The 57671-nt window shown below is 71.6% G+C and carries 43 protein-coding genes (1 of these 43 running past the window's edge); 21 read left to right on the top strand and 22 right to left on the bottom strand.

Annotated features, from left to right (window positions below; all coding sequences use genetic code 11):
• Nucleotides 1-140 carry the 3' end of a glycosyl hydrolase family 95 catalytic domain-containing protein gene (locus ABT008_RS15310; protein ID WP_350696851.1) on the top strand. The gene continues 2857 nt to the left of window position 1, outside the view, so 140 of the gene's 2997 nt are visible here — the last part of the coding sequence; the start codon falls outside the window, past its left edge; it ends in the stop codon at nucleotides 138-140.
• Between the two features lie 74 nt (nucleotides 141-214).
• On the opposite strand, the gene ABT008_RS15305 is transcribed toward ABT008_RS15310, so the two are convergent.
• From ABT008_RS15305 to ABT008_RS15285, 5 genes are all read right to left on the bottom strand, one after another.
• A complete protein-coding gene (locus tag ABT008_RS15305) occupies nucleotides 215-847 on the bottom strand; it encodes a hypothetical protein (RefSeq protein WP_350696850.1) in 633 nt (210 codons plus the stop codon).
• A gap of 40 nt (nucleotides 848-887) precedes the next feature.
• Nucleotides 888-3299, bottom strand: a complete 2412-nt coding sequence (locus ABT008_RS15300; protein ID WP_350696849.1) for a family 43 glycosylhydrolase — start codon at nucleotides 3297-3299, stop codon at nucleotides 888-890.
• Between the two features lie 94 nt (nucleotides 3300-3393).
• The gene (locus tag ABT008_RS15295) at nucleotides 3394-6348 is read right to left on the bottom strand and encodes a family 43 glycosylhydrolase (RefSeq protein WP_350696848.1); all 2955 of its coding nucleotides are present in this window, start codon (nucleotides 6346-6348) and stop codon (nucleotides 3394-3396) included.
• A gap of 251 nt (nucleotides 6349-6599) precedes the next feature.
• Nucleotides 6600-9341, bottom strand: a complete 2742-nt coding sequence (locus tag ABT008_RS15290; RefSeq protein ID WP_350696847.1) for a beta-L-arabinofuranosidase domain-containing protein — start codon at nucleotides 9339-9341, stop codon at nucleotides 6600-6602.
• An 85-nt stretch (nucleotides 9342-9426) separates the two neighbouring features.
• Nucleotides 9427-10818, bottom strand: coding sequence for a glycoside hydrolase family 43 protein (locus ABT008_RS15285; protein WP_350696846.1), 1392 nt, complete (start codon nucleotides 10816-10818; stop codon nucleotides 9427-9429).
• Nucleotides 10819-11358: 540 nt separating this feature from the next.
• Here ABT008_RS15285 and ABT008_RS15280 point away from each other — a divergent pair.
• From ABT008_RS15280 to ABT008_RS15215, 14 genes are all read left to right on the top strand, one after another.
• Complete coding sequence (locus tag ABT008_RS15280) at nucleotides 11359-12879, top strand: glycosyltransferase family 39 protein (RefSeq protein WP_350696845.1); 1521 nt, start codon at nucleotides 11359-11361, stop codon at nucleotides 12877-12879.
• 120 nt (nucleotides 12880-12999) lie between these two features.
• Nucleotides 13000-14835 (top strand): glycosyltransferase family 2 protein, encoded by a 1836-nt coding sequence (locus ABT008_RS15275; protein ID WP_350696844.1) that lies wholly within the window; start codon nucleotides 13000-13002, stop codon nucleotides 14833-14835.
• A complete protein-coding gene (locus tag ABT008_RS15270) occupies nucleotides 14829-15968 on the top strand; it encodes a glycoside hydrolase family 26 protein (protein WP_350696843.1) in 1140 nt (379 codons plus the stop codon). The genes ABT008_RS15275 and ABT008_RS15270 overlap by 7 nt, the downstream gene beginning before the upstream one ends.
• Before the next feature lie 116 nt (nucleotides 15969-16084).
• Complete coding sequence (locus ABT008_RS15265) at nucleotides 16085-17335, top strand: MFS transporter (RefSeq protein WP_350696842.1); 1251 nt, start codon at nucleotides 16085-16087, stop codon at nucleotides 17333-17335.
• An 83-nt stretch (nucleotides 17336-17418) separates the two neighbouring features.
• The gene (locus ABT008_RS15260) at nucleotides 17419-19047 is read left to right on the top strand and encodes an acyl-CoA dehydrogenase family protein (RefSeq protein WP_350696841.1); all 1629 of its coding nucleotides are present in this window, start codon (nucleotides 17419-17421) and stop codon (nucleotides 19045-19047) included.
• A gap of 244 nt (nucleotides 19048-19291) precedes the next feature.
• Nucleotides 19292-21403 (top strand): cellulose binding domain-containing protein, encoded by a 2112-nt coding sequence (locus ABT008_RS15255; RefSeq protein WP_350696840.1) that lies wholly within the window; start codon nucleotides 19292-19294, stop codon nucleotides 21401-21403.
• A 134-nt stretch (nucleotides 21404-21537) separates the two neighbouring features.
• Entirely contained in the window at nucleotides 21538-22437 is a 900-nt protein-coding gene (locus tag ABT008_RS15250; RefSeq protein ID WP_350696839.1) for an alpha/beta hydrolase family protein, read from the top strand.
• A 148-nt stretch (nucleotides 22438-22585) separates the two neighbouring features.
• Nucleotides 22586-23233 carry a TetR/AcrR family transcriptional regulator gene (locus ABT008_RS15245; RefSeq protein WP_350696838.1) on the top strand — a complete coding sequence of 216 codons (648 nt, stop codon included), beginning with the start codon at nucleotides 22586-22588 and terminating at the stop codon, nucleotides 23231-23233.
• Between the two features lie 59 nt (nucleotides 23234-23292).
• Nucleotides 23293-26082: a helix-turn-helix transcriptional regulator gene (locus ABT008_RS15240; RefSeq protein ID WP_350696837.1), complete on the top strand. Its 2790-nt coding sequence runs from the start codon at nucleotides 23293-23295 to the stop codon at nucleotides 26080-26082.
• A 153-nt stretch (nucleotides 26083-26235) separates the two neighbouring features.
• Nucleotides 26236-27207, top strand: coding sequence for an ABC transporter substrate-binding protein (locus tag ABT008_RS15235; RefSeq protein ID WP_350696836.1), 972 nt, complete (start codon nucleotides 26236-26238; stop codon nucleotides 27205-27207).
• Nucleotides 27208-27273: 66 nt separating this feature from the next.
• A complete protein-coding gene (locus tag ABT008_RS15230; protein WP_350696835.1) occupies nucleotides 27274-28074 on the top strand; it encodes an ABC transporter permease in 801 nt (266 codons plus the stop codon).
• On the top strand, nucleotides 28071-28895 hold the full coding sequence (locus ABT008_RS15225) for an ABC transporter permease (protein WP_350696834.1): 825 nt from the start codon (nucleotides 28071-28073) through the stop codon (nucleotides 28893-28895). The genes ABT008_RS15230 and ABT008_RS15225 overlap by 4 nt, the downstream gene beginning before the upstream one ends.
• On the top strand, nucleotides 28888-29688 hold the full coding sequence (locus tag ABT008_RS15220) for an ABC transporter ATP-binding protein (protein WP_350696833.1): 801 nt from the start codon (nucleotides 28888-28890) through the stop codon (nucleotides 29686-29688). Before ABT008_RS15225 ends, ABT008_RS15220 begins: the two co-directional genes overlap by 8 nt.
• A gap of 36 nt (nucleotides 29689-29724) precedes the next feature.
• Complete coding sequence (locus ABT008_RS15215; protein WP_350696832.1) at nucleotides 29725-30612, top strand: PaaX family transcriptional regulator; 888 nt, start codon at nucleotides 29725-29727, stop codon at nucleotides 30610-30612.
• Here the strand turns inward: ABT008_RS15215 and ABT008_RS15210 are convergent.
• The 4 genes from ABT008_RS15210 to ABT008_RS15195 form a co-directional block, all read right to left on the bottom strand.
• A complete protein-coding gene (locus tag ABT008_RS15210) occupies nucleotides 30518-32059 on the bottom strand; it encodes an acyl-CoA synthetase (protein WP_350696831.1) in 1542 nt (513 codons plus the stop codon). The two genes, ABT008_RS15215 and ABT008_RS15210, sit on opposite strands and share 95 nt — an antisense overlap.
• 71 nt (nucleotides 32060-32130) lie before the next feature.
• Nucleotides 32131-32583, bottom strand: a complete 453-nt coding sequence (locus ABT008_RS15205) for a MaoC family dehydratase (RefSeq protein WP_350696830.1) — start codon at nucleotides 32581-32583, stop codon at nucleotides 32131-32133.
• Nucleotides 32584-32599: 16 nt separating this feature from the next.
• On the bottom strand, nucleotides 32600-33481 hold the full coding sequence (locus ABT008_RS15200) for an amidohydrolase family protein (RefSeq protein WP_350696829.1): 882 nt from the start codon (nucleotides 33479-33481) through the stop codon (nucleotides 32600-32602).
• Nucleotides 33482-33505: 24 nt separating this feature from the next.
• Entirely contained in the window at nucleotides 33506-34432 is a 927-nt protein-coding gene (locus ABT008_RS15195) for an SDR family oxidoreductase (RefSeq protein WP_350696828.1), read from the bottom strand.
• 83 nt (nucleotides 34433-34515) lie between these two features.
• On the opposite strand from ABT008_RS15195, the gene ABT008_RS15190 reads away from it, so the two are divergent.
• Nucleotides 34516-34977, top strand: a complete 462-nt coding sequence (locus ABT008_RS15190; protein WP_350696827.1) for a MarR family winged helix-turn-helix transcriptional regulator — start codon at nucleotides 34516-34518, stop codon at nucleotides 34975-34977.
• A 78-nt stretch (nucleotides 34978-35055) separates the two neighbouring features.
• Here the strand turns inward: ABT008_RS15190 and ABT008_RS15185 are convergent, their stop codons facing one another.
• From ABT008_RS15185 to ABT008_RS15155, 7 genes are all read right to left on the bottom strand, one after another.
• Nucleotides 35056-37212, bottom strand: coding sequence for a DUF6351 family protein (locus ABT008_RS15185; protein WP_350696826.1), 2157 nt, complete (start codon nucleotides 37210-37212; stop codon nucleotides 35056-35058).
• A 144-nt stretch (nucleotides 37213-37356) separates the two neighbouring features.
• Nucleotides 37357-38238, bottom strand: a complete 882-nt coding sequence (locus tag ABT008_RS15180; protein WP_350696825.1) for a PaaX family transcriptional regulator — start codon at nucleotides 38236-38238, stop codon at nucleotides 37357-37359.
• Between the two features lie 71 nt (nucleotides 38239-38309).
• A complete protein-coding gene (locus ABT008_RS15175) occupies nucleotides 38310-39104 on the bottom strand; it encodes an IclR family transcriptional regulator (protein ID WP_350696824.1) in 795 nt (264 codons plus the stop codon).
• A gap of 24 nt (nucleotides 39105-39128) precedes the next feature.
• The gene (locus tag ABT008_RS15170; RefSeq protein ID WP_350696823.1) at nucleotides 39129-40088 is read right to left on the bottom strand and encodes a PDR/VanB family oxidoreductase; all 960 of its coding nucleotides are present in this window, start codon (nucleotides 40086-40088) and stop codon (nucleotides 39129-39131) included.
• On the bottom strand, nucleotides 40085-40303 hold the full coding sequence (locus ABT008_RS15165; RefSeq protein ID WP_350696822.1) for a hypothetical protein: 219 nt from the start codon (nucleotides 40301-40303) through the stop codon (nucleotides 40085-40087). The genes ABT008_RS15170 and ABT008_RS15165 overlap by 4 nt, the downstream gene beginning before the upstream one ends.
• Nucleotides 40300-41343 (bottom strand): aromatic ring-hydroxylating dioxygenase subunit alpha, encoded by a 1044-nt coding sequence (locus ABT008_RS15160; protein WP_350696821.1) that lies wholly within the window; start codon nucleotides 41341-41343, stop codon nucleotides 40300-40302. Before ABT008_RS15160 ends, ABT008_RS15165 begins: the two co-directional genes overlap by 4 nt.
• A 73-nt stretch (nucleotides 41344-41416) precedes the next feature.
• Nucleotides 41417-42163, bottom strand: coding sequence for a FadR/GntR family transcriptional regulator (locus ABT008_RS15155; protein ID WP_350696820.1), 747 nt, complete (start codon nucleotides 42161-42163; stop codon nucleotides 41417-41419).
• Nucleotides 42164-42520: 357 nt separating this feature from the next.
• On the opposite strand from ABT008_RS15155, the gene ABT008_RS15150 reads away from it, so the two are divergent.
• A complete protein-coding gene (locus ABT008_RS15150; protein WP_350696819.1) occupies nucleotides 42521-44107 on the top strand; it encodes an alpha/beta hydrolase-fold protein in 1587 nt (528 codons plus the stop codon).
• Between the two features lie 87 nt (nucleotides 44108-44194).
• On the opposite strand, the gene ABT008_RS15145 is transcribed toward ABT008_RS15150, so the two are convergent.
• The 3 genes from ABT008_RS15145 to ABT008_RS15135 are packed head-to-tail and all read right to left on the bottom strand — an operon-like array spanning nucleotide 44195 to nucleotide 47389.
• Complete coding sequence (locus ABT008_RS15145) at nucleotides 44195-45271, bottom strand: zinc-binding dehydrogenase (protein ID WP_350696818.1); 1077 nt, start codon at nucleotides 45269-45271, stop codon at nucleotides 44195-44197.
• Nucleotides 45268-46686 (bottom strand): aldehyde dehydrogenase family protein, encoded by a 1419-nt coding sequence (locus tag ABT008_RS15140; RefSeq protein ID WP_350696817.1) that lies wholly within the window; start codon nucleotides 46684-46686, stop codon nucleotides 45268-45270. The genes ABT008_RS15145 and ABT008_RS15140 overlap by 4 nt, the downstream gene beginning before the upstream one ends.
• Nucleotides 46687-46723: 37 nt before the next feature.
• Nucleotides 46724-47389, bottom strand: coding sequence for a TetR/AcrR family transcriptional regulator (locus ABT008_RS15135; RefSeq protein WP_350696816.1), 666 nt, complete (start codon nucleotides 47387-47389; stop codon nucleotides 46724-46726).
• A 130-nt stretch (nucleotides 47390-47519) separates the two neighbouring features.
• On the opposite strand from ABT008_RS15135, the gene ABT008_RS15130 reads away from it, so the two are divergent.
• The 3 genes from ABT008_RS15130 (at nucleotide 47520) to ABT008_RS15120 (ending at nucleotide 50529) form a co-directional block, all read left to right on the top strand.
• Entirely contained in the window at nucleotides 47520-48695 is a 1176-nt protein-coding gene (locus tag ABT008_RS15130) for an acyl-CoA dehydrogenase family protein (protein ID WP_350696815.1), read from the top strand.
• A 17-nt stretch (nucleotides 48696-48712) separates the two neighbouring features.
• A complete protein-coding gene (locus ABT008_RS15125) occupies nucleotides 48713-49894 on the top strand; it encodes a macrolide family glycosyltransferase (protein ID WP_350696814.1) in 1182 nt (393 codons plus the stop codon).
• A 137-nt stretch (nucleotides 49895-50031) separates the two neighbouring features.
• A complete protein-coding gene (locus tag ABT008_RS15120) occupies nucleotides 50032-50529 on the top strand; it encodes a GNAT family N-acetyltransferase (RefSeq protein ID WP_350696813.1) in 498 nt (165 codons plus the stop codon).
• 59 nt (nucleotides 50530-50588) lie between these two features.
• Here ABT008_RS15120 and ABT008_RS15115 read toward each other — a convergent pair whose 3' ends face one another.
• The 3 genes from ABT008_RS15115 to ABT008_RS15105 form a co-directional block, all read right to left on the bottom strand.
• Nucleotides 50589-52451: a pectate lyase-like domain-containing protein gene (locus tag ABT008_RS15115; protein ID WP_350696812.1), complete on the bottom strand. Its 1863-nt coding sequence runs from the start codon at nucleotides 52449-52451 to the stop codon at nucleotides 50589-50591.
• A 238-nt stretch (nucleotides 52452-52689) separates the two neighbouring features.
• Nucleotides 52690-54150 carry a PepSY-associated TM helix domain-containing protein gene (locus ABT008_RS15110; RefSeq protein WP_350696811.1) on the bottom strand — a complete coding sequence of 487 codons (1461 nt, stop codon included), beginning with the start codon at nucleotides 54148-54150 and terminating at the stop codon, nucleotides 52690-52692.
• Nucleotides 54151-54247: 97 nt separating this feature from the next.
• Nucleotides 54248-55246 (bottom strand): helix-turn-helix transcriptional regulator, encoded by a 999-nt coding sequence (locus ABT008_RS15105; protein ID WP_350696810.1) that lies wholly within the window; start codon nucleotides 55244-55246, stop codon nucleotides 54248-54250.
• Nucleotides 55247-55309: 63 nt separating this feature from the next.
• On the opposite strand from ABT008_RS15105, the gene ABT008_RS15100 reads away from it, so the two are divergent.
• Nucleotides 55310-56506, top strand: a complete 1197-nt coding sequence (locus ABT008_RS15100) for an epoxide hydrolase family protein (RefSeq protein ID WP_350696809.1) — start codon at nucleotides 55310-55312, stop codon at nucleotides 56504-56506.
• Nucleotides 56507-57671 lie beyond the last annotated feature (1165 nt).

The raw sequence follows: 57671 nt of genomic DNA, 5'->3' as shown, positions 1-57671 counted from the left end.
ACACGGCCGCCTGCGTCTACTTCGTCGGTGTGACGTTGCAGAACAAGGCGGTCGCCCGGGTCGAGCTGCCCAACATCAGCACCCGCCCGGCGGCCAACGTGCCCACCATGCACGTCTTCGCGATCGCGATCGGGGCCTGAGGCGCCGGCCCCGGCCGGATCGACGGGGGACGAGGGCGGGGTCGCCGTGGTTCGGCGGCCCCGCCCTCGGTGGATCACTCGAACAGGGACAGGGTCAGCGTCGAGGTGTACTCACCCGCGGCCACGTCAGCCGGGGTCCGCAGGAACAGGTCCGCGTCGACCGAGTACGCGCCACCCGCGACGGCACCGGAGTCGAACGTGGAGACCAGCAGCTCCTGGTCGACCAGACCCACGTTGTTGCCCGGCTGCGTCGGCTCGTCCAACACCGTCACGACCTCTTCACCCTCACTGACCAGACCGGTGTCCCCACCGTCGATCAGCCGAGGCTTCCAGCCCAGGTGCCCGGCACCGATCGGCTCCTGACCCGCGCCACCGGTGAAGTCGGTCGCGCTACCGAGGACCGCCCACGCCGCACCCTCCGGCACCTCGTCGGCGGTCCGGGTGTCGGTGACCGTCACCGTCGGCAACCCACCGACGAACTGACGCACCAACAACGTCGACCCGTCCTCGGTCAACGCCACCGAGTCACCCGCGACCGTCATCGCCAGGACACCCGGCTCGACGAGTTCCTCGATGTCCACGGTGACGGTGACGTCACCGCTGTCACCCGGGTCGGCCGACACCGGCGCGGCCATCGCCACCGACCCGACCAACAGGGCCCCGGCGGCACCCGCCGCCAGCAACCGCTTCCGATTGTCTGTGCTCATCTGCTTCTCCGTGTCACTCGTGATCGACAGGTTGGAATGATCAGCTACCGCAGGTCGCGGCGGCGTGTTCGGCAGTGCGGACGGTCGTCACGTCCCTGCCGTCGATCGACCCGGTGACCCGGACGGTCGCCGTACCGGCCGGCACTGCGGCCGTCCGGGTGGTGAACTGCTGGAACGCGCTCGCACCCGGCGCCACGGCCGACACCGACCGCTGCCCGTACGCGCTCTCCAGCACCATGTTCACCGGCGCGTCGTGGTCGTTGCGGGCCTGCACCGCCACGTACGCCCTGCCGCCGACGCACCGTGCCTGCACGCTGACCGTCACCGGCAACTCGGCGGTGGCCGCCTCGAACGCCCAGGTGTCGAGCTCGAACAGGTCGGCACCCGCCGGACCCGCGTAGGTGAAGTAGACGTCGTGCACGCCGGTCACGCCGTCGAGTGCGGTGCTGAGCTCCGTCCACTCGCCGATCGTCCCGTCGACCGGGATGGTGGCCACCACCGGCGCGGCCACGTCACCGAGCCGGAGCTGGATCGACCCGCCGGCCACCAGCGGCCGGACCTTCGCGGTCAGGCTCTTGGCCCCGGCACCGAAGTCGACCGAGGAGAGCGCGGTCCAGTCGCCGTTGTCGATGTCGCGGACGACCAGGTTGGGTGCCTCGTCGCCGAACTGGGCGGACCCTCCGTCGATCTTCGCGGTCGCGATGCCCTTGCTCCAGCCGAAGGTCTCCGCCTCGAACACCCGGTACGGGTCGAAGTTCCGGACCTGGTCGACACCGGCGTAGTCGCCCACCACCTGACGGATCGTGCCGTCCGCGTTGAAGCTCAGTTCCTGGATGTGCGGGCTGCGGTAGCCCTGCGTGGTGTTGCCGTTGATGCGCTTGTTCAGCGTCGGGCCGTGGTAGGTGAAGTAGTACTTGCCCTCGTACTCGAAGGCGGACTGGTGGTTGTTGCCTCCGGTGCCGGCGCCGAAGAACTGAGACTGGTTCGGGAACAGCACGCCCGCATAGGTCTCCTTCGGCCAGACCATCGGGTCGTCGGAGATCATGTAGCCGATCTGGCCACCGCCGGGGTAGCCGGGCAGCGGCGTCTGGTTGCCACCGAAGTCGTTGCCGCCGAAGTGCGACGAGTACGACAGGTAGTACTTGCCCTCGCGCTTGAACACCTGGGCCGCCTCGAAGGCCACCGGAGCGTCCACGACCGCCGCCGAACCCTCGGTCGACACCATGTCGTCACCGAGCTTGATCGACCGCAGGTTCTTCGGGTTGTTGAACCGCTCGGCCGCCGGCATGGTGGTCGCCGCCGGACCGCCGCCGAAGTAGAGGTACGCCTCTCCGTCGTCGTCCACGAAGGGAGCGGGGTCGAACTTCCAGGCGACCGCCTCGGCACCCGGGGTGCGGCCGTCGATGAGCGTGCTGGTGCGCTCGCTGGTCCACGGGCCCACCGGCGACGCACCGGTGATGACGTTGCTGGAGCCGCCGCCGTTGGCGTAGTACAGGAAGAACTTCTCCTGCCCGTTGACCACCTTCTTGGCCATGCCGGGCGCCCAGGAGTTGTTGGTGAACGGCGCCACGCCGTTCGGCCCGGCGACCTGGATCTCCCCGTGGTCCGTCCAGTTGACCATGTCGGTCGTGGAGATCACGGTGATCTGGTTGATGTCGCCGTAGTTGATGCCCGGCGAGACACCGGTGGTCGGGTTCGGCGCGTACCCCTGGGTGTCGTTGGTCATGTACATGTAGACCCGGCCGTCGTGGACGAAGCCGTACCCGTCGGCACCGAACTTGTGCCCGATCAACGGGTTGTGTTCGCCGGGCAGCTTGCCGACAACCTCGATGGTCTTCGACGGCGGCGGAGGCGGCGCGGCGCCGACCACCGACACGTCGTCGAGCGTGAAGTCCATCAGGTGCAGGTTCGGGTCGGCGGCCGGGTTGCTCGTCCACGGGGTCTCGAAGAACAGGCGCGCCGTCGATACACCCTGGCTCGCCGGGATGGTGAACTGCCCGTTGACGTGGGCCCACTGACCGCGGTTCGCGGTCACGCTGACCAGGTTGGTGTAGGTGGAGCCGCCGTAGTGCATGGTGGCGAAGAACTGCTTCGTCGCGGGCGAGGCCGCGTTCTCGTACTTGATCCGGGCGCTCAGGGTGTACGTCTGCCCGGCCTGGACCTTGCCGGAGAGGTCCTGCATCGGGCCGGACCCGGTGGTCGCCCGGTTGGTGACCCGCACCGCGCTCGACCCGGCGTAGGCGTCGGTGGTGAGGGAGAGGGTCGCACCGTCGGTGGCGTTGCCGTTGTTGACGAACCAGTTCGCCAGGCCGTTTTCGAACCCGCCGTTGACGACGAGGTTGGTGTCGGCGGCCTGGACCGGTGCCGCCGCGACGAATCCGGCGAGCATCACGCCGGCCGTCGCGAGGGCGGCGACCCGTCGCCGGGCCCCCGTTCGTGGACGCGGTGTCACGAGATGTCCTCCTTGAGATGGAACGGGCAGGGGAGTTCATCGGCACCCCGGAGCCGGCGTGGGACCGGCTCCGGGGTAGATCGGATGGGCGGGATCAGCCGCCGCAGGTGCCGGCCGGGTACGCCGAGGTGCGCACGGTGGTCACGTCCCTGCCGTCGACCGTCCCGGTGACCCGGACGGTCGTCGTACCCGACGGGACCGATGCGGTGCGGGTGGCGAACTGCTGGAACGCGTTGGCGCCTGGTGCCACGTTCGGGACCGACCGCTGGCCGTAGGCGCTCTCCAGCACCACGTCCACCGGCGCGTCGTGGTCGTTGCGGGCCTGCACCGCCAGGTACGCCTTCCCGCCGACGCACCGCGTCTGCGCGGTCACGGTCACCGGCAACGTGTCGTCACGCAGCACCCCGAGCCGGGCCAACTGGAAGCTGAGAGCCCGTTCCGGTGCGTCGATCTGGTTCTGGGTGCCGAACGTGCCGGCGCGGGCCGCCGTGGCGGCGGTGAGCGTGGCACGCATGGCCGCCCAGGCGTCGGCCGGGTACGCCGACTCGTCGAGCGTCGCCGCGTACGCGATGGCGGCGTCCAGCTCGCCGGTGTTCAGCGGCCGGTTCTGCGCGGTGAGCGTGTCGCTGAGCAGGTAGTGGTCGAAGTCGACGTGACCACCGGTCTGCTGGGTCGCGTAGTTGAACAGGCCGACCCGGTGCCCCATGAAGTGCGCCAGGCTGCCGTCCAGCGTCTGCGGACCCACGCGGTTGCCCAACTGCGTCCAGGTCACCCCGTCCAGGCTGTAGTAGAACGTCGTCCAGAGCTGCCCGGTCGGCGAGGCGAAGTCGAGGTCCGCCTTCACGTGCACCTCGGTCGCGTCGCCGAGCGACACCGTCGTGCCGGGGAGGAAGTTCTCCAACGTCGCCTGGTCCAGGTCGACGGCGAACGGCTGTCCCCGGTTGACCACGCCGAGCGTGTTGACCCCGCCGGCACGCTTGACCGCCACGTACGAGAAGCCTCGGTTGTAGGCGGCCAGGCCCGCGACGTCACCATCGGTCATGCGGGAGATGTCCATCCGGGTCTCGGCGGACTGACGGGGCCCGAACGTCCGCTGCGACAGCGTGTTGCGGGCCTCCTCGAACCAGGCCAGCTCGGCGCGGTTGGAGAGCTTGGTGTAGACGTAGTCACCGGTGACCACCTTGCCGGTGGTCAGCCGCAGCCAGCCCTCCCGGTCGGTCAGCGACCAGTAGCGGTTGTCCGGCGCGTGGTTCCACTCCCAGGCCATGTCCAGCCGCGATCCGTTGGGCTTGATCTCGGCCTCGGTCGGGTGCTCGGTGGTGAGCGGCTGCCCGACGATCGAGACGTCGTCGATCAGGTACTCGACGCTGGAGGACGGCGGCTGCGGGTTGGCCCACGGCGTCTCCACGGCGAACTTGAAGTTGTTCAGGTTCGCGGTGGCCGGCACGGTGTACTGGCCGGTGATGGTCGTCCACTGCCCGACCGGGACGTTCGCGAACGTCATCACCTGCACGCCCGAGCCCCAGTCCGCGGCCAGGTTGAACCGTACGCTGCTCGGGCCCGACGTGTACTTGACCTTCGCCGACACGGTGTAGGTCACGCCGTGCTGCATCTTGCCGTTGAGGAACTGGTTCGGGCCGGAGCCGTTGACCGTGCGGTTGCTGACCTTCAGCGCCGACGAGCCGGCGGCCGGGTCGCCGGTGTCCAGCGCCAGCGTCGCGCCGAACTGGGCGGCCCAGGGCGACACCGCGCCGGCCTCGAAACCGGCGTTCTCCAGCAACTGCACGCCGAGCAGCGACTCGTCGACCTCCGGCGCCGCCGGGATGGTCCACTCCTCGTCCATGTACGCCTTGTGCGGCGCGTCGTTGGCGAAGTCGTCCGAGACCACGATGGACTTCTGCCGCTCGAACCGCTCCTGGGCGGGACTGAGCGCGATCGGCTTGGCGAAGGGACCCTCGACCGGCACCACGCCGTTGTTGCCGAAGGTCGGCCAGCCGTCCTCGGACCAGGTCGCGGGGATCAGCGCCGGGATGCGCCCGATCGGGAAGGTGTCCCGGAAGAACATGCCGTGCCAGTCGGTCCTGCCGCCCTCCCGGGCGATCGGCACGAGGCTGCCCTGCGCGAAGCCGTTGGAGTTGAGCACTCCGCGCGCTTCGTAGGTGTTCACCCCGCCCTCGGAGGTGTAACGCCCGAGCAGCTCCGGCGAACGGAGCATGACGACCTGACGCCCCTGTCCGGAGGGCCAGGTGATGATGACCGCGTAGTAGTAGCCGTTGATGTAGTAGAACTGGGCGCCCTCGAAGAGGCCGCCGATGAAGGGCTGGCCCGCGTAGTTGCTCGCGGTGAAGACGTTCGGGAAGTCCTGCACGATGGCGGTCAGCTCGGAGTTGAGCCGCACCGCGCTGATGTTCGCGTTGCCATAGAAGATGTACGCGGTGCCGTCGTGGTCGAAGAAGAGCGACGGGTCGTGCAGGCCCCGACCGAGGGCCGTCCGCTGCCACGCGCCGTTCTCGATGTCGTCGGTGCGATAGATGTAGGCGCCGCCGAGGTTGTTGGTGTTGAAGGCGACATAGAACATGCCGTCGTGGTAGCGCAGCGACGACGCCCACTGGCCCTGGCCGTACGAGTTCTGGCCGTTGCGCAGCGAGAACGAGTCGCCGATGCTCGCCCGGTCGAAGACGTAGTTGACGATCTCCCAGTTCACCAGGTCGTACGACTTCATGATCGGCGCACCCGGGCTCAGGTGCATGGTGGTGCTGATCATGTAGTAGATGTCCCGACCCTCGGCGTTCTCCGCGGCCGGTACCCGCTCGACGCCGATGTCCGGCACGTCGGCTCGGAACAACGGCACCGTGTAGGTGCCGTCGCCCCGGTCGGTCGAGGTGTACGACGACCGGGGTGACCAGGGCTCGGCGGCCTGTGCGGTGCCGCCGGTGGTGACCAGTCCGGCGCCGAGCAGCGCGGCGGTCGCGGTGAGGGCGGTGGCCCGTCGACGGGCGACTGGGGTGCTGAGCTGCCGGAACGGGGCGAGGATGGTGTCGATGTTCATCCGCCTGATGAGGGATCGGAGGCGGGGCGTGCGGGAGCCGACGAACACCTGCATACGAACTCCAGAAGCGAGGTGACGGGGCCCCTAGCTTGTTAGCGTTAACATGGATCGTCAAGAGTTTCCGCGATACTCGCCTGAAATGTCCGCGTAACACCGTCGTCGATGCCTCGTGGGTGCGCTCCCACGAGTCGGGCCGCCCCCGGGTGTCGAGGGCGGGGCGGCCCGCCCTCGACACTCCACAGTTCTTTTGGCTAGACGAACCGCCAGAGATTCGCGTTGCCGCCGTTGTCGTCGGCGAGCACGATCTGCGCCCCCTGGGCGGACGAGGAACCGCTGACGCCGAGAACTCGTCCGCCGTTGCCAGACTGGATCCGGAAGGCGCCGCCCGAGCCGTACCGCAGTCGCCATCGGTTGGCCGCCGTGCCGTTGTCGGCCCACTGCACCACCCGCGTGCCGGCGCCGGTGCCGCTGTTCTCCAGGCCCAGCACCTTGCCGCTGTGCGAGTTGCGGAACCGCAGGTAGCCGTTGCTGTCCACGAGCGCGGTCCAGAGGTGGTCGGCGGTGCCGGTGTCGCCCCACTGGATCACCAGACCACCGTCGGCGGTGGACATGTTCTGCACGCCCAGCACCAGGCCGCTGGCCAGGTTCTGGATCCGCCGCGCGCCGTTGGGCAGGAACCGCCACTGGTTGTCCGGCGTGCCGTTGTCCGGGTCCTGCACCACCCGCGCGCCCTGGGCGGTCGAACCGTTGAGGACGGCCAGCAGCTTGCCGGTGTGTCCGTTTCGGATCTTGTGGGACCCGTCGCCTGAGTCCACCACCGTCCACCGGTGATCGGCCGTGCCGGTGTCGCCCCACTGCAGGACCTGGGCGTTGTCGGCGGTCGACATGTCCTGCACACCGAGCACCTTGCCGCTGTTGGCGTTGCGGAACCGCACCGTCGCGCCGTCGACCACGAGCTGCCAGTTGTGGTCGGCGGTGCCGGTGTCGCCCCACTGTAGGGCGGGAGCGCCGTCGGCGGTGGACATGTTCTCGACCCCGAGCACCAGTCCGCTGGCGGCGTTGACCAGCCGGAACGTCGCATCGCCGGTGCCGCCCGAGCCGCCGGTGCTCCAGTAGACGGTGTAGTTGTGGCCGTGCGCGTCATAGAACGGGATCAGGTTGACGGTCGACCCGTTGGCGGTCGCGGTGAAGGTGAGCGCGGTGCTGCTGGTCCGGGTCACCGAGCCGGCCACCAGGGCGGGCAGCGCCGACAGTGCGGTGTTGCCGTAGTTGCCGGAGAGCACCGCCGGGCCGTACCGCAGCGCCGAGACGGTCGGGTTGTCGTTGGTCGGCTCCAGAACCACCCGCATCGGCAGGCGTACGGTCACCGTGTCACCCGAGGTCCAGGTGCGGGTGAGGGCGGCGTACGTGCCCGGCGTGGTGGCGATGTTCTGCGCCGTGCCGTTGACGCTGACCGTGGCGCCCTGCGTCCACGCCGGAACGCGGATCCGCATCGTCCACGACCCGCCGACGCTGCCGGTCACGGTCAGCGTGGTGGTGTCACCCGCTGGGAAGCTGGTGGACTGGGTGACCGTGATGCCGCGCTGCGACCAGGTCAACACCGACGGCATGAACAGGTTCACCGTCAGGGTGCTGCCGTTGTGGAAGTAGATCGCGTCCATCAGGGTGGTGTTGCTCTCCAGGCCGGTGCCCTGGCAGCACCAGAAGGAGTTGTAGTCGGTGCTCCAGGTGCCGCCGCCCCACGCCGGGCCGACCCCCCGGCGGCCACCCGGTTGCAGCGGCGTGAAGTAGGTGACGTGGCCGTGGTTGTCGGCCGGGTTCTGCGCGCCGATCAGGTGGTTGAGCAGGGCCCGCTCGTAGAAGTCGAAGAACGCGACGCGGTTCGGGTCGAGCAGCCACAGTTCCCGGGTCAGCTTGAGCATGTTGTAGGTGTTGCAGTGCTCGCAGGTGTCGTTGCGCAGATACCCGGCGATGGCGTTCGGCGCGCGGAAGTGCTCGGCCTGGCTGTTGCCGCCGATCGCATACGTGCGGGTGTTGACGGTGAGGTTCCAGGCGTTGCTGGCGATGTCGCGGTAGCGGGTGGTGCCGGTGGCCTTGAACTCGCGGGCCGCGCCGATCCACTTCGGGATCTGGGTGTTGGCGTGCAACCCGTTGAGCTGGTCGGAGTTGGCGGCGAGGGGGTTGAACACGGCGGCGTGGTCGAAGCGCTGGGCGGCGGTCAACCAGCGCGCGTCACCGGTCTGCTGGTACAGGTCGGTCAGCACCGCGTTCATGCCACCGAACTCGGTGCCCAGCATGGCCTGCATCTGGGTGGAGCTGAGCCGTCCGGTGCGCCAGTCGACCCAGCCGGCGAGCGCCAGCAGCACGTCGCGGGCCTGGGTGTTGCCGATGTGCCGCCACACGTCGAGCAGCCCGGCCATGGTCTTGTGGATGGTGTAGTACGGCACGTTGCCGTTGCTGAGCGTGCGGTTCTCCACGGCGGTGAAGTCGGACTCGGGATAACCGCAGAGGTATCCGGTGTTGAACCCGGCCGCCGCGTTGTTGGCCTGGCACTTGGCCAGCTCGGCCACCATCAGGTTGGCCTTGTCGCGGCACGTGGTGTCGCCCAGCACGGCCCACATCTGCGCCCAGGCGGTCAGGAAGTGCCCCTGGGAGTGGGTCCGGAACGGGAAGGAGGGCGCCTCCCAACCGCCGAGCGCCGCGGCGCCGCCGGTGGAGAGGCGGTGGTTGGCGCGGAAGTTGTAGAGCAGTCGGTTCACGTCCACGAAGCGCAGGTAGTTCAGCGTCCGGTTCTGGTTGTCCAGCCACCGGCTGGCGGTCAGCCGCACCTGGCCCGCGTCGAAGGCGTACGCGGAGACGCCGATGTCGGGCCGGGCCGGTGGGATCGCCGCACCGGCGGCCTGGCCGCGCAGCACCGGGCCGATCGTGCCGGCAACGGCCGCCACGCCGGCCGCCTGGAGAAGATGGCGACGATTGAGGGACGGTTGGGGCATCACGGCCTCCGGGTGCGGGGACGGGAGCGACTCGGGCGGGCGGTGGCCGGGCCGGGACGACGGCCCGGCCACTGTCGGGACGGCATCACGAGGTGACCCGGAAGGTGGCGTCCTGACGGTCGGCGGCGCTGGAGGACGAGCTGAGCGGGTCGATGCGCAGTACGTAACCGGCGTGGCGCAGGTAGTACGTGGGGAAGTTGTACGAGCGGAACGACGACCAGGCGCCGTCGGCCAGCCCGGCGGTGCGGTAGAACGTGGCGTCGGCGCGGAAGGTCGCGCTGTTGTCGTTGGGGTCGAGGCGGGCCACGTACCCGCTGTGCCGCAGGAAGCTGCCGGGCACGTTGATCGACTCGAAGGACACCCCGGCCGAGTCGGCGAGGCCGGGCACCATCCGCCACATCTGGTCGCGGTGCGGGTCGAACGGGTACGGGTCGATGCGGATCGCCCGGTTGGAGTGCCGCACGAAGTAGTCGGGCAGGTTCCAGGACTTCAACCGGACCCAGCTCGGCAGGCCCCAACGGCTGACCGCGCCGTTGTACTCGGCCTCGGTGATGCCGACGATCGAGCCGTGCTTGGAGTTCAGCGGCGGCGTGTAGTCGCGCTGGTTGAGCACCGACCACGAGTTGGCGCCGATGTTGCTCGTGCCCCAGAGGTAGAAGTCGTTGTTGATCGGGCTGAACGAGTCGCCCCAGAGCCACCAGCCCGACCCGTCGTTGCGCTTGAGCAGGTGGGCGCCCTCGATCGCGTTGCCCTGCCGCAGTCCGCCGGTGTAGGTGGTGAAGCTGTTCGGGGCGCCGGTGTTCGACCGGGCGCCGTACAGGTTCCCGTTGGACAGGTTCTTGTAGTACATGTACGTCACACCACCGTCGACGTGGATGTCGGCGTCGAGCACCGGGAAGCCGGGGCTGAAGTAGGTCTGCGGCGCGCTGACGGTGCGGAAGTCGCTGGTGTAGTTCACCAGGAACAGGTCCGTGGTGGTGTTGGCCGAGTAGACGATGGCGTACTGGCCGCGTCCGGCGTCCCAGAACACCGTCGGTGCCCAGGTGTGCACGTTGGCGTAGGTGTGCATCTGGATCCGTCGGTACCCGGTGAAGCTGGTCAGGTTGGTCGAGTCCCACACGTGCAGGTACTGGCTGTTGCGGCCGAAGTCGAGCCCGAACAGGTCGGTGGCGACGACCACGAAGGTGCCGTCCTGCTTGCGGAAGATGAACGGGTCGCGCAGCCCCAGGTCACCGGCGGTCGGGGTGACGACCGGGTTGTTCTGGTTGAGCGGTGACCAGTTCAGACCGTCCCGGCTGACCGCGAGGTGCAGGCCGTAGTTGGCCGCCGACTGGTTCGGTGACTCGGTGAAGTACGTCTTCAGGTATGCGGTGTAGGTGGCTGCCGATGCGGCCTGCGGATTGATCGCCAGGCCGGAGGCGGTGAGCCCGGCGGTGGCGATCGCGCCCAGTGTGAATGCTCGTCGAGTCAGAGCCATCGTGCTGACCTTTCTCGGGGTGGGGACGGGGAGGTGATTCCGGCACGTCAAGGACTGGGGGGCGGCCCTTGAGCCCAGGCGGTGGCGTGCGTTCAGACCGTGTCGCCGCGGGAGGTCGAGGCGTCGAGACCTCGGCGCGCGCGGGAGTGGGCGGAGCCGTGGTGGGCCCTCGTCACACGGGCGGTGCATCGTGTGCTGCCTGCGGCGATGGGCGGCCCTCGCCCGTCTCCACGGGTCTGAGGTTTCGACTGTGTTATGCAGCGATGTCGATGTTATCGCTAACAATACGATGCGGTTAACGGGCGCGCAAGCCTCGGATTGGCGGGCGTCGAAGCCCCGCATTCGTCCGCCGTCCGGGTCTGGTGCGGCAGCCGCGCGAGGCGGCATCTTACCGGCGGCGCCGACCGGCTGCTGCGGCTGATTGCCTTCTTTGGGGCCCCGATACCGTTTTGGCGGTTTTTGTGGCATATCGACCTCGTGGTGAAATCCGCTCAATACGCTCCTGGAAGACGGAACCCCTGCCAGATGTGTGAGGGCACGATGAGGGACGCCGACACCATCGTCCTGCCCCGGCTCGCGTCGCCGGAGGCCAGCGACGAGGACCCCTGGGGGGAGGGCCGGGACGGCGGCCCGGTCCGGCCGGTGACCGACACCCGCTGGTGGCGGGTTGCCGCATGGCTGCTGCCGGCGCTGCTGATGGGCGCGCTCGGCGCCGTGCGGGCGGGCGCACCCGGCCTGCGCCTGGAAGAACTCGCGACCTGGGGCAGCGCCGCGTCGTCCTGGCGGGACACCTGGTCCCTGCTCCGCTCGGTCGACGTCACCGTGGTGCCGTACCACCTGCTGGTGCGGGGCTGGGCGGAGGTCTTCGGCACCTCCGACCTCGCGCTGCGCGGACCCTCGATCCTGGCCATGACCGGGGCGGCGGCGCTCGTCGGGGCGATGGCGTCCCGGCTGTTCACGCCGGGCACCGGCGTGCTGGCGGGCGTCGTCTTCGCCCTGCTGCCGACCTCGGCCCGGTACGCGCAGGAGGCCCAGCCGTACGCGTTGACCCTGCTCGCCGCGGTGCTCGCCTCCTGGCTGCTCCAGTCGGCCGTCGACCGGCCGAGGTTCGGACGTCTCGCGCTCTACGCCGGTTCGGTGGTGGTGCTGGGTCTGTGCAACGTGATCGCGCTCCTGCTGCTCGTCGGTCACGGCTGGACGGTGTTCGCCTTCCGGCGTGCCGTGACCGGTCGATGGCTCGTCGCGGCGGGCGTCGGCGTGCTGCCCGCCGCCGGGCTACTGTGGCACGCGATCGGGCAGGGCGGCCGGCTGCCGAGGGTGTCGAGCCCGAGCCTGGACGCGCTTGCCGCGACCCCCAGGGAGCTGTTCGGTGTCACCGCGCTGGGGGTGGTGCTGCTCGCGCTGGCGCTGTTCAGCCTGCCGATGCGCTATCCCGCCGCCATCTACACGACCTGGGCGGTGGTGCCGCCGCTCGGCTTGCTGATCGTCGCGCAGGTGGCACCGGTCTGGCTGCCGCAGTTCATGCTCTTCACGCTGCCCGCCTGGGCCACGCTCGGTGCGGCGGCCCTCGCCAGGGTGCGCATGCGGTGGGCCGCGGGGGTGGTGGCGGCGATCGTCGTGATCGGCGCGCCGATCCAGGTCGCGGGGCGGGAGCCCGACGGGCACGAGCAGGCCACCCGGCAGCTCGCGGAGATCATCGACGGCCGACTGCAACCCGGTGACGGGGTGGTCTACGGGTCCGCCGATCCGGAGGGCGGTTGGGTCGGCCGGCACGTGGTGGCGCACTACCTGCCGGTCGACCGTCGGCCGCAGGACGTCCTCGCCGCCGGTCCGCGACACCTCCGCAGCCGGCTTCCGGTCGCCGAATGTGTCGACGTGGCCGGGTGCCTGACCGGTACCCGGCGACTGTGGGTGGTCCGACTCGGCGAGCGGACCGACCCGGTGCACGCCATCGGCGGTGCCAAGGAACAACTGCTACGCACCCGGTACCAGGTGGCGCAGGTCTGGCGACCCACCGGCCTCACGTTGGCGTTGCTGGTAAGCGAGCGGGACCAACTGTAACTCTTCGTGTTCTTCGTGGCCGCCTCGGTGGCCGGAGCCTTGGGAGGCAACGTGGGCGTCGTCGTCGACACACGCCTGTCTCGAACCACACCGAAAGCGAGCTCCGGAGGTGGATCCCCGGTGGTCGTTCCGGACCGACCGCCACCCGCCCGACGTCCGGACCGTCGCCAGCTCAACATCCGGGCCCGGCTGGCGTACGCGAGATGCGGGGCGGTCGCCGGACCGCTGGTCGCGCCCCGGGATCCGCAGGCGGCCGTCGAGTTCCGGCACGTACTCTCGCCCGCCGCGCGGTTGATGCTGACGCTGCTGGTGCTGCTCAACAGCGCGGCCGGTCTGCTGCTCGTCGGCTGGCTGCTGCTCCCCGGACACGTACCGGGGTCCGACGTGACCGGGCTCGGCACCTGGCAGACCACCGCTGCCCGGCTCGGCTTCTGCGTGGTGGTCGGCGTCGAGGTGATCCGCCTCGCGCAGAACATGGTCGTCTGGGTCTTCGCCTACCACGCCCGAGACCCGGTCCCGGTCGATCCGCCGGTCGGCCTGCGGGTCGCGCTGCTCACCACGATCGTGCCCAGCAAGGAGCCGCTCGACGTCGTCGAGCGGACCCTGCGTCGGATGCGGCAGATCGTGTACTGCGGACGGGTCGACGTCTGGATCCTCGACGAGGGCGACGACCCGGCGGTGAAGGAGATGGCGGCGCGACTCGGGGTACGCCACTTCAGCCGATCCGGACGGCCGGAGTACAACCAGCCCAGCGGGGAGTTCCGGGCCAGGACGAAGTCCGGCAACCACAACGCCTGGCGGGCCGAGCACGAGCACCGGTACGACGTGGTCGCCAACGTCGACCCGGACCACGTTCCGATGACGAACTTCCTGGAACGTACGCTCGGCTACTTCCGCGACCCGGACGTGGCCTTCGTGGTGACGCCGCAGGTCTACGGCAACATGCACCAGAACCTGGTCGCCCACGGCGCTTCGGTGCAGCAGTACCTGTACAACGGGCTCATCGCCCGCGGCGGCAACGGGTTGGACGCGCCGCTGCTCACCGGCACCGGCCACCTGTACCGTCCGGCGGCCTGGCGTAGCGTCGGCGGCTACCAGGATTCGATCATCGAGGACCACCTGACCAGCATCCGGATCCACGCCGCGAGGAATCCGCAGACGGAGAACCAGTGGAAGGGTGTCTACACCCCGGACGTGGTCGCCATCGGTGAGGGTCCGACGTCCTGGGCCGACTACTTCAACCAGCAGAAGCGTTGGGCGGCCGGCATCTGCGAGATCCTGGTCCGTCCCGAGTTGCGCGCGCCGCGCGAACTGCGCTCCCGGCGGCGCTGGCAGTACCGGCTGCTCCAGTTCTACTACCCGAGCGTGGCGGTCAGCCTGTTGCTGGGCAACTTCGCGACGGCCATGTACCTGCTCACCGGGGTCAGCGCGGCCCGACTCGACGTCGCCGTGTGGTCGGTGCTCTGGGGCTCGACCATCGGCACCTGGTTTCTGCTGTGGCTCTGGCTGCGCCGATTCAACATCGCGCCCCACGAGCGGGAGGAGATCGGCCTGGTCGGCATGGCACTGGCGCTCTTCGCGGGTCCGATCTACGTCGCCGCCGGCTTCGGTGCGCTGCTGCGCCGAAAGCTCGGCTTCGTGGTCACCGCGAAGGGCCGGTTGCGCACCACCGAGTCGCTGGGCACCTTTCGCCTGCACCTGTGCTGGGCGGCCGCCGCCGCCGGCCTGCTCGCCGCCAGTTTCGCGCTGGACAACGACTTCACGTTGCTCCGGGTGTGGCCGATCCTGACCATCCTGACCGGCCTGGGCCCGCCGCTGATCGCACTCGGGTCGCGCCTGACGGCCCGGACCGAGCCGGCCGTACCCGCTGAGCCCGGCACCGCGCAGGAGGAGCGCGCCCGGCCGACGGCCCGGGGGAAGGCCCGGGTTGCGGTGGAACCGGGGACGCCATGGTGAGGCTGACCGTGCCACGGGTGACGGTGGCGCTGCTGAGTGCGCTCCTGCTGGCCTACGCCTTCGCGATCGCGCCGATGAACGGTGCGGGGGAGCGTCCCGACCCGTCCCGGGCCCTGGTCGCCGAGGCGACCGCTGCTCCGTCGCCCGCTGTGTCGCCGCCGGCGGCGGTCTTCCCGCCGGCCGGGAAGACGTTCGTCGGTGTCGCGACCAAGGAGGGGCCGCACGACTTCACGCCGGTGGACGCCTTCACCGCAGCGGCGCGTCACCAGCCGCAGGTGATGCTCTTCGGCTCGGGATGGGCGACCGACACCTTCGACCCGGCGCTCTTCGAGGGCATCAGCGACCGCGGCATGCTGCCGATGCTGGCGTGGGAACCGTGGGACTACCGGTTGGACGAGGAGGCCCGCGAGAAGGGGACCGAGCGCCATAAGATCGACAAGCTCCGCTCGAATCAGCCCGACTACCGGTTGTCCCACATCACCCGCGGCGACTTCGACCGGTATCTGCGGTCCTGGGCCGAGGGGATCAAGGCGCTCGGCCATCCGGTGGCGATCCGGTTCGCGCACGAGATGAACGGCAACTGGTACCCGTGGTGCGAGATGGCCAACGGCAACCAGCCGGGCGACTACGTCGAGGCCTGGCGCCACGTGCACGACCTCTTCGAGGCCGCCGGCGCGACGAACGTGATCTGGGTGTGGAGCCCGAACGCCAGGTGGAGCAACTCGACACCGGACCTCGCCGGCCTCTACCCGGGCGACGACTACGTCGACTGGGTGGGGCTGTCGGGCTACTACGGGATGGGCGCCTTCTCGAAGTACCGCACTTTCGACGCGATCTTCGCCGAGACCATCAAGGAGATCCGTACCTTCACCGGCAAACCGTTGGTCATCACCGAGACCGCCGCCTCCGACATGGTGGGACGCAAGGCCGAGTGGATCACCGAGACGTTCCGGTCGCTGCCGCGCCACGCGGACATCATCGGGCTGATCTGGTTCGAGGTGAACAAGGAGCGGGACTGGCGGATCGTCAGTTCCCCGGCGGTGACCAAGGCCTTCGCCGAGGGGGTGGCCGACCAACGCTACCGCTTCACCTGGTCGCCCGACCTGATCCCGCGTACCGAACTGGGGGACTAGGGCGCGGCTTGACCCTCGACCGGGTCGAGGCCGCACAGTGCCTCACCGGGACACCGGCCGGTGCCGCGACCAGCGGTGCCGGCCCGGCGCGTCGGCGGTGGACGGGGAGGACTGTGGTGGTTGCGGCGATCGGTGGCCGGTCGGCGGTGCCCGGCGCGTACTGGGCGTGGCTCGGCGGGACCGCGTTGAGTCTGGTCGGCGTACAGGCCATGGCCTTCGCGATGACCTGGGTGGCGGCCGGGTACGGGGGCCGCTTCGCCGCGGTGGTGCTGACCGCGATCAACCTGCCCCGCGCGCTGTTGCTGCTGGTGGGCGGCGCGGTGGCCGACCGGGTCGGTGCCTGGCGGGTCATGGTCGCGTCGGACGCGGTGATGGTCGCGGTGACCGTGGCGCTGGCCGCCGCCGCGTGGTCCTCGACCGACCCACGGCTACCGCTGCTGCTCGCCGCCGTGGCCATCGGGGTCGTGGACGCCTTCTATCTGCCCAGCACGGGCTCGATGCCCCGTCGTCTCGTGCCGCCGGCCGCGCTGGCTCGCGCGATGTCGGCCCGCCAACTCGCCGGCCAACTCGCTCTGCTCGCCGGGCCGTCGCTGGGCGGTCTGCTGCTGGCCGGGGCCGGGTTGGCCGGTGCGGCCCTGACCAACGCCGTGACCTGCCTGGTGATGCTGTCGGTTCTGCTGGCCCTGCGGTCGCGGGCAGGTCGGTCGGCGCAGCCGCGGGCGGCGGACCGACGAGCCCGTGCGGGCACGGACCCGCCCTCGGATCCGGCGCAGTCGCTGTGGCGGGCCTGTCTGGACGGGGTACGGGTCGTCTCGTCGCACGGTGCCCTGCGTCCCGCGCTGCTGCTCACCGGTGTCGCCGCAGGCTTCCTGTTGCCGGTCTCCTCGCTGCTCGTGCCGCTGCTGGCCCGGGAGCGGGTGTGGTCGCCGCAGGTCACCGGTGCCGTCGTCGCAGCGGTGGCGCTGGGTACGGCCACCGCCGCGGTGACGGTGCTGGCCCGTGGCGCACTGCCCCGCGCCGGCCGGGCGGCCGCCACCGGACTGCTGGTGGCCGCCGCCGGAGTGGCCGCGCTGGCGGCGGGCGGCTCGCCGGAGTCGGCGGTGGCGGCCGGGGTGGCGGTCGGCGCGGGGGCCGGACTCTTCGCCACCCACATCGGCCCGCTGATCCTGGCCGCCGCCCCGGTCACGCACCTGGCCCGGGTGCAGTCCGTGCTGGTGCTCGTGCAGAGCCTGCCGCTGCTGCTGACCACCAACCTGCTCGGCTCGCTCGCCGAGGCCGCGCGGGTCTCGACGGTGCTGCACGGCTGCGCCGGGGTGCTGGCGGTGGCCGGGCTGGTGGCCCTGACCTCGCCGGCCCTGCGGCGCTGACCGGCCACGCTCGGGGTTTCCGGCCTGCGCTGGTGGAGACTGGATGATGGTTCGCGCCCGCACCGCCGAGGGGAGTTCCGCACGTGGCCACGCACGAGGTGTTCAACCAGGTCCCGCCGTTGATCGGCCACGACGTCGCCGACGACCCGGCGCTGCTGGCCGGGCTGGCCCGAGAGGGCGCCGAGTGGGCAACGGCCGACCTGCGTGAACTCGGCCGACTGGCGGGCGGCGAGGCCGCCGCCGAGCACGGCCGGCTGGCCAACGAACACCCGCCCGCGCTGCGCACCCACGACCGCTACGGCCGTCGGGTCGACGAGGTGGAGTTCCACCCGTCCTGGCACGAGCTGATGCGCACCGCCGTCGGCCACGGGCTGCACGCCGCGCCCTGGGCCGACCCGCGCGTCGGCGCACACGTCGCGCGGGCGGCGAAGTTCTACACCTGGCGGCCGGACGCCGGTCACGGGTGCCCGATCTCGATGACCTACGCCGTGGTGCCGGCGCTGCGACACGCGCCGGAGCTGGCCGACCGCTACGAGCCGTTGCTCACCGCACGGGTGTACGACTTCGGGCTGCGCGAGCCGCTGGGCAAGCGGGGGCTGCTGGCGGGCATGTCGATGACGGAGAAGCAGGGCGGTTCCGACGTCCGCGCGAACACCACCGCCGCGCGCCCGCAGGCGGACGGCAGCTATCGGCTGGTCGGGCACAAGTGGTTCACCTCGGCGCCGATGAGCGACCTGTTCCTCACCCTGGCCCAGGCGCCGGACGGGCTGACCTGCTTCCTGGTGCCCCGGGTGCTGCCGGACGGCACCCGCAACCCGATGCGGCTGATGCGCCTCAAGGACAAGCTCGGCAACCGGTCCAACGCCTCCGCCGAGGTCGAGTACGACGACGCGGTCGCCTGGCGGGTCGGGGACGAGGGGCGGGGTGTCCGCACCATCATCGACATGGTCAACCTGACCCGGCTGGACTGCGTGATCGGCGCGGCGGCCGGGATGCGGCAGGGTGTGATCACCGCCGCGCACCATGCCGCGCACCGGCAGGTCTTCGGCCGGTACCTGGCCGACCAGCCGCTGATGCGTAACGTCCTGGCCGACCTCGCGGTGGAGTCCGAGGCGGCGACCGTGCTGATGATGCGCCTCGCCGGGGCGACGGACCGCTCGGTGCGGGGTGACGCGGTGGAGACCGCGTTCAAGCGGATCGCCCTGGCCGTCGGCAAGTACTGGGTCTGCAAGCGGTGGCCGGGGCACGCCGCCGAGGCGCTGGAGTGCCTGGGCGGCAACGGTTACGTCGAGGAGTCCGGGATGCCCCGGCTGTTCCGCGAGTCGCCGCTGAACTCGATCTGGGAGGGATCCGGCAACGTCGCCGCGCTGGACGTGCTGCGGGCGCTGGCCGGGCAGCCCGAGGTGCGGGCGGCGTTCGAGGCCGAGGTGGGCATGGCCACCGGTGTGGACTCCCGGCTCGACGCCGCGGTGCACCAGCTCCAGGTCGCCCTGGACGACCCGGCGGACCTGGAGGTGCGGGCCCGTCGGGTGGTCGAGCAGTTGGCCCTGGTGTTGCAGGGCGCGCTGCTGGTGCGCCACGGTCATCCGGCCGTCGCCGACGCCTTCTGCGCCTCCCGCCTCGGCGTCGACCGGGGGCACGCGTACGGCACCCTGCCGGCCGGCGTCGACTTCGCCGCGATCATCGACCGGGCCACCCCCGAGGTGGCCTGACCGCAGGCTCGCCACCGGATCGGTTCGGCGCGTCGTTGAGTCCACGTCGGAGCGTGTGGGATTCTGATGCGTCGATGCCGGTCGCGCGAGCGTGCTGACCGTCGCCTCAGGGGCACCCGGAGCCGCCACGGCCTCCCGGGAGGCGGCGGACGAGCTGATGTCGTGGCGTCCGCCCGCGTCCGAGGCTGCCTGCCTCGGACGCCGGGCCGGGCGGGTCGCCGCCGTGAACACACGAAGGACGACCATGACCATCTCGAACAGGCACGGTGTTCGACCCCTGAACCCGCCGTTGCGACTCTCCCGGCGCGGCCGGGCGGCCCTGGCGGCGAGCCTGCTGCTCGCCACCGGCGCGCTGCTCGGTGTCGCGCCGCCCAGCGTCGGCGCGGCGACGACACCGGTGGCGGTGACGGTGAACGCGCGGGCCGGGCTGGCCGCCGTGCCGGACACCGCCCTCGGCGTGAACCACGCCATCTGGGACTCGCAGTTGGGCACCACCGAGACGTCGGACCTGCTGCGCGCGGCCGGCGTGCAGATGATGCGGTACCCCGGCGGTTCGTACGCCGACATCTACCACTGGCGTGACCACACCGCACCGGGCGGGTACGTCGCGCCGAACACCGACTTCGACACCTTCATGGCCGGGGTACGCCGGGCCGGCGCCCAGCCGATGATCATCGCGAACTACGGCACCGGCACGCCGCAGGAGGCGGCCGAGTGGGTGCGCTACGCCAACGTGACCAAGGGGTACGACGCCCGCTACTGGGCGGTCGGCAACGAGAACTACGGCAACGGTCACTACGGCTCGGCCTGGGAGGCCGACGAGCACCCGGACAAGAGCGCCACCTACTACGCGAACCTGGTGGTCGAGTACGCCGACGCGATGAAGGCCGTCGACCCGGACATCAAGGTCGGCGCGGTGCTGACCATGCCGGCGAACTGGCCCGACGGGCTGACCGCCGGAGCGGACCCGGGCCCCTGGAACCAGACCGTGCTGTCGATCGCCGGACCGAAGATCGACTTCGTCGACGTGCACTGGTACCCGGGCGGCAGCCCGGCCGAGTCGCTGCCCCGGACCAGCCACATCACCGACGCGGTGCACCTGCTCCGGCAGCAGATCAGCCGGTACGCCGGACCGGACGCGGACCGCATCGGCATCAGCCTCACCGAGGTGAACGTGACCGCCGAGGGGATGACCAGCCAACCGGCCGCGTTGTTCCTGGCCGACGCCTACAGCGGGTTGCTGGCCAACGGGGTCTTCACCGTGCAGTGGTGGAACGTCCGCAACGGCATCGGCAAGGTGACGACCGTGGCGGGGCAGACCGACTACGGCGACTTCGGGATGCTCTCCAGCGGCACCTGCACCTCGGACGGGTCGGTCTGCGAGCCGCCGCTGAACACGCCCTTCGCGTCGTACCACGGGCTGACCATGATGAGCCGGTTCGCGCGTACCGGCGACCAGTTCGTCCGGGCCGGCACCAGTGATCCGCTGGTCGCCGCGCACGCGGTACGCCGGGCCAACGGTGAGGTCGCGGTGCTGCTGATCAACAAGGACCCGGACAACGCGCGGGAGGTCAGCATCGACTACGCCGGGTTCGCGCCGTCGGCCGCCGCGCCCACGGTGCACACCCACACCAACGGTGCCACCGCCGTCGCCACCGCGCAGACCGGCAGCGCGACCAGCCGGACGCTGCCGCCGTACTCGCTGACCACGCTCGTGGTGCGTCCGGCCGCCGCGCCGGGCGGTCAGCCGGGGGCGCCCGGCCGACCCACGGTCGACGACGTCACCCACCGCAGCGCGACCATCTCCTGGCCGGCGGCCACCCGGGGCGCCGCCCCGATCGCCAAGTACGAGGTGTACCGGCAGCACGGTGCGGTCAGCGAACAGCTCGGGGAAACCTCGGGCACCAGCCTCACCGTGGACAACCTCGTCCCCGGCGCCCGGTACACGGTCAACGTGCTGACCCGCGACACCGCGGGCCGGGTCTCCTGGGCGTCCCCGCCGCTCACCTTCACCACCGGCAGCCCGGCGAGCAGCACCTGCGCCGTCCGGTTCGCCCGCACCACGGACTGGGGCAACGGTTACGTGGCCGACGTCGAGGTGGCGAACACCGGGGCGGGTGCGGTCGACGGCTGGACGTTGACCTGGACCTGGCCGACGAGTTGGCAGCAGGTGAGCAGCGGCTGGAACGCGAACTGGGAACAGGTCGGCACCGCCGTGCGGGTGACCGGCACCGACGACAACCGCCGGATTCCGGCCGGGGGCACGGTCACCGCCGGGTTCGTCGGGGCGTACAGCGGCCCGAACGTGACGCCGACCGCCTTCCGGCTCAACGGCACGCTCTGCACGGTGCGGTGAACCGGGCCGGGGTCGCCGGTGGACACCGTCCACCGGCGACCCCGGTGACTGGTGATTTTGCCGATGCGCTGCTGGTCGGACATCTCGAACACTGATCGCAGTCGATACCGCCCCGGACCGAGGGAGTGCCCGACGTGCGATCATCCACCACCACCCGTTCCCGTTCCCGTTCCGCGACCCTGGTGGCCCGGCTGGCGGCGGCCGCCGTACTGGCCGCCACCGGTGGCCTCGTCGCCACCGCCGCGCCCGCCCAGGCCGCCAGCCCGTACGAGCGCGGGCCGGCGCCGACCGACGCGATCCTGGAGGCGAGCCGAGGCCCGTTCGCCACCTCCTCGACGAGCGTCTCCTCGTTGAGCGTCAGCGGCTTCGGCGGCGGCGTGATCTACTACCCGACCAGCACCAGCGAGGGCACCTTCGGCGCGGTCGCCATCTCGCCCGGCTACACCGCCTCCTGGTCGAGCCTGGACTGGCTCGGCCCCCGGATCGCCTCGCACGGGTTCGTGGTGATCGGCATCGACACCATCACCCGTCTCGACCAGCCGGCCAGCCGGGGGCGCCAACTCCTGGCCGCGCTGGACTACCTGACCCAGCGCAGCTCGGTACGCGGCCGGATCGACGCGGGTCGGCTGGCGGTGGCCGGTCACTCGATGGGCGGCGGTGGCAGCCTGGAGGCCGCTGCGAGTCGACCGTCGTTGCAGGCCGCAGTGCCGCTGGCACCCTGGAACCTGACCAAGAACTGGTCGAACCTGCGGGTGCCGACGCTGATCATCGGCGGGGAGAGCGACAGCACCGCTCCGGTCGCCTCGCACTCCGAGCCGTTCTACACCAGCATCCCGGCCTCGGCGGAGAAGGCGTACCTGGAGCTGAACAACGCCGGGCACTTCTTCCCGAACACGGTGAACACGCCGACCGCCAAGCAGGCGGTGGCCTGGCTCAAGCGGTTCGTCGACGACGACACCCGATACGAGCAGTTCCTCTGCCCCGGGCCGAGCGGCCTGGCCGTCGAGGAGTACCGCACCACCTGCCCGCACTGACGCGACGAACACCGGCGCGGTCACGGCCGGCGGCCCCGGGCCGCCGACCGGTCGATCCGTGTGGCATATCGGGCGCAAACCCCCGCCGTGGCACGCGTCTAGACTCGGCTCGCACAACGGAACGTGACGGTGGGGGAGGCGGGCGCGGATGGGCAGGGCCGAGGCAGCGGGTCGGGCGGCGACACCGACGGCGGCCGAGGCGACAGGCCGCGTCGACGGGCGGACCGCCCGGGCCGAGCGCACCCGGGCGGCCATCGTGGAGGCGCACCTCGCCCTGATCTCCGAGGGTGACCTGCGCCCGACCGGTGAGCGCATCGCCGAGCGGGCCGGGATCTCGTTGCGGACGCTCTGGACCAACTTCAAGGACATGGAGACCCTGTTCGAGGCGAGCGGCCGGGAGCTGCTGCGCCAGCAGGACGCCGCCTGGCGGCCGATCTCGCCGACGTTGCCGCTGGCCAAGCGGGTGGACGCGTACTGCCGGCAGCGGGCGAAGCTGCTGCAACTCATCGCACCGGCGGCGCGGGCCGCCCAGATGCGCGAGCCGTTCTCCGCGCAACTGCGCCGCAACCGGCTCAAGCACCTGGCCCGGGTACGCGACGAGGTCGAGGAGTTGTTCGCCGCCGAGCTGGCGCGCGCCGGTGCCGGTCGGGAGCAACTGGTCCATGCCGTGGTGGCGGCGAGCACCTGGCCGGCCTGGTCGACGCTGCGCGACGGGCTTGGTCTCGGCGTGGACGCCGCCCGCGCCGTGTTGACCCGCACCGTGGAGGCCCTGTTCAGGACCGTCGCCGAAGCCTGATCCCCCTTTCCAAGCCGCCCGACGTGGGCGAGACTCGATGCATGGTTAATGCATCACGAGTGCAAATAACCTTCATCTGCGGTCGGCAATACGAGTGTCGGCAGATCCGGGACCTGCTCGCGACACCACCGGGGGCGGCCCTGCTGCTGCACGGCGAGCCCGGCGCCGGCCGGAGCACCCTGCTGGCGTACGCCCACCGGCACGCCGACGACCGGACGGTGCTCAGCGCGGCCGGACTGGCCGACGAGGCCGAACTGCCCTACGCGGGCCTGCAACGGCTGCTCGATCCGGTCCGCGACCACGCCGCCGACCTGCCCGAGCGGCAGCGTCGGGTACTGCACCGCGCGCTGACCGGGGACGGATGCGGCGACGGCGACCGGCTCACCCTCACCATGGCCGTCCTCGGACTGCTGGGCCGTGCCGCGCGGGAGCGCCCGCTGCTGTGCACCATGGACGACCTGGACACCGGGGACGCGCCGACCGCCCGGGTCCTGGCCTTCGTGGCCCGGCGGCTGCGGCACCTGCCGGTCACGCTCCTGCTCACCGCCGGTGACGGCAGCCCGCTGGCCGGGATTCCCAGCCGTCGGCTGCCGCCGCTGGACGAGACCGCCAGTCGTGCGCTGCTCGCCGCCCGGTGCCCCGGACCACCGCCGGACTCGGTGCTCGCCAGGCTGGCCGCGATCGGCGCCGGCAATCCCCAGGCCCTGGTGGACCTGGCCGACGCGCTCACCCGGGGCCAGTGGCTCGGGCGGGAGCCGCTGCCCGGCGCGCCGCCCGCAGACGGCAACCTCGGCCGCGCGTACCGGACCATGCTGGACCGGCTGCCCGCCGACACCCGCCGCGTCCTGCTGCTGACCGCGCTCGCCGCCGACATCGGCTCCGGCGTGCTGGCCCGAGCCGCCCGGACCGCCGGTACGGCCGTCGAGGCGCTGGCCCCGGCCGAGGCGGCGGGGCTGGTGCGGACCGGCCCGTACGGTGACGTCACCTTCCCCCGACCGCTCGCCCGCACGATGGTCGAGGCCACCGCCTCGGCGACCGAGCGGCGGACGGCGCACCTGCTTCTCGCCGCCGCGTGCGGTGCCCCCGGTCAGCGGCTGCGGCGCGCGCTGCACCGGGCCGCCGCCACCGACGCCCCGGACCCGGTGCTGGCCGCCGACCTGGTGGCGGTCGCCGACGACGGCGGGTACTCGGTCGACACGGCGGCGGCACTGGCCCGGGCCGCCGAGTTGACCGACGACCCGGCGCTGGCCGCCGAGCGGCGGCTCGCCGCCGCCCGTCATGCCTGGACGATCGGGTGCACCGGCCAGGCCCGCGCCCTGCTGCGGGCGCTGCCCGACCCGTCGGAGGGCACCGGGGTCGGTGGGCCGGTCACGCCCCGGGAGGTCGCTCTCGGCGGCCGGTCCGCCCTGCTGCGCGGCGAGATACGGCTGCGTTGCGGCACGCCGTCCACCGCGCTGCCCGTGCTGCTGGCCGCCGCCGACGCGCTGACCGGCACCGATCGCGCGGCGGCCCGGCTCGCCCTGCTGCGGGCCGGCGAGGCGGTGTGCTTCGCCGGGGAGCAGTACCGCTACGCCGAGGTGGCCCGCCACCCGGCCGCGATGCGTCGCGACACCGACGACCCGGAGGCGGAACTACTGACCACCCTGGTCGCCGGGGTCGCCGCGACACTGCGGGGCGAACACGCGCGCGGTGGGCCGCTGCTGCGCCGGGCGGTCGTCCTGGGCGGCCGGTCCGGCGTCGCCCTCACCCCGACCGCGCTGACCGGCGCGGCCGTCGCCGGCCTGCTGGTGGCGGTGGACGCCGCCGCACATCAGCTCGCCGACCGCGCGGTGGAACTGGCCCGGACCCGGGGCGAGGTGTGCCTGCTGCCGCGCGCCCTGGAACTGCGGGCGATGAGCGAGTACTGGTTGGGCCGGCACGACGCGGCGGCACGCAGTTGCCGCGAGGGGTTGCTGCTGGCCCGCTCCGGTGACCAGCATGCCAGCGCCGGGGTGCATCTCGGTCTGCTCGCCGTGCTCGCCGCGGTCCGCGCCGACCGGGACGCCGGCCTGCGGTACGTGGCCGAGATCGGGGACAGCGCCGCGCCGGGCAGCCGCCCGTACGCGCTGGCCCAGTGGGCGTTGTCCGTGCTCGACCTGGTGGACGGCCGGTACGCCGACGCCGCCGACCGGCTCGCCGCGCTGGCCTGCCCGGGCACCGGCCGGGGCCAGGTCCTGGTGCAGGTGATGGCCACGCCGCACCTGGTGGAGGCCGCCGTGGGCGCCGACCGGCCCGCGCAGGCCCGTGCCGCGCTGGCGGTCTTCGACCGCTGGGTCGGCAGTACGGCCAGCTCGTCGCGGCGGGCGCTGTCCGCGCGGTGCCACGCGCTGCTGGCGCCTCGGGGCAGCGCCGAGGCCGAGGAACTGTTCCGGGCCGCCCTGCGACTGCATCCGGCCGACGTCGCCACCTTCGAGCGGGCCCGCACCGAGCTGCTGTTCGGCCGGGAGTTGCGGCGTCGCCGTCGACCGCGTGACGCCCGGGCGTACCTGCACCGCGCCCGGCAGGCGTTCGTGCTGCTCGGCGCGCAGACCTGGGCCGAGCAGGCGACGGCCGAACTGCGGGCGGCGGGGGAGTCGGTCGGTGTGCCGCAGCGCCCGGCCGAACGGCTGCTCACCGGCCAGCAACTCCGCATCGCGCGGCTGGTCGCCGAGGGCGCCACCAACCGGGAGATCGCCGGTCGGATGTTCCTGTCCACCCGGACCGTCGACCACCACCTGCGCAACGTGTTCCACCGGCTCGGTGTGCGGTCACGTACCGAGCTGACCCGCGCGTTGGACGGGACACCACCGCAATATTCAACCTATTCATGACGGGCGTCAGAAATTCTTGACATCTGGTGCTCGGGTGACTGAACATGGCCACCACGGCAGGGTGACCCCACTCACACCCGAACGCGTCCGCACCTTCGAGGCATCCGCCGTGTCGACGCACCCCACCGCCCCCGCCCAGGAAGGGCCCCGTCCATGAAGAAGGTCATCACTTTCGGGTTGGTCGCCGCCGTCGCGATCGCCCTCACCGCATGTACCGACTCCGACGCGACCGGCACCGAGCCGTCCGACGGCGACCTGCGCCAGGTGCGGGTCGCGGCGCTGCCCATCACCGAGACCGCCGCGCTGTGGGGCGGCATCAAGGCGGGCATCTTCGCCAAGCACGGGCTGGGGGTCGAGGTGCTGCCCGCGCAGGGCGGCGCCCAGGCGATCCCGGCGCTGATCAACGGTGACATCGAGTTCGCCATCGGCCAGCCGTTCGGTCCGTTCCGGGCCGACCTGCAGGATCTCGGCGTGGTGATGATCGGCAACTACGCGTCCTCGTACGCCGAGGGCGACGACATCAACGCGGTGGTGGCGTCGAAGGCATCGGGCATCACCCGGCCCGCCGAACTCGCCGGGAAGCGGGTGTCGGTGAACAGTCTGGGCGCCGCCGGTGACGTGACCATCATGGCCGCGGTGGAGAAGGACGGCGGTGACCCGTCCACCATCAGGTTCGTCGAGGTCGCGTTCCCGGACGCGCCGGCGCAACTGGAGGCCGGCAACATCGACGCCGCCTGGGTGCCGGAGCCGTTCGTCACGCAACTGCGCGGCCGGGGGGACGCCTTCGTGGTCGCGCCCTACCAGGAGGTCGTCCCGGGGCTCGCCACGCTGACCACGATCACCACGAAGGAGCGGACCGAGTCCGACGCCGAGCTGATCGCCGCCTTCTCGACGGCGATGAAGGAGACGCTCCAGTGGGCGCAGGACCCCGCCAACGAGGCGGACGTCCGGCAGGCCATCAAGGACAATTTGCAGCTTCCCGAGCCGGTGGCGGACTCGGTACGACTGCCGGAGTTCGGCTGGGACCTGGACCGGGAGAGCCTGACCACGCTCGCCACGCTCGCCGGCAAGTACCAGGTGCTCGATCGGCAGCCGAACTTCGACCGTCTCATCCAGCAGCAGTAGCCCTCGCGGTCCCGCCCTTCCCGGCCGACCGCCGGGGAGGGCGTCGCCGCCGACCACGGGAGCGACATGCACGTGTCATCCATCCGGCGGACCCGCCCGCCACGCAAGGTGCTGCTGGGCGCCGCAGGTCTGGTGGGATTCCTCGTCGTCTGGCAGTTGGTGCCGACGCTCGGGCTGGTCAACTCGCAGTACCTGCCGTACGTCACGGACGTGCTGGTCCGGCTCGCCGAGGAGTTCCGCGACGTCGCCTTCTGGCGGCGGCTCGGTCACACCATGACCTCGTGGGCGATCGGGCTGACCGTGGCGACGGTCGCCGCGGTCGTCCTGGGCACCCTTGTCGGGCTGGTGCCCGTCCTACGTCGCGCGACCCACACGATGGTCGAGTTCCTGCGCCCGATCCCTTCGGTGGCACTCATCCCGCTGGCCGTGCTGATGTTCGGCATCCAGATGAAGGCCGCGCTCGTGATCATCATCTACGCCTCCTTCTGGCAGGTGTTCGTGCAGGTCATCTATGGGGTGGCGGACGTCGATGCGGTGGCCCGGGACACCGCGCGCAGCTTCCGGCTCACCCGGCGCGAGCGCCTGACCTATCTCGTCCTGCCGACCACCCTGCCGTACCTGATGACGGGTGTCCGGCTGGGTGCGGCGGTGGCGCTCATCCTCGCCATCACCTCGGAGATGGTGATCGGCAACCCCGGGTTGGGACGGATGATCGAGCTGTCCCGCTCCGCCGGTGACGCGGTCGGCCTGTACGCCCTGGTGGTGGTCACCGGCCTGCTCGGGCTGCTGGTGAACCTCGTCTTCCGGTTCGTCGAGCGGCGTTCACTGTCCTGGCACCAGTCCGTCCGTGGGGAGGAGCCCCGATGACCGCGCGCGCCGAACGGATCGCCGCCCGGCCGCGCGGGCGTGATGTCGCGTCCCGCGTCGCGTCGGGCTTCCTCTACTCGCTCGGGCTGCCCTTCCTGCTCCTGGTGGTCTGGGGTGCGGCGTCGACGGTGTCGACGAACCGGTTCTTCCCCGGCCCGCTCACCATCGGCGAGGCGTTCCGGGAGACCTGGGTCGGCCCCGCCTTCGTCCACGACGTGCTGCCCAGCCTCTATCGACTCGTGCTCGGCATCGCCGCGTCGATCGTGATCGGCGTCGCCCTCGGCACGCTCATCGGACTGTTCCGGTGGCTGAGCGAACTGCTGGAGCCGCTGCTGGAGTTCTTCCGGGCCATCCCGCCGCCGGTGCTGATCCCGGTGGTGATGCTGCTGCTGGGCATCACCGACACGATGAAGGTGGTGGTCATCGTCTCCGGCGCAGTCTGGCCGATCCTGCTGAACACCATCGACGGTGTCCGGGCCACCGACAGCGTCATGTCCGAGACCGCCGACTCGTTCCGGATCACCTGGTGGGAGCGGCTGCGCTTCCTCGTGCTGCCGGCGGCGAGCCCGCGCATCATGGCCGGCGTCCGGCAGGGGCTCTCGGTGGCGTTGATCCTGATGGTGATCTCGGAGATGTTCGCCTCGTCCGCCGGGTTGGGCTACCGGATCGCGTACTTCCAGCGGAACTACCTCATCGCCGAGATGTGGAGCGGCATCCTCCTGCTCGGCCTCGTCGGCGTCCTGCTCGCCGCGACCTTCGGTGTCGTCGAACGGCGGGTGCTGCGTTGGTACCACGGAATCAGGGAGGTCAACCGTGCCTGAGCGGGACATGTTGCTCAAGGTGGAGCACCTGCGGAAGGTGTACGAGTCCGCGTCCGGCGACGTCGAGGCGATCGGGGACGTCAGCTTCACCATGGCCGCCGGTGAACTCGTCTGCATCGTCGGCCCCTCCGGCTGCGGCAAGACCACGCTGCTGAAGTGCCTGGCCGGGCTGCTGCGGCCCACCGGCGGCCTGGTCGAGATGCACGGGACGCCGGTGACCGGCCCGAGTCCCGCCATGGCCGTCGTCTTCCAGGAGTACGGCCGCAGCCTCTATCCGTGGCTGACCGTGCGGGGCAACGTCGAACTGCCGTTGCGGCACAAGAAGTTGTCCCGGGCGGCACGCGAGCGGCTGGTCACCGACGCCATCGAGGCGGTGGGCCTCGGGCATGCCGCCCGCAGCCACCCCTGGCAGCTCTCCGGCGGCATGCAGCAGCGGGTGGCGATCGCCCGGGCGGTCGCGTACGAGCCGGAAGTGCTGATCATGGACGAGCCGTTCGCGGCGGTCGACGCCCAGACCCGCGCGGACCTGGAGGACCTGGTCCGGGAGCTGCACACGACCCGCAAGATATCGATCGTCTTCGTTACACATGACATCGACGAGTCGGTCTACCTGGGCGAACGGGTTCTAGTATTGTCCAAGTCGCCGACCTGGGTGCAGGAGGATCTCGCCATCGACCTGCCGCCGGAGCGTGACCAGATCACGACTCGCGCGCTACCCCGCTTCACGGAGCTGCGGACCCACGTCTACGACCAGATCCGGCGCGCCAAGGGCGCCCAGACCGTCGCCCCGTGACCGTCGCCAGGTCGGAGCCGTCCGAGAGGGAGGACTGTGCGCAGTCGTCAGCCGAAGCAACTGCTGCTCGCGTTCTTCGGTGAACACGTCGTCGACGACGATCCGGGGCCGGTTCGCGCCAGTGTCCTGATCGGGGTGCTGGAGGGGGCGGGCGTCGCCGCCCCGGCGACCCGGGCCACCCTCGACCGGCTCGTGCAGACCGGCATCCTCGCCCGCAGCAAGAGCGGCCGGGAGATCCAGTTCTCGCTGACCGAGCACGGCGTGGCGGTGCTGCGCGAGGCGACCGAGCGGGTCCGTGGCCCGCGCCCGTTCGATCCGCAGGGCACCGGCTGGACCCTCGTCACGTTCACCATCCCGGAGGGGCAGCGGACCCTACGTCACCGGCTGCGGTCCACGCTGACCTGGGAGGGCTTCGCGCCGCTGCGCGACGGGCTGTGGCTGGCACCCGGCGAGGTCGACCTCGCCGGGTCGCTGGAGCCGTTGTGCCGAGACCTGCCGCCGAACACGGTGATCGCCTTCCACGCCCGTGAACTGGCCGGGTTCCCGATCGCCGAGAGCGTCCGGGCCGCCTGGGACATCGAGGCGATCCGGCGCGAGCACCTGGCGTTCATCGAGGTGTGGGAGGACCCGGACGCGGCCACGCAGGCGCCCAGCGCGCTCACCGTCCGCACGATGCTGGTGGCGGACTGGCTCGCGTTGCTGCGCGCCGATCCGCGACTACCGCGCGAGTTCATGGACGCGCAGTGGCCGGCCGCCCGGTCGACGCAGGTCTACCGACGGATGCACGAACGGTTGGCTGACGCCTCCGCCGCGGAGTTCGCCGCGCTGGTCACCACTCGCGCTGCCACCACCCGCCGAAGCGGCTCCGCAGGTCCGCCTTCCGCACCTTCCCCGACGCGGTCCGCGGCAGTTCGTTCACGATGACCACGTTCTTGGGCAGCTTGTAACGGGCCACCTTGCCGTCCAGGAAGTCGCGGACGGTGTCGACGTCCACGGCGACACCCGCGCGGATCGTCATGATCGCCCAGGGCACCTCACCCCAGCGCTCGTCCGGGACGCCGATGACCGCCACGCCGGTCACCCCGTCGATCTCGCCGAGCAGCAGCTCGATCTCGGCCGGGTAGATGTTCTCCCCACCCGAGATGATCATGTCTTTGAGGCGGCCCGCGATGTGCAGGTAGCCGTCGTCGTCCAGGTAGCCGAGATCCCCGGAGCGGAACCAGCCGTCCGTGGTGAACGCGCCGGCCGTCGCCTCGGGCATCCGGTGGTAGCCCCGGAACACGTTCGGGCCGGCGATCTCGATCTCGCCGATGCTGCCGGCGGGAGCCGGACCGCCGTTGGTGTCGGCGACGCGTACCTCGGTGAAGAAGTGCGGCAGGCCCACGCTGCCCTGCTTCGCCCGGGTCATGGCCGGCGGCAGCGAGGTGGCTCCCGGTGACGCCTCGGTCATGCCGTACCCCTGCGAGAACGACAGGCCCCGCTCCTCGTACGCGTTGAGCACCCGGACCGGCACCGCCGAGCCTCCGCAGGTGAGCTTGCCCAGGGTGGACAGGTCGGTGGTGGCCCAGTCCGGGTGGTCGGCCATCAGCTGGAAGGTGGTCGGCACACCGCTGAGCATGGTGACGCCGTGCCGCGCGATCTGGGCGAGCGCGCGTCCCGGCTCGAAACCCTTCTCCAGCACCAGGGTGCCGCCCTTGAGGAGGATCGGCAGCGCGCCCATGCCGAGCGAGGCGACGTGGAACAGCGGCGAGATCATCAGGGCGATGTCGGTGGACACCACGTCGTAGTCGACGATGCAGTTCAGCGCCGTCCAGGTCAGGTTGCCGTGGGTCAGCACGGCGCCCTTGGCCCGCCCGGTCGTGCCCGAGGTGTAGACGATCGCGGCCGGGTCCCGCATGGTGATCCGAACGGGCGCGTCGTCCCGGGGCGCGGTCTCGGCCAGCCGATCGAGGCCCGGGGCCTCCGCGCTCCCGGGGCCGGTCGGCACCACGTGCGACGGCCGGGACGCCGCCGCGACCGAGGCCACCCGGGCGGTGAACTCGGGGTCGTGGACCAGCACCCGGGCACCGCTGTCGCTGAGCACGTGAGTGATCTCGGGTGCGGCCAGCCGGGTGTTGACCGGCACGAAGGCGGCACCCAGCCGCGTGGTCCCGAACATCACCTGGAGGAACTCGGGGCTGTTCTCGCCCAGGTACGCGACCGTGTCCCCCTTGCCGACGCCGAGGTGCCGCAGCGCCGCCGCGACACCGTCCGTGGCGTCGGCGAGCTGCCGGTACGTCATGGTCGCCTGCTCGCCGTGGACGAGCGCGATCTGCTCCGGTGACTTGAGTCGGCGCTTGGCCAGCCAGCCGCCGATCCCTTGGTGGTGCATCAGCAGTCTCCTGGTGGTGGAGGGCGGTGGACGGCGTCGGTGTGCGGTGGGGCGGCGGCGGTCCCGGCAGGTCAGGCGTAGAAGCGGTAGATCCCGCGGGCGACGACGGCGGGCTTGCCGCCGCCGTCGACCTCGATGGTCTGGTCGACGGCGATCTGGTAGCCGCCGGCCACCTCGGTGACCTCGGCGACGACGGCCCGCATCCGGACCCGCGAGCCGACCCGCACCGGTGCCGGGAAGCGCACCTTGTCTAGGCCGTAGTTCACCTTCGTGGACACCCCGGTCACGTCGAGCAGTTCCGTCCAGAACGGCACGGCGAGGGAGAGGGTGAGGAAGCCGTGGGCGATCGGCGCACCGAACGGGCCGTCCTTGGCGCGTTCCGGGTCGACGTGGATCCACTGGTGGTCGTCGGTCGCGTCGGCGAACAGGTCGATCTGGTCCTGGGTGACGGTCCGGTACTCGGTGTGCCCGAGGTCGGTGCCGCCGAGGCCGGCGAGCTGGTCGTAGGCGATGGTGGTGGTCACGGGTGTCCTTCCGTCGTCATCCGGCCAGGCGCAGCAGCCGGGCGGCGTTGTCCTTCAAGATGCCGGGCAGCACGTCGGGCTTGAGGTCGGTGCTCGCCACGTCCCGCAGCCAGCGGTCCGGGGTGAGCAGCGGGTAGTCGGTGCCGAAGAGCACCCGGCTCTTGAGGATCGAGTTGGCGTAGCGCACCAGCTCGGCCGGGAAGTACTTCGGGCTCCAGCCGGACAGGTCGATCCAGGTGTTCGGTTTGTGCGTCGCCACCGACAGCGCCTCGTCCTGCCACGGCACCGACGGGTGGGCCATGATGATCTGGAGGTCCGGGAACTCGGCGGCGACCGGGTCGAGCAGCATCGGGTTGGACAGCCCGAGCCGGAAGCCGTAGCCGCCGGGCAGTCCCGCGCCGATGCCGGTCTGCCCGGTGTGGAACAACGCCGGCAGTCCCGCCTTCTCGATCAGGCCCCACAGCGGCGCGTACTCCTCGTGGCTCGGGTCGAAGCCCTGCACGGTGGGGTGGAACTTGAACCCGCGTACGCCCTCGTCCTCGATCAGCCGGGCGGCGAGTTCCAGGGCCGCCTCGCCGGTGAGCGGGTCGACCGAGCCGAACGGGACGAGCACGTCGGCGTGCTGGGCGGCGGCGCGGGCGATGTCGGCGCTGGACAGCGGTGGGTGCGCCAGTTGCGTCCGCGCGTCGACGCTGAACACCACGGCCGCCATGTTCCGTTCGCGGTAGTACTGCGCCACCGCGTCCACCGCCGGACGCGGGCCGTCGGTGCGGAAGTACTTCGAGGCGGCGGCGACGAGCGGGTCGGGCAGCGAGGCGTGGCCGTGGTCGTCGATCTCGATGTGCACGTGCATGTCGATCGCGGTGACGGCGTCCAGGTCGATCGCGGGTTGGTACATGCTCGGGAACCTTCGTCCGGCGGGTCAGGAGGCGGTGTCGCGGAACTCCTCGGGCAACTCCGGGAAGCGCTCGCCGACGCTCTGCGACGCACCGGCGAACTCGGTCGGCCACGCGGTGACCAGCGCGTCGTAGGACCAGCCGCCCTCGTGGTGGGCGGTGAGCGCGACCTCCGGGTGGGTCCAGATCTGGATCCGGTCGCCGCCCACGCCGATCACCTGGCCGGTCACCTCGGCGGCGCTGTCGGAGCCGAGGAAGGCGACCAATCCGGCCACGTCGTCGGAGGTGCCGAAGCCGAGGTCGTGCCGGAAGAAGGCGGGCATCGGCTCACCGGCGGCCTCGGCGCGGACCGCGGCGGCGAAGTAGGGGACGGTGGCGGTCATCGCGGTCGCGGCGACCGGGACGACGGCGTTGACCGTGATGCCGGCCCGCTTGAGCTCCAACGCCCAGGTCCGGACCATGCCGACGATGCCGGCCTTGGCGGCGGCGTAGTTGGTCTGGCCGAAGGTGCCGCGTTGGCCGGTGGGGGAGCCGATGCAGATGATCCGCCCGCCCTCGCCGGCCTGGCGCATGTGCCGCACGGCCTCGCGCACCGTGGTGAAGGTGCCCCGCAGGTGCACGCCGATCACGGTGTCGAAGTCCTCGTCGGTCATCTTCCAGAGCACCGTGTCGCGTAGCACCCCGGCGTTGGTGACCAGGATGTCGAGCCGACCGAAGCTCTCGACCGCGGTGGTGACCAGGGCCTGCGCGGTCTCGGTGGGGCCGACCGGTGCGACCACCGCGACGGCACGTCCGCCGGCCGCCCGGATCGCCGCGACGGCGTCGGCGGTCGCCTGCTCGTCCACGTCGTTGACCACGACCGCGGCACCCCGCTCCGCCAACTGGCGGGCGTAGGCGAGGCCGAGACCGCGTCCGGCTCCGGTGACGATTGCGACTTTGCCGTCCAGGGACATGGGCACTCCTTCGCGTCGAGATCGATCGGAACATGAACCGTTGAGAAAGTCAATTATTGGTGAGGCTTGCTATCATCGTCGCCGTGCCCCCTCCCGAGAGAGCCCGACCGGCCGACGGCCTGCGGGACAGCGTGCTCGGCCGGGATCTGAGCTTCCTGCTGGTGCGCGCCAACGCGCTCACCCTCGCCGCGGCCAACGCCGCCCTGGCCGAACACGGCCTGAAGGCCCGCTCGTACTCGGTGCTCGCGCTGGCCGCCGACGACACCCGCCCCACCCAACGGGAGCTGGCCGAGTTCCTCCGGCTGGACCCGAGCCAGGTGGTGGCGCTCATCGACGACCTGGAGAAACGCGGCCTGGTCGAGCGCCGCACCGACCCCGCCGACCGGCGCGCCAACGTCCTGGTCGCCACCGACGAGGGGCGCGAGCTGTTCGCCCGCGCCCAGTCCTCCGCGCACGCCGTGGAGCTGGGGTTGCTGGCCGCGGTCACCCCCGAGGACCACGCCCGGCTGGCGCAATTGCTACGCCTGCTCGCCTTCCCGGAGTGAGCCGGTGTCGGACTGAGCCGGTGCCGGACTGAGCCGGTGCCGGGCGACGCCGGATGACGTCGCCCGACACCGGTGCGCTCAGAAGCGGATCCAGGTGCCGGTCAGCGGGACCTGACCGACGCCGGGCCGGGACCAGTCACAGACCCCGTCCGGGAAGACCGCCCGCAACCGCTGCCACTGCTCGTCGGTGAAGTCGACGCCGTACGCCGCCCGGTCCAGCGGCGCGAGCCGGCACTTGAGCACGGCGGAACTGGTCGGCCCGCCCGCCTCCACGCGCGGGTTGCGGTGAAACGGGAAGAGCTGGTTGCACCGGGCCGCCGGGTCCAGGGTCAACGTCTCCACGATCCGCTCCCCGTCCGCCGCGACACAGTGGTCCGCCAGCCCGGCCGGACGGGAGAGCCGAGTCAGTGCCGCCTCGTCCAGGTGCGGCCGGCTCGCCGCCAACGCCGTCCGGGCCGTCAGCCAGGCGTCCATGTCCACCAGCGCCTGGGTCTGACTCGTCGAGGCGGCCGCCCCGGACGCGCTGGTGACACTGATGTGGTTGTCCGCGTGCCCGTTGGCCGCGAGCAGTCGCTCCCGCATGTTCCAGGAGCGGAAGCGGTCGTGGAAGTCGCCGCTCGGGTCGGTGTAGCCCCGCGTCTCGATGATCGGCGTCCACCGCAGACCGCCGTCGAACTGGTTGACGCGCCCGGTCGCGTACGCCACCTCGATCGCGTCGACGTTCGCCGAGGTGCGGTGCGGGGTGCGGTTGCCCTCCACGTCCAGGCCACCGATGCCCTCGTTGAGCCGGACGAACTGCTCCGGACTGATCACCCCGGCGTCCAGGGTCCGCAGCCCGTACTGCACGCCGACGGTGTCCGGGATGATCGGCCGCCCGGCGCCGGTGGCCGGGTCCACCCCGTACACGTTGGAGATGAAGTCCGCCATCGCGCAGCGGATGCCGTCCGGGTTGGTCACCGGGTGGTAACGCAGCCCGGCGGGGACGTGGTTCGGGCAGGTGGCGGGCCAGTCGACGCTGTCGAAGTTCTGGTAGCCGCCGCAGGTGTTCGGGCTGGCGAAGCCGGTCACCGCGGTGCGCTGCGCGGTGGACAGCCCGGCCGCCGGGGCCGCCTGGGTGATGAACCGACACTCGTGCCCGGTGATGGTCACCGAGCGCTCGTCCGGGTAGCCGATCTGGCCGATCACCCCGTCCAGGATGCCCGGGTACGCGTTGGAGATCAGCAACTGCTGCATGGTGCCGGCCGAGCCGCCCCAGCCCATGGTGAACAGCGGCACCCCGTACGACTCGACGAAGTGCTCCTTGACCATCATCGCGGTCTCGGCGGAGGTGACGTCGTTGCAGTTGTTGGCGAAGACGTTGAACGTCGCGCTGGCGACCGCGTAGCCCCGGCTGAGCAGGCTGTGGTTCATCACCCCGCCCGTGCTGGTGGCCTGGGTGTAGCCGATGCCGCAGGCGCCGCCGAAGGTGTAGACCAGCCGCTCGTTCCACCCGTCGGTCGCCGTCCATGGGTCGGGCGGTGCGGTGCCCGGCTGGTGCAGCAGGGCGATCTCGTACACCGCGCGGTTGATGGTGCCGCGCTCGACCCGGACCACGTACGGCACGGTGCGGCCGTCGCTGGTCGTGGTGCTGGCCACGTCGGCCGGGAGCGGACCGTCCGGCAGCGCGACGAAGCTCCCGGCGGTGGTGCGGTACTGGTAGGTGATCCGGGGCTGTGCCACGTGACAGTCCGCGTCCACCGGGCCCAGGTTCCAGGGGTTGCCCGACGCGGTGCAGAAAAGCGGGATGTGCGGGCCGGAGATGACCGGGCCGGCGGCCGGGTGGTTGCGCAGGGTCAGCGTGGCCCGGGGCCGGCCGTGGCCCTGCCCGTTCGCGCGGACCTCGAGTTCGTTGGCGCCCAACGCCAGCCCGTCCACGAGACCGAGCAGTGTGCGCTTGTCGTCGGTGGCCCGGAACCGGGCGGTGACGTCGCGGCCGTCGAGCCGGATCTTCACCTGGTGCGGGGGTACGGTGCGCGGCACCGCGACGCGCACCAGCGCGTCACCGCCGCTGACGGTGTCGGCCCGTCCGGACAGGACGGTCACCTCGAAGGCGCGGTCGGCGGGACCCGCGTGGGGTGGCGGTGTGGCCAGGGCCGGTGCGGCGGAGCCGGCGAGCAGCGTCGCCGTGGCGACCACGGCCAGCGCTCCCTTCCACGAACGTTGTCTGGCGCGCTCCTGAAGTCGATCGGTGGGCATGACGGGACCCCTTTCAGCCGGGGACGGACGGCTGGACCTGCTGGTCAGGCACGTGTGGCGAACATAATGCGAAATCTGATCGCGCGTCAACGATTCTGCATCGTATCTATGGATGGCGAAGATCGGCCGCGTTGTCGCCTCTGCTCAGGGCCGCTCGGGAGTCCGGACCAGTTCCTCGAAGCGCTGCTGCGCCGGCTCGGCCAGGGCCTGCGCGGTGCGCAGGAACATCACCCGTGCCTGCGCGCGAGGAAAGGACGGCGGCAGGAACCGGGCCGGCAGGTCGGGATCGTCGCCCACCAGCGCCCGCCAGTCGTTGACCAGCTCGGTCCGCGCGACCAGCGCCGCCGACGGGCCCAGCGCACCGGCCTCGGCCCGCCGCGCCACCGTACGGTGGCGTTCCAGGAATCGTTGGTACCCGTCGGCGAGCACGTCGATGCGCCAGGCGGCCTCCAGCCGGGCGCGGGTGCTCGGCAGCAGCTCGAAGTCCCGCGACCGCAGCACCACGGCGTCGGTGACGCCCAGCTCGCCGAGCTGCTCGTGCACCTCGTCGAACCGGTCGTGCGGGGTCACCCAGGTCGCGTCGTACAACGGCCAGAACGTCAGCCAGCGCAGCCGGGCCCGCAGCAGCCTGCGCTGGTTCGCGTCGTCCAGCGGCAGCGTGAAGGCGAGCAGCGTCCAGATGCCGTCCCAGTCGTCGGAGTCGCTGCTGGCGAAGATGCGCCGGGCACCCCGGCGTAGGGTCTGCGACGCCGACTCGGTCAGCCGGTAGCTGGTCCGCCGGCCCTCCTTGGTGCGTTCGAGCATGCCGCGCTGGGTCAGGCGGGCGAGCGTGGCACGGGCGTTGGCCGGGGCGATGCCGAACTCGGCGAGCACCGCGACCAGCCCGCCGGAGGGCAGCGGGGACCGGCCGGCGTGCCAGTGGTCACCGAGCAGCGTCACCAGCAACCGCTGCGCCCGCGCCCGGCCCACCGCCGCCCGATCCGACGGCGTGGCGGGCTCCGGCTGCCGCACCCCCTCGGTCAACACGGCGCGCCACCGGGCGCTCCGGTCGGGCCGGGACGACGGGCCGGGGAGGGGAGAACACGCACCCGGACAAGCTACTGCGTACGGGGACGTCGGGGTAACGGCCCCGGCCGGGTCGACGCGGACGGGCGACCCAGCGCGCGGGAGACCACCCGCCCGGCCGCCTGCACCAGCGGCGCCAGCGCCAGCGGATCGGCCCGGTCGTACGCCACCACCAGCGAGATCGCCGCCACCACCCCGTCCGGCCCGGCGATCGGCGCGGCGACGGAGAGGGCGTCCATGGTGACCTGCCGGTCGCTGATCGCGTACCCGGCGCGGCGGACCTCGGCGAGCTGGCGGCGCAACCGCACCGGATCGGTGACGGTCAGCTCGGTGTACCGCGTCAGCGGCGCGGCGAGGACCCGCTCCTGCACCTGCGCCGGTGCGTGCGCCAGCAGCACCAGCCCGACACCGGTGGCGTGCAACGCGAAGCGGCCGCCGACCCGGGTGAGCACCGGCACCGCGTGCCGTCCGGCGATCCGCTCGATGAAGACGAGTTCGAGGTCCTGCCGGACGGCGAGCTGGACGTTCTCGTGGGTCACCTCGTACAGGTCCTCCAGCACCGGCAGCGCCAGCTCGCGCAGCCCCAGCCCGCGCGGCGCCAGCGAACCGATCTCCCACAGGCGCAGCCCGACCCGATAGCGGGCGTCGTCACCCCGTTCCAGCGCGCCCCAGGCCACCAGTTCGGCGACCCGGCGGTACGCGGTGGGCAGCGGCAGCTCGGCCCGCCGGGCCAGCTCGCTCAGGGTCAGCGCCGGCTCGCCGGGGCTGAACGCGTCGAGCAGCGCCAGCACCTTGCTGGTGACCGAGCGCCCGGGCCGTGCCTGCACCCCGCCATCATCCCCGTAGACCGGTCACAGCTCCAGCACGAGCCGCCGGGTACGCGCCCGGGACACGCAGATCAGCATGGTGTCCCCGGCGGCCCGTTCCTCCTCGGTGAGCAGGCTGTCGCGGTGCTCCGGCACACCGTCGAGCACGGTGGTCTCGCAGGTGCCGCAGGTGCCCTCGCGGCAGGAGGAGAGCACCTGCGTACCGGCCTGCTCCAGGGCGGCCAGGATCGAGGTCTCCGGCGGCACGTGCACGGTCCGGCCGGAGAGCGCGAGCTCGACCTCGACGGCCTGTGCGCCCGTACCGGCCGGTGCGCCCGTACCACCGGCCTGCGCCGTCGGGGCGAACCGCTCGACGTGCAGCCGACCGGGCGGCCACGCTCGGCAGCGCTGCTGCACCGCGTCGATCAGCCCCTCCGGCCCGCAGCAGTAGACGACCGCGTCGTCCGCGTCGCCGATCAGCGCGTCCAGGTCGAGCAGGCCCGTCTCGTCCTGCGGATGAAGCCGCACCCGGTCGCCGTACGTCTGCCGCAGGTCGGTGGCGAAGGCCATCGTGCTGCGGCTGCGTCCGCCGTACACCAGTCGCCAGTCGGCACCGGCGGCGTCGGCGGCGGCGACCATCGGCCGGATCGGGGTGATGCCGATGCCTCCGGCGAGGAAGAGGTAGCGGTCGGCCTCGACCAGCCGGAAGGCGTTGCGCGGCCCGACCACCCGGACCGTCGCGCCAGGCAGCAGGCGTTCGTGCACGTGCCGGGAACCGCCGCGCCCGTCCGGTGCCAGGTGCACCGCCACCTGCAGCGCGGTGCGGTCGGCCGGGTCGCCGCAGAGCGAGTACTGGCGCACGAGTCCCGGTCCCAGGTCCAGGTCGACGTGCGCGCCCGGGGTCCAGCCCGGCACCTCGCCACCGTCCGGGCGGCACAGGGTCAGCACCACCACGCCGGTGGCCACCGCCTCGCGGCGGGCGACCACCAGCGTCGTCGGCGTCATGCCGGCACCACGGCCCGCTGCGGCGGGGACGGTGCGGTCGCCGCCGGTGGCCGGTGGTCCTCGGGGTGGGCGAGCAGCCACTCCCACAACTGCACCGGCTCCTCGGCGATCCGTTCGGCGCCGCAGTGGCAGGTGCCGCGCAGCGTGTCGGTGCCCGGCAGCCAGTGGATCCGGTAGACCCGGTCGCCGGTGAGCCCGCCGGCCGGCGCGGTCACCGGGGCGCCTCCACCGTGGACGACTCGACCATCCGGGCGAGCAGTCGTCGGGCGGCCAGCCCACCGGTGTCGATGTTGATGCTCAGTTCCTGGTACCGCTCCGGCTCGCCGGCGATCACCCGCTCCAGGATGTTCAGGGCGGTGACGTCCTGCATGACCACGGTGTGGTTGCTCTGGTGCAGGTACTCGCTGACCGACTCGTCGTCGACGGCGAAGTCCCGGGCGACCGCCCAGAAGTCGTACGTGGTGTGCTCGGTCGACGGGGTGATGGCGTACACGATCTCGGCGTGGAACGCCTGGTCGTCGTCGCCCTGGGCCGGTGGGTAGACGCCCTGCGGGGCGATCCGGCTGTGCAGCAGGTACAGGCAGGGCGGGTGGTACTCGATGTCCTGCCAGCGGGTGATCCGGCCCTGGATACCGGTCGAGCGGGCATAGAAGGGCGGGCACGCCGCGTCGTCCATGTGCCGGCTGACGTAGACGACGCCGCGATCCTCGTCCACCTCGGTCGTGATCGGGGTGTCCGCCACCTCGGGTGTGCCGATGTAGCCACCGTGCAGGTAGGTCTCGTGGGACAGGTCCATCAGGTTGTCCACCAGCAGGCCGTACCGGGCGTCCAACGGCGCCATGCCGCGTACCGTCGTGTAGCGCGGGTCGCCGAGCCAGGGCGCTCGGGGGATGGTGGACGCGTCGGCCCGGTCCCGGTCGCCGATCCAGACCCAGACCAGGGTGTCCTGCTCAACGACCGGGTACGCGGCCACCCGCGCGGTCCGGGGGATGCGCTGCTGCCCGGGTACGAAGACGCAGGCGCCGCTCGGGTCGTAGGTGAAGCCGTGGTAGCCGCAGACCACGGTGTCCCCGTCGAGGCGGCTCTCCGACAGCGGGTAGCGCCGGTGCACACACCGGTCGGCGAGCGCCACCGCCGTGCCGGACTCGGTGCGGTACAACACGAGCGGCTCACCCAGCACGGTACGGGCGAGCAGGTCCCGCCCGACCTCGGTGCTGAACGCAGCCACGTACCACTGGTTCCGTGCGAACGGCATCCGGACCTCCTGTCGACGTACGACGGTCAGTCGGATGGTCCCGGGCGCGGCCCGCCGGTCGGGAGTCGCCTTCTCACTCAGTGAAAGTCGGGGCGGTCGCGTCGGCCGTGCCGATCGCGTCGCGTACCTCCTCGACGAGTTCCCGCATGGCGGTCTCGGCGCCCCGGGCGTCCTCGGCCGCGACCGTGTTGGCGACCTGCTCGTGCAGGTCCAGGGCGACCGGTCGGGGGCACTTGGGCATCAGCCCGTGTTCGGTCCGGCCGGCGAGCACCTCGGCGATCACCCCGGTCAGCGCGGTGAACATCTCGTTGAGGCAGGCCTGGAGCAGCAGCGCGTGGAACTCGACGTCGGCGGCGAGGAACGCGTCGAGTTCACCGGCCTCGCCGAGTTGCCGCATCCGGGCGGCCAACGCGCGCAGCCGCTGTCGCTCCTCGGCGGTGGCGTGCCGGGCTGCCCCGGCGGCGGCGAGTGGTTCGACCGCCACCCGCAGGTCGGTGAGCGTCCGCAACTGCGCGGCGCGGCCGGGCCCTTCGAGCCGCCAGCGGATCACGCGCGGGTCGAGCACCCGCCACCGGTGCATCGGCTGGACCACCAGGCCGACCCGGCGACGGGAGGCCACCAGGTGCAACGACTCCAGGATCCGCATCGCCTCCCGCATCACGGTGCGCGAGACGCCGAAGCGTTGCTGCAACTGCTCCAGGGTGAGCGCCTGTCCGGCGACGTGCCGACCGCTGGTGATCTCCAACCCGAGGGCGTCGAGCACGGCGTCGTGCAGCACCGGCGCTGCGGCCCGCGCCGCGTCGCGTGTCGCCTCGCCCATCAAGGTTCCCCGATCACTCGCCTGCGGAGAGACTAGCGCGCCGCGTACCGCCGGCCAGGTCGGCGCGGGGCGGATCGGCGGCAAAAGGTGCCACCAATGTGTTTACAAAGATATCACCTTTGTGTGACGATCACGTTAATCAGCAGGTGGCGCCGCACGACGGGCCCGGTGCGACCCCGCACCGCACCGGGATCGGAGCGCCCTGGCCGCCGTCCGGCCCGTGCCGGTCCTCATCGGACCGTCACGGACCGGTCACACACCAGGGGAGCGACGGACTCGTCCGCACCCACCACTGGTCGTCCGTACCGCACCCCCGGGAACGAACCGGTCGACCAGCCGATGAAGGGAAACGCACACATGCCCGTTGCTCATCCTCGACCCGCGCCGACCCGCCGGCTGCGCCGCGCGCTGGCCGTCTCGGCCGTCGCCGGGCTGACGGTCGCCTCCGGAGCCCTCGCGGCTCCCGCGGCGTCCGCGGCCACCGCCGCCGACCTCGGACCGAAGGTCGTGCAGACCAACCAGGCCCCCACCGGCCACTCGGTCACCTTCCGCTACCAGGCGCCCGCCGGGGTGCAGTCGGTCCAGATCTACGGTGAGTGGTGGTTCTCCCAGCCCGAAAGCGTGACCTGCGTGGGCTGCGGTGACGCCCGGACCGGCGCGCAGTGGCAGCCCGGCGACATCCTCGCCGACCCGTGGCGTCCGCTGCCGATGCAGCAGGGACGCGACGGGGTGTGGACGTTCACCACCCCGCTGCCCTCCGGCACCTTCCGGTACGCGTTCACCCACGACTGCGACAGCCCGACGGCCAGCGGCTGCACGCTGCACCCCGACCCGGCCAACCCGCTGGAGGTCACGCCGCACGCGACCGCGCCGGGTGCGCTGCTCAGCCGGGTCTACGTGCCGAACAGCAAGCGCTTCCCCACCTACGACAACAGCTACCAGGCGCCGGTCGACCGCAAGAAGGCGGGCAAGCTGGAGCAGCGCTGGTACGACTCGCCGCTGTCCACCAACCCGGTGGGCAAGCACGACGTGGTGGTCTACCTGCCGCACGGCTACGACGCCAAGCGCGCCACCCCGTACCCGACGCTCTACCTCAGCCACGGCGGCGGCGGCAACGCCACCGACTGGACCATGGAGGGCGTGGCCCACGAGATCCTGGAGAACGCGATCCGGGACCGCAAGGCACTGCCGATGGTGATCGTCTCGACCGACTTCAACGGCCTGCCGAACGGGAACCAGGGCTACGTCGACGAGCTGCGGAACAACGTCATCCCGTTCGTGGAGAAGAACTACCACGTCTCCACCCGCGCCCAGGACCGCGCCTTCGGCGGCCTCTCCGCCGGTGGCGCCCGCGCCATCACGCTGCTGTACGACAACACCGACCTGGTCGGCTACCACGGTGCGTGGGGCGCGGCCGGCGGTGCGGTGAACCCCTCCGCCGAGCAGGTGGCGCGGATGAAGGCCGTGTCCGGCGGCATCCACGTCGGCACCGGTCTCCAGGACTGGCTGATCAACATCGCGCCCGACTCGGTCGCCCGCACCGAGAACTGGCGTGCGGCCGGCGTCGAGGTGACCGAGTTCAACATCGACGGTGTGCACGTCTGGGACGTGTGGCGGCAGATGCTCAACGACTACCTGCGGACCGTCGCGTTCCGGAGCACCACCGTCGACCTGGACGTCGAGTCGATCCGGGCCGGCAACTCGCACCGGTACCGCATCATCGCGACCGCCGAGGTCGCCTCGGTGACCACCAGCGACCGCAAGCCCTCCGGCAAGGTCGACTTCTACGCGGGCGACAAGCGCCTCGGGTCGGCGACCGTGCGCAACGGCGTCGCCGAGTTCAAGGGCAACGTCAGCGGCCCGCTGACCGAGCCGGTGACCGCCCGCTACCAGGGCGACAGCCTCTACAACACCGCGCAGAGCAGCCCGGCGCAGGCCGGCTGACCGCAGCCACGAGACCGGTCCGTGGTGGCACTCCTCCGAGGGGTGCCACCACGGACCGTCGTCGTACCGGCCGCGCGGCCGTCGCCGTCAGTCGAACTCGACGACCGTCCGGGCGCCCTCGCCCCGGGCCATCCGGGCGAACGCCGCCGGTACCTCGTCGAGGGTGGCCCGGTCGGTGACCAGGTAGCTCAGATCGAGCGTGCCATCGAGTACCGCACGCGCCAGCTCCGGCACGTCCCGGTCGGGGTCGGAGGATCCGTAGACCGAGGAGCGCAGCGTCCGCGCAGAGTGGAAGATGTCCAACGCGCTCAGGCCGACGATGTCCTCCTTGCCGCCCATCCCCACCACGACGACCTGTCCGCCCCGGCGGGTGCTCTGCCAGGCGCTGCGGATGGTGGCGGAGCGCCCCACGCACTCCACCGCGTGGTCCACGCCCCGACCGCCGGTCAGCCCCCGGACCGCGCGGACCAACGAGTCGTCCGCGAGCAGGAAGTCGGTGGCGCCCGCAGCGGCGGCCAACTCGGCCTTGGCGGGGGCGATATCCACCCCGATCACGACTGCGGCCCCGGCCGCGCGGGCGGCGGCCACCGCCGACAGCCCGACCCCGCCGAGACCGATCACCGCGACCGAGTCGCCGACGGCCACCCGCGCGGTACGCCGCACCGCGCCGACCCCGGTGAGCACCGCGCAGCCGAGCAGCGCCGCCGCCGGGAACGGCAGCTCCGACGGCACCGCCACGGCGGCCTCCTGCGGCACCAGCACCTGATCGGCGAGCGCCCCCAGACCGAGCGTCACGTGCAGCGGCCGACCGTCCACGGTGTGTCCTCGGGCCACGGCGGGTGCGCCGTTGCGCCGGCACAGCCAGGGCTCGTCGCGTCGGCAGAACCAACAGGACCGGCACGCCGGTGCCCAGTTGAGCACCACGTGGTCCCCGGGGGCGACCCGGTCCACGCCGTCGCCGACCTCCTCCACCACGCCGGCCGCCTCGTGTCCGAGCAGCAGCGGGTACGGCGCGGCCAGGGTGCCGTTCGCCATGGACAGGTCGGAGTGACACACGCCGGAGGCCCGGATGCGGACTCGTACCTGCCCGGGGCCGGTCTCGGGCAGCTCGACCGGCTCGACCCGCAGCGGCGCGTCGGCGGCCCGGGCCACCACGCCCCTCACCGTTGGATCGCCTTGATCTCGCAGAACTCCGCCAGCCCGTGGCTGCCCAACTCGCGCCCGAGACCGGACTGCTTGTATCCGCCGAACGGGGCCATCGGGTTGAACGGCGCGCCGTTGATGTCGACGGCACCGGTCCGTAGCCGCCGGGCCACCCGCAGCGCCCGTTCCTCGTCGGCGGACCAGACCGCGCCGGCCAACCCGTAGCGGGAGTTGTTGGCCACGGTCACCGCGTGGTCGTCGTCGTCGACCGGGATCACCGCCAGCACCGGCCCGAAGACCTCCTCCTGGGCCAGGGCGCTGTCCGGGTCGACGTCGGCGATCACCGTCGGGGCGACGAAGAAGCCCCGGTCCGGCACCGGTGCGTCCGGCCCACCGGCGACCAGCCGGCCACCGTCGGCCAGCCCCCGGGCGACGTGCTCGCGGACCCGGTCCCGCTGCTGCGCCGAGACCAGCGGACCGAGGCGGGTGGCCGGTTCGAGGGGGTCGCCGAGCTGGTAGCCCTCGGCGGCCTTGGCCACCAGGTCCAGGGCCTCGTCGTAACGGGCCCGCTGCACCAGCATCCGGGTCCACGCGGTGCAGGTCTGGCCCGAGTTGAGGAAGGCGTTGCCGACACCGACCTTGACGGCGGTGGCCAGGTCGGCGTCGTCGAGGACCACGTTTGCGGACTTGCCGCCCAGCTCCAGCGCGACCCGGGCGATCCGGTCGGCGGCCAGGTGCGCGACGCGCCGACCGGTGGCGGTCGAGCCGGTGAAGGAGACCAGGTCCACGTCGGGGTGCGCGGCGATGGCCTCGCCCACCACCGGACCGGTGCCGGTGACCAGGTTGACCACGCCCGGCGGCAGGCCGGCGGCGTGCACCGCGTCGAAGAGCAGGTACGCCGTCAGCGGTGTCAGCTCGCTCGGCTTGAGCACCACCGTGCACCCGGCGGCCAGCGCCGGCGCGAGTTTGGCCACGATCTGGTGCAGCGGATAGTTCCACGGGGTGATCGCGCCGACCACGCCCACCGGCTCCCGCACCACGAGCGAGTTGCCGACGGTCTCCGGCACGGGCGGCCGGGCGGCGAGGTCGACGTAGCTGCGCAGCACGGTCAGCGGTAGGCCGGTCTGTACCCGGGTGGCGACCTTGAGCGGGGTGCCGAGTTCCCGCACGACGGTGCGGGCGATGTCGTAGGCGCGGGCGGTCAGCTCGGCGTGCAGCCGGTCGAGGTGGGCGGCCCGGTCCGCCGGGTCGGTCGCCGACCAGCTCCCGAACGCCGCGCGGGCGGCGGCCACCGCCCGGTCCACGTCCTCGGCGGTGCCGGCCGGTACCGTCGCGACGACCTCCTCGGTCGTCGGGTCGTGCACCTCCAGCGACTCTCCGCCGCCCGGCGTGACCCAGCGCCCGTCCAGGTAGAAGTCGGTCCGTACGAGATCCATGCGGCCCTCACCTCGCCTAGCAGTGGAAGTTTCGACCCTAGTACGCCTCGTCGCCCGGCGGGAGGGGTGACAGCGGGCCGACCGTGCGTTCGTAGCTGCCGGACAACCCCTCGAGCAGGGCGTCCAGGCCCAGCGTGAAGGCGCCCTCGTCGACCTGCTGCTGGTGCTCGGCGAGCCGGTGCGCCTGGCTCAGGTGCGGGTACTGGTCGGCGTAGAGGCTCGGGTCCTCGACGAAGCCCCGGGCGAACGAGCCGAGCGCCGAGCCGGTGACGAAGTACCGCATCAGCGCGCCGATGTGGGTGGCCCGGGCAGGTGGCCAGCCCGCCGTGACGAGTGCGCCGTAGACGGTGTCGGCCATCGCCAGCGCGGCCGGTCGGCGTCCGGGTCCCTGTGCCAGGTGCGGCACGATGTTCGGGTGGGCGGCCAGGGCCGCGCGGTAGGTGTGGCCCCACCGGCGTAGCGCCACCCGCCAGTCGACCGTGCCGAAGTACGAGACGTCCACCTGGCCGGTGATGCTGTCGGCCACCGCGTCGAGGATCGCGTCCTTGGTGGCGAAGTGGTTGTAGAGCGAGGGTCCCCGGACGCCGAGTTCGGCGGCGAGGCGACGGGTGGAGAAGCCGGCCAGCCCGTCGGCGTCGATCAGCGCCACCGCGGCCTCGACGATCCGCTCCCGGCTGAGCAGCGCCTGTCGTGGCCGGGGCATGGGCTTCCTCCTCGGGTCGGTGCTCTGTGGCGGAACTCTGCCACATCGCAGGTCTGGACAGCCGAAAACTTGCAGCGCTAGTTTAAACGCAGAGACCTCATCAGCCCCACCGGAAAGGACGGGTGAGCACATGGACTTCGGACTGTCCGACGAGGAACGGGCCATCCGCGACACCGCCCGCGACTTCATCGCCCGCGAGGTCATGCCGCTGGAGCAGGAGCTGCTGCGCCGGGAACGGGCCCACCAACCCGGCCTGGAACGCGCCGAGCTGCGCGAGTTGCAGCTCAAGGCACGTACCTTCGGCTTCTGGGGGCTGGCCACCCCGCAGCGGTACGGCGGCATGGAGTTGCCCGCCGTCGTCCAGTCGCTGATCTGGACCGAGATCGGCCGTACGTTCGTGCCGTTCCGGTTCGGCGGCGAGGCCGACAACATCCTCTTCCACGCCACCGACGAGCAGCAGAAGGAGTTCCTGCTGCCGACCATCGAGGGGGAGCGGCTCTCCTGCTTCGCCATCACCGAGCCGGGCGCCGGATCGGACGCTGCCAACATCCGGTTCCGCGCGCGCCGCGACGGTGACGACTGGATCCTCAACGGCGAGAAGACCTTCATCACCGGCGGCAACGAGGCCGACTTCGCCATCGTCATCGCGGTCACCGACCCCGAGCGGGGTGCCCGCAACGGCGGAGCGACCGCGTTCCTGGTGGACCGGGCGATGGGCTGGCGGTCGGAGTTCATCCCGACGATGGGCGAGGGTGGGCCGGCGTCGCTGGTCTTCGACGACGTACGCGTGCCGCACCGCAACATCCTCGGCGAGATCGGTCAGGGCTTCGCCCTCGGCATGGAGTGGATCGGCAAGGGGCGGTACACCATCCCCTCGCACGCCGTCGGCATCGCCGAGCGGGCGCTGCGGATGGCGATCGAGCACGCCAACACGCGGGAGACCTTCGGCACCAAGATCGGCGCCAACCAGGCCATCCAGTGGATGATCGCCGACTCGGAGACCGAGCTGGAGGCGGCCCGGTGGCTGATCCTGCGTGCCGCCTGGACGGTCGACGCGGGCCTGGACCCACGGCACGCCTCCTCGATGGCGAAGCTCTACGGCGCCGGCATGGTCAACCGGGTGGTGGACCGGGTGCTCCAGATCCACGGCGGCATGGGCTACACCCGGGAGCTGCCGATCGAACGCTGGTACCGGCAGGTGCGGCTGTACCGGATCTTCGAGGGCACCGACGAGATGCAGCGGCTGATCATCGCCCGCGACCTGCTGCGCGGCTACACGAAAATCGGCGGGCATCTGGCCGGATAGTCGTCAGAATCGTCGGCATGCCCGCTCGTCACATCGCCATGATCGGCAGCACCGCGCCGAGTCACGTCTATCCCTCGCTGGCCCTGATCCGGGAACTCGTCGACCGGGGCCACCGGGTCACGTACGCCGTCGGCGCACCGCTGACCGACCTGGTCGCGTCCACCGGCGCGGAGCCGCTCGCCCATCCGACGATCCTGCCGCAGGGCGACACCGCCTGGCCGGACGACCCGGGTACGGCGATGCGGGTCTTCCTCGACGAGGCCGTGGCGGTGCTGCCCCGGCTGACCGCCCGCTACGACGAGGACCGACCGGACCTCGTGCTGTACGACATCGGCGGGCTGGCGGGGCCGTTGCTCGGTGCCCGGTACGGCGTACCGGCCGTGCAACTGTCGCCAGCGATGGTCGCCTGGGACGGCTACGACGAGGACATGGCGGAGTTCTACACCGCACTGCGTGCCTCGGAGTCCGGGCGCGACTACTACGCCACGCTGGAGCGCTGGCTCGCCGACAACGGCGTCCAGCAGGACGGGCACGCGTACCTGAGCCGCCCGCCGCACGTCCTCGCGCTGATCCCGGAGGTGATGCAGCCGAACGCCGACCGGGTGCCCCGGCAGCGGGTACGTTTCGTCGGCCCCTGCCTCGACCCCGCCCGGCTCACCGAACCGGGCTGGACGCCACCGGCCGACGTGCGGCCGGTGCTGCTGGTCTCGTTCGGCACCGCGTACAACGACCAGATGCCGGTCTATCGCGCGTGTCTGGACGGGTTCGCCGACTCCCGCTGGCACGTGGTGCTCGCCGTCGGCGACAAGGTGGACCCCGCCGCGTTGGGGCAACTGCCGGACAACGTCGAGGTGCACCGCCGGGTCCCGCAGGTGGCGGTGCTGACGCACGCCTCGGCGTTCGTCACACACGCCGGGATGGGCGGCTGCACCGAGGCGCTCTGGTGCGGCGTACCCACGGTGGCGATCCCGCAGGCGGTGGACCAGTTCGCCAACGCCGACCGGCTGGTCGCGGCCGGGGTCGGCCGACTGCTGCCGGCCGAGGAGGTCACCGCGCAGACGCTGCGGACGGCGGTGGACGCGGTCGCCGACGACCCGGAACTGCGGCGTCGACTGGACACGGTCCGGTCCGAGGTGCAGGCGAACGGCGGCGTACGGTACGCGGCCGACGCGGTCGAGACCTTCCTCGCCCACCGCTGACGCTGTCGTGGCGCGCGTCTCATCGTGGCGCGCGTGTGATCATGGTGGCGCGTGCTTCATCGTGGCGGTGTGGCTGTTCCCGTGTCGGCGTGGCGAACAGCCACACTGCCACGATCAGCGGGGGCCGGGGGTTTTCAGTGGGTGACGTCGGGCTTCGGGCGATGCGGGTGGGGGACGCTGAGCGGGTGTTGGCGATCTACCAGGTCGGGTTGGACGGCGGGCAGGCCAGTTTCGAGACCGTCGCACCGAGCTGGGCCGCCTTCGACGCCGGTCGGCTGTCGGCGCACCGGCTGGTCGCGGTGGACGCCGACGATGTGGTGCTCGGCTGGATCGCGGTGTCGCCGACCTCGACCCGGGCGGTGTACGCCGGGGTGGTGGAGCACTCCGTCTACGTGGACCCGGCCGCCCAGGGGCGGGGCGTGGCCCGGCTGCTGCTCGACGGGCTGATCGCCTCGACCGAGGCGGCCGGTGTCTGGACCATCCAGTCCGGCGTCTTCCCGGAGAACGTCGCCAGCCTGGCGCTGCACCGGCGGGCCGGCTTCCGCGTCGTCGGCACCCGGGAACGGGTGGGCCGGCACCACGGCCGCTGGCGCGACGTCGTTCTCCTCGAACGCCGCAGTCCAGTCGTCCACTGATGTAAGGAGGGGTCCCCTGCTATGCACCAGGCGTTAGCAGGGGACCCCTCCTTACACTCCTACGGGTACTGGCGCAGATAGACCGGTGCGCCGACGCGCTCCATGTCGGCGGCCTCGCCCACCCCGTTGACCACGTGGTCGATGGTGCCGGCGCTGAGGTTCACCGTCATGATGTGGTGCAGCCGGACCCCCGGCCGCACCGGCACCTCGAACCCGTTCTCGGTCCGGATCGACGGGTTGTTCTGGTTGAACACGTACACGCCGCCGCCGTACAGAGTGTGGTGGCGTACCCGGTCGGCGACCTTGTAGCCGGCCCACCCGTTGACCGTGCCGTTCATCCAGTCCGCCTGCGTGGGCGGGTCGTACGGCAGCTCGTTCTGATAGAGGATCGTGGTGCCGTGCTCGCCGTTCCAGACGGTGTTGTACCGCTGGAAGTGCTCCACGAACAGGCCGGTGGCGGTGACGTGGTCGCCGTTGATGACCGCGCCGTACCGTCCGGTGTTGGTCCGCCAGCGGTCGGTGTCGCCGTTGACCCCCTCGGTGAAGCCCTCGACCCCGTGGTCCCCCCGCCACACCCAGGTGTGGTCGATCAGGACGTGGTCGCTGTTGACCTCCAGCGCGGTGTCGGTCTTGCCGATGTGCGGCCCGCCGATGCGGAAGTACACGTCGGAGAGCGTGGTCGGGTTCTTCGGCGTGCTGTGGTCGCGGCCGTGCTTGCGGCCGACGCGCAGCAGCACCGGCGACTCGGTGAGGCCGGCGTCGATGGTGACTCCGGCGACGACCACGCCGGGCACCCCGGCGACGTCGAGCGGTACGGCTCCCTTCACGGCGGTGAGCGTGGCGTGTCCGATGCCGAGCACGACCGTGTCGGGACGGCGCACCTCGATGCTGCGGGCCACGCCGTAGACGCCGGGGGTGAGCAGCAGGTGCTTGCCCCGGGCGAGCTGCGAGTTGATCGTCTGCACCGAGTCGGACGGCTTGGCGACGAAGAAGTCGCCGATCGGGATGGTGCGTCCCGGCGTCAGCCCGTTGGCCCAGGTGATGCCCCGGGTGTCCCGCCGGGCGGCGGGGACCCGGACCTGGTACTTGCCCTTGGCGTCGACGAACAGGTACGGCTTCTCTCGGCTGACCGGCGTGGTGTCCAGGGTGGTGTACGGCGGGTCGGGGAACCCGGCGTCGTCGGGCGCGCCCACCACACCGGAGAAGACCTGGTTCCACACCCCGTTGGACCAGCTCTCGACCTCGCTGTTGCGGGTCAGCCACTGCTGCTGCGAGCCGTTGGTGGTGGCCGGCAGCCGGGAGTCGGCGATGAAGCCGCCGCTGGCGTACTGCGGCCCGTTGGTGCAGTAGTCCATCAGCGACAGTCCGCCGCCGCTGATGTCCAGCCGGCGCATCGACACCGCCTGCGAGACCGCCCAGAAGTTGGCCGTGGCACGGCAGTCGTCCTGGCCGGTGGCGTTGATGCGCAGCGACAGGTTGGACAGCGTGCGCCAGAAGTTGACCAGTGCGATGCAGTTGCCGGTGCCCCCCTCGGTCAGGCACCGGTTGTACGCCTCGATCTTGCCGTTGATGACCACGTCGGTGGGGGAGGCGCCCAGACCGGAGATCTCGGTGTAGTAGCCGACCTTGATCTGGAGCGGCTGCGCCGCGCTGCCGTAGCTGCCCGGCCGGAACAGGTACGCGTGCCGGGTGGTGCCCATCTCGTTGTCGACCTGGGCGGCGTGCGCCGCGTCGAGGGTGGCCTGGATCCGGCTGACCGGCATGCTCGGGTCGAAGATCGTGACGTTCGGCCCGAAGTTCGGGGTGACCGGTCGGGGCGGGCCCGCGCCGGCCGGGGTGGTGATGGTGACGGCGGCGGTGGTCAGCACGAGGCCGAAGGCCAGCGCGCGACCGAGCCGCCGGCGGTGTGGTCGAGTCGGCATTCGTTCGTCCTTCCCGTCGGGGCGGCGCGATCTTCGGCCCGACGACGCGGTGGACCCTGTGAGAGCGCTCTCTCAGCGGGGCGGACTTGTATCACGGTGCGAAGAATCAGGGGTCGAGATGTTTCTACCCCGTAACCGCGCGGCGCGCCATGGTCGGGACGCATCGATTTCCGTGGGCGTCCACCACGTGGGCCCCGGGCGCCGTCCCGACCGGATTTCCCGGCCGGGACGGCACAGCTCACCGCGTGACGGGTGTCGCGGTCCGGCCGCGTCGCCGGGCCGCCAGCCCCAGGATGGTGTCGACGACCAGGAAGCCGAGCAGCGGAATACCGAACCACGGCAGCGCCCAGCCCGCCGCGACGGTCACCGGTACGCCGACCAGCAGCACCCACAGCGGCAGCCCGCGCAGACCGCCCCGGGCGGGTGGCGCCCCGACGAACGCCCGCCGGTCGGTGCGGGTGGGGCGGCGCTGCCACCACATCCGGTAGCCCCAGACGATGACGCAGAGCAGGCCGACGGCGAGCGCGGCGAGCAGCACCTGGTTGACCACACCGAAGAGCAGACCCATGTGCGCCTGTACGCCGAGCGCGCTCACCTGCGCCAACAGCGGCCAGTCGGCGAAGTCGAGACGGGCGGTCACCGTACCGTCGGCCGGGTCGACGGCGACCTGGTCGCGGCCCACCGGCCAGGTGTTGTCGGTCTGGCCGACCGCCCAGGCGCTGCCCGGCTCGCCCGGGATGATCTCGATCGGCCCGTCCAGACCGGCGGCGCGGGCGGCGGTCGCCACCCGGTCGAAGGTGGCCGGGTCGGCCGTCTCAGGCGGCGCCCCGCCGTGGTGGTGCTCGCCGCCTGCGTCGGCGGGTACGCCGGTCAGGCTGGTCGACAGCGCGGGACGGCCGGCGTCCAGCGCGTCCAGCCCGGCGGCGAAGTTCCCCCCGGCGAACCGGGACCAGGTCAGCCCGGTGGCGGAGAGCACGAGCAGGCCCACCGCGAGCCAGACGCCGAGCGTCGCGTGCCAGCTCCGGGTACGCCGGACCCCCTTGCCGGCGGAGATCTCCGGCACCAGCAGATGCTTCGCCCGGCCGCGTGCGCCGCGCCGACGCCACCACAGGACGATCCCTCCCAGCGCCAGCACCCACAGCCAGCTCGCGGCGATCTCGGAGTAGTGCCGTCCCAGGTCGCCGAGGTGCAGGTTGCGGTGCAGGTCGTCCAGCCAGGTGGTGGCGGGCGTGGACCCGAACCAGGTGGTCAACTGTCCCCGGACCTGCGCGGTGTACGGGTCGACGTAGACGGTGTGCTGCCTGTCGCCCAGCTCGGGCAGCGCGAACACCACCCGGGTGGTGTGCTCACCGCTGCCGGGGGAGACGCCGAACAGGCTGCCGTCCGGATGGGCGGCCCGTGCGGCGGTGATCTGCTCGGCCAGCGGCCTCGGCTGGTCGCCGACCGCGGCGACGGTCAGCTCGTCGCCGTAGAGGATGCGGTCCAGTTGCGGGGTGACGGTGTACGCCAGACCGGTCAGGGCGGCGACGACCAGGAACGGCGCGACCAGCACGCCCGCGTAGAAGTGCAGGCGAACCAGGAGCGCGGCCAGCGGTGAGAGACGTCGTTGCGCACGGGCGGGCGACGGCTCGGCGGCGGGCTGACCCGGGCCGGGCGTGGAGTCCGGTGTGGAGGCACCGGAGACTTCGGTCAGAGACATGGCTTTTCCGATCGGATGAGAAGGTCTTGCTGCGGACGCGCCCGTGCCCTTCGGGTCGGTGTTGCTGCCGTCGCCCGGTTGCCCGCCGCTCAGCCCTCTAGTCGGACGCCGGGCCGTCGCGGTTCCCGCCGTCGTCGCGGTCGTCGCCCGGCACGCCCCGGTGGCAACGATCGCCCAGTTCGCGCAGGGCGGTCACCAGCTCGGGCGGGCCGGGCACGGTGAAGTCGACGCCGAGCACCGCGATCATCCAGGCCAGGTCGGCGGCCGTCTCCGCGCCGAGGTGCAGCAGGCAGCGGCGCTCGTCGACCGCCTCCACCGCACCCATGCCCGGCCAGACCCGCTCGGCCACCACGGTGGCGGAGGCGTGCATGGTGACGGTGGTCCGGACCGGGTACGGCCCGGTGGACAGCGTCCGCGCCAGGTAGGCGCTCGCGTCCGCGTCGGGCAGCTCGCGGGCGACGAACCGGGGCCCGGTGGGCGTACGCGGACGCAGCCGGTCGACCCGGAACGAGCGCCAGTCCTCGCGGTCGACGTCCCAGGCGACGAGGTACCAGTACCGGCCCCAGCTCACCAGCGCGTGCGGCTCGACGGTGCGCCGGGACCGGACGCCGTGATGGCTGGTGTAGTCGAACCGCAGCCGCTCCCGCCGGTGACACGCGTCGGAGACGGCCACCAACACGTCCGGGGAGACCGTCGGACCGGGGCCCTCGGCGCGGACCGTGGCGCGGTGCAGGCCGCTGACCCGGTGCCGCAACCGGGACGGCAGCACCTGCTCCACCTTGTGCAGGGCGCGCAGCGCGGTCTCGCCGATGCCGCTGACCGCGCTGGCGGTGGCGGTCCGCAGCCCGATCGTCACGGCCACCGCCTCGTCGTCGTCGAGCAGCAGCGGCGGCAGCGCCGCCCCGGCGCCGAGCCGGTAGCCGCCGGTGCCCTGCGTGGCGTGCACCGGGTAGCCCAGCTCGCGGAGCCGGTCGACGTCGCGGCGCACGGTCCGCGCGGTCACCCCGAGCCGCGCCGCCAGCTCCGCGCCGGACCACTGGCGGTACGTCTGGAGCAGCGACAGCAACCGGAGCAGGCGTGCGGAGGGCGTCGACATGTGGTCGAGGATGCCACCGGCTTAGGACCGTAACTGACCTAACCGGCTCCTAGCGTCGACCACATGACCGACGACATCGTCCCGTTCCGCCTGGACGTCCCGCAGTCCCAGCTCGACGACCTGCACGCCCGGTTGGCCGCGACCCGCTGGCCCGAGCTGCCCGACGTCGGCTGGACCCGAGGCGTACCGGTGGATCACCTCCGGGACCTGGCCGAGCACTGGCGTACCCGCTACGACTGGCGCGCCCACGAGGCGGAGCTGAACACGCTCCCGCACCACCGCGCCGAGGTCGACGGGCAGCGGCTGCACTTCCTGCACGTACGCTCACCCGAGCCGGACGCCACCCCGCTGCTCCTGCTGCACGGCTGGCCGGGCTCGTTCCTGGAGTTCCTGGACACCGTCGGGCCGCTGACCGACCCCCGCGCGCACGGCGGCGACCCGGCGGACGCCTTCCACCTGGTGATCCCGTCACTGCCCGGCTTCGGCTTCTCCGCGCCACTGTCCGGGCCGGGCTGGGGCAGCGAGCGGATGGCCGGCGCGCTGGTCGAGCTGATGGACCGGCTCGGCTACGCCCGCTACGGGGTGCAGGGCGGCGACACCGGCTCGTACGTCGCCCCGGCGATCGGCCGGCTGGCCCCGGAGCGGGTGGTCGGCGTGCACCTCAACGCGCTGCTCACCTTCCCCTCCGGGGTCGAGGGCGAACTCGACGGACTCACCGACGTCGAGCAGGCCAGGCTGGACGCGCTGACCGCCTACAACGACGGGTACCTCCAGATCCAGGCGAAGTCACCGCACACGCTCGCGTACGGCCTGCACGACTCGCCGGTCGGCCAACTCGCCTGGATCGTGGAGATGTTCCACCGGCTGACCGACCGGCCCGCCGACGGACAACTCGACGACGTGATCGACCGGGACCGGCTGCTGACCAACGTCACCCTGTACTGGCTGACCGGCACGGCCGGCTCCGCCGCCCAGGTCTACTACGAGGACATCACCGCCGCCGGCTGGTCCGACGACGCGTACGGCGACGACGCCTCTGGGGACGACGCGGCGGGCGACTGGGGCGTCGGGGAGCGGTCCACGGTACCGACCGGGGTGCTGGTGTCCCGCTCCCGCGACGTCACCATCCGGCGACTCGCCGAACGCGACCACCACGTCGTGCACTGGGCCGAGTACGACACCGGCGGGCACTTCTTCGCTCTGGAGCAGCCGGACCTCTTCGTCGCCGACCTGCGCACGTTCTTCGGCGCACTGCGCTGATCGCGGGATTCACGCCTGCGGTCCGACCAGGCCGTTCCCGCCCGGAGTAGCCGATCGGCAGTAGCCCCCGTCCGTGTGGATGGGGGCTACTGCGGCGGGCCGACGTACAGCAGGGCGGGCCCTTTCGAGCTGAGAGCGGAAACGGATCGGGTAGGTGTCCAACGGCTACGGCTACGGCCATGTCGCACGTGTCCAGCGGTGCGATAGCGCAAACGGTTCAGCTCGACAGGCGCCGAAGGAGGTACCCGGGTCGAAGGGCCCGCATGCCGCGACGGCCGCCGTCGCCAGTCTCATTGACGGCATTCCCCTTGGCGTCCAACTGGTAACTTTCCAACCAGATCCAGCCGTCGAACGTCGTCCAGTCAAGAACCCTGATCACGCGGAAGTGAAGCGGCTTGGAAAACTGAGGACTCGCCTTCTGGGAGAGCAAGAGAAGATCTCCCGACCGAGGTGCGCCAGACGGTGATGGTCGCTGCGGACGCTTCGAGGCTGCGTCCGGCCGGCACTTCGAGCAGACGGCATACGTGTGCCCGTCGACAACGGACCACGCGAGTTGGACACGGAAAGGAACCTTTGACCCGACTTCAGGCAGTGCCACGATACGGCCGTTAAAGCCCGGACGGCTGCGCAGTCTGCGGCAGAGACGTGGGACAACGGTCGAGGTGCGGCACGTCGGGTGTGGCTGACCGGGGCCGGCTTACTCCCGGTCGCGCAACTCGGTCAGTGCGGGTAGGACCCGAGTATCGACTCCCGCAACTCGTCTAGCGGTGCTGAATTTCGCGTCTGTGGGATCAGCGCGCCCGCGCGCCGTTGTTCCGTTCTGGTATCGTCTCCGAACTGCCAATACATCGCCAACTTTCCGTTGCCGGCCACGAAACACATTAGGATCGATATCTCGTCCACGGGAATCCTTCTCGCCTCGGACTGATAGGGCGAATTGTCACACTGCATAACTCAGGGTCTTTGCGTAGTCGTTTGATGTGCGTCTGACCTGGCCGTATGTGGTGCCGCAGCCTGTGTGGAGGGTGATGCTGAACGGGTGTGGCCCATCGGTGATCATGGAGTTGCTGAGAGCGCGTTTCACATGTCTGTCAGTCGGGTGTGTTGAAGGTGCGACGTTGTTGGCGGGTGGCAGGACCGCCTCGGGTGAGGCGGCCGAGCATGC

Source organism: Micromonospora sp. NPDC002389 (assembly GCF_040296095.1).
Taxonomy (GTDB): Bacteria; Actinomycetota; Actinomycetes; order Mycobacteriales; family Micromonosporaceae; genus Micromonospora.
The sequence above is the reverse complement of the archived record's forward strand: the minus strand, read 5'-3'. Positions and strand labels throughout refer to the sequence as shown.

Bases quoted from the DNA above. Each gene is read 5' to 3' on its own strand.
- ABT008_RS15305 (WP_350696850.1), bottom strand. From the start codon at position 847: ATGAGCACAGACAATCGGAAGCGGTTGCTGGCGGCGGGTGCCGCCGGG.
- ABT008_RS15295 (WP_350696848.1), bottom strand. From the start codon at position 6,348: ATGAACATCGACACCATCCTCGCCCCGTTCCGGCAGCTCAGCACCCCA.
- ABT008_RS15290 (WP_350696847.1), bottom strand. From the start codon at position 9,341: ATGCCCCAACCGTCCCTCAATCGTCGCCATCTTCTCCAGGCGGCCGGC.
- ABT008_RS15285 (WP_350696846.1), bottom strand. From the start codon at position 10,818: ATGGCTCTGACTCGACGAGCATTCACACTGGGCGCGATCGCCACCGCC.
- ABT008_RS15280 (WP_350696845.1), top strand. From the start codon at position 11,359: ATGAGGGACGCCGACACCATCGTCCTGCCCCGGCTCGCGTCGCCGGAG.
- ABT008_RS15270 (WP_350696843.1), top strand. From the start codon at position 14,829: ATGGTGAGGCTGACCGTGCCACGGGTGACGGTGGCGCTGCTGAGTGCG.
- ABT008_RS15255 (WP_350696840.1), top strand. From the start codon at position 19,292: ATGACCATCTCGAACAGGCACGGTGTTCGACCCCTGAACCCGCCGTTG.
- ABT008_RS15245 (WP_350696838.1), top strand. From the start codon at position 22,586: ATGGGCAGGGCCGAGGCAGCGGGTCGGGCGGCGACACCGACGGCGGCC.
- ABT008_RS15235 (WP_350696836.1), top strand. From the start codon at position 26,236: ATGAAGAAGGTCATCACTTTCGGGTTGGTCGCCGCCGTCGCGATCGCC.
- ABT008_RS15230 (WP_350696835.1), top strand. From the start codon at position 27,274: ATGCACGTGTCATCCATCCGGCGGACCCGCCCGCCACGCAAGGTGCTG.
- ABT008_RS15225 (WP_350696834.1), top strand. From the start codon at position 28,071: ATGACCGCGCGCGCCGAACGGATCGCCGCCCGGCCGCGCGGGCGTGAT.
- ABT008_RS15210 (WP_350696831.1), bottom strand. From the start codon at position 32,059: ATGCACCACCAAGGGATCGGCGGCTGGCTGGCCAAGCGCCGACTCAAG.
- ABT008_RS15200 (WP_350696829.1), bottom strand. From the start codon at position 33,481: ATGTACCAACCCGCGATCGACCTGGACGCCGTCACCGCGATCGACATG.
- ABT008_RS15195 (WP_350696828.1), bottom strand. From the start codon at position 34,432: ATGTCCCTGGACGGCAAAGTCGCAATCGTCACCGGAGCCGGACGCGGT.
- ABT008_RS15185 (WP_350696826.1), bottom strand. From the start codon at position 37,212: ATGCCCACCGATCGACTTCAGGAGCGCGCCAGACAACGTTCGTGGAAG.
- ABT008_RS15170 (WP_350696823.1), bottom strand. From the start codon at position 40,088: ATGACGCCGACGACGCTGGTGGTCGCCCGCCGCGAGGCGGTGGCCACC.
- ABT008_RS15160 (WP_350696821.1), bottom strand. From the start codon at position 41,343: ATGCCGTTCGCACGGAACCAGTGGTACGTGGCTGCGTTCAGCACCGAG.
- ABT008_RS15155 (WP_350696820.1), bottom strand. From the start codon at position 42,163: ATGGGCGAGGCGACACGCGACGCGGCGCGGGCCGCAGCGCCGGTGCTG.
- ABT008_RS15150 (WP_350696819.1), top strand. From the start codon at position 42,521: ATGCCCGTTGCTCATCCTCGACCCGCGCCGACCCGCCGGCTGCGCCGC.
- ABT008_RS15140 (WP_350696817.1), bottom strand. From the start codon at position 46,686: ATGGATCTCGTACGGACCGACTTCTACCTGGACGGGCGCTGGGTCACG.
- ABT008_RS15135 (WP_350696816.1), bottom strand. From the start codon at position 47,389: ATGCCCCGGCCACGACAGGCGCTGCTCAGCCGGGAGCGGATCGTCGAG.
- ABT008_RS15130 (WP_350696815.1), top strand. From the start codon at position 47,520: ATGGACTTCGGACTGTCCGACGAGGAACGGGCCATCCGCGACACCGCC.
- ABT008_RS15125 (WP_350696814.1), top strand. From the start codon at position 48,713: ATGCCCGCTCGTCACATCGCCATGATCGGCAGCACCGCGCCGAGTCAC.
- ABT008_RS15115 (WP_350696812.1), bottom strand. From the start codon at position 52,451: ATGCCGACTCGACCACACCGCCGGCGGCTCGGTCGCGCGCTGGCCTTC.
- ABT008_RS15110 (WP_350696811.1), bottom strand. From the start codon at position 54,150: ATGTCTCTGACCGAAGTCTCCGGTGCCTCCACACCGGACTCCACGCCC.
- ABT008_RS15105 (WP_350696810.1), bottom strand. From the start codon at position 55,246: ATGTCGACGCCCTCCGCACGCCTGCTCCGGTTGCTGTCGCTGCTCCAG.
- ABT008_RS15100 (WP_350696809.1), top strand. From the start codon at position 55,310: ATGACCGACGACATCGTCCCGTTCCGCCTGGACGTCCCGCAGTCCCAG.